Source organism: Leisingera sp. SA32, from assembly GCF_056033425.1.
On sequence record NZ_JBVYHB010000002.1, the window covers coordinates 429,569 to 486,131 of the forward strand.

50 protein-coding genes, 2 tRNA genes and 1 riboswitch (2 of these 53 cut by a window edge) are annotated in these 56,563 nt (G+C 63.9%); of the genes, 17 read left to right on the forward strand and 35 right to left on the reverse strand.

Annotated features, from left to right (window positions below):
- Both AC0IPL_RS04690 and AC0IPL_RS04695 read right to left on the reverse strand, forming a co-directional pair.
- Positions 1-70, reverse strand: partial view of an ABC transporter transmembrane domain-containing protein gene (locus tag AC0IPL_RS04690; RefSeq protein WP_474272487.1) — the beginning only. The gene continues 1,730 nt to the left of window position 1, outside the view; 70 of the gene's 1,800 nt are visible here — the first part of the coding sequence; it begins with the start codon at positions 68-70; its stop codon lies beyond the left edge, outside the window.
- Positions 71-334: 264 nt separating this feature from the next.
- Positions 335-408, reverse strand: a tRNA-Gly gene (locus tag AC0IPL_RS04695).
- Positions 409-588: 180 nt separating this feature from the next.
- On the opposite strand from AC0IPL_RS04695, the gene AC0IPL_RS04700 reads away from it, so the two are divergent.
- The 4 genes from AC0IPL_RS04700 to AC0IPL_RS04715 all read left to right on the forward strand — a co-directional run bounded on the left by AC0IPL_RS04700 (position 589) and on the right by AC0IPL_RS04715 (position 3,083).
- Complete coding sequence (locus AC0IPL_RS04700) at positions 589-1,293, forward strand: sirohydrochlorin chelatase (protein ID WP_474272488.1); 705 nt, start codon at positions 589-591, stop codon at positions 1,291-1,293.
- A 113-nt stretch (positions 1,294-1,406) separates the two neighbouring features.
- Positions 1,407-1,480 (forward strand) — tRNA-Cys (locus AC0IPL_RS04705).
- A 110-nt stretch (positions 1,481-1,590) separates the two neighbouring features.
- A complete protein-coding gene (locus AC0IPL_RS04710) occupies positions 1,591-2,265 on the forward strand; it encodes a hypothetical protein (RefSeq protein WP_474272489.1) in 675 nt (224 codons plus the stop codon).
- A gap of 149 nt (positions 2,266-2,414) precedes the next feature.
- Positions 2,415-3,083, forward strand: coding sequence for a site-specific integrase (locus tag AC0IPL_RS04715; protein WP_474272490.1), 669 nt, complete (start codon positions 2,415-2,417; stop codon positions 3,081-3,083).
- A gap of 199 nt (positions 3,084-3,282) precedes the next feature.
- Here the strand turns inward: AC0IPL_RS04715 and AC0IPL_RS04720 are convergent, their stop codons facing one another.
- Entirely contained in the window at positions 3,283-4,725 is a 1,443-nt protein-coding gene (locus tag AC0IPL_RS04720) for a hypothetical protein (protein ID WP_474272491.1), read from the reverse strand.
- Between the two features lie 1,059 nt (positions 4,726-5,784).
- Here AC0IPL_RS04720 and AC0IPL_RS04725 point away from each other — a divergent pair.
- Complete coding sequence (locus AC0IPL_RS04725; RefSeq protein WP_474272492.1) at positions 5,785-6,423, forward strand: recombinase family protein; 639 nt, start codon at positions 5,785-5,787, stop codon at positions 6,421-6,423.
- On the opposite strand, the gene AC0IPL_RS04730 is transcribed toward AC0IPL_RS04725, so the two are convergent.
- The 13 genes from AC0IPL_RS04730 to metZ form a co-directional block, all read right to left on the reverse strand.
- On the reverse strand, positions 6,412-7,086 hold the full coding sequence (locus AC0IPL_RS04730) for a hypothetical protein (RefSeq protein WP_474272493.1): 675 nt from the start codon (positions 7,084-7,086) through the stop codon (positions 6,412-6,414). The genes AC0IPL_RS04725 and AC0IPL_RS04730 overlap by 12 nt on opposite strands.
- 1,422 nt (positions 7,087-8,508) lie before the next feature.
- Positions 8,509-10,122, reverse strand: a complete 1,614-nt coding sequence (locus AC0IPL_RS04735) for an AMP-binding protein (RefSeq protein WP_474272494.1) — start codon at positions 10,120-10,122, stop codon at positions 8,509-8,511.
- Position 10,123: 1 nt separating this feature from the next.
- On the reverse strand, positions 10,124-11,293 hold the full coding sequence (locus tag AC0IPL_RS04740) for an acyl-CoA dehydrogenase family protein (protein WP_474272495.1): 1,170 nt from the start codon (positions 11,291-11,293) through the stop codon (positions 10,124-10,126).
- A gap of 91 nt (positions 11,294-11,384) precedes the next feature.
- Positions 11,385-12,191, reverse strand: a complete 807-nt coding sequence (locus tag AC0IPL_RS04745; protein WP_474272496.1) for an enoyl-CoA hydratase family protein — start codon at positions 12,189-12,191, stop codon at positions 11,385-11,387.
- On the reverse strand, positions 12,188-12,640 hold the full coding sequence (locus tag AC0IPL_RS04750) for a MarR family winged helix-turn-helix transcriptional regulator (RefSeq protein ID WP_474272497.1): 453 nt from the start codon (positions 12,638-12,640) through the stop codon (positions 12,188-12,190). Before AC0IPL_RS04750 ends, AC0IPL_RS04745 begins: the two co-directional genes overlap by 4 nt.
- The gene (locus AC0IPL_RS04755) at positions 12,637-13,362 is read right to left on the reverse strand and encodes an SDR family NAD(P)-dependent oxidoreductase (RefSeq protein ID WP_474272498.1); all 726 of its coding nucleotides are present in this window, start codon (positions 13,360-13,362) and stop codon (positions 12,637-12,639) included. The genes AC0IPL_RS04750 and AC0IPL_RS04755 overlap by 4 nt, the downstream gene beginning before the upstream one ends.
- Positions 13,359-15,653: a bifunctional salicylyl-CoA 5-hydroxylase/oxidoreductase gene (locus AC0IPL_RS04760; protein ID WP_474272499.1), complete on the reverse strand. Its 2,295-nt coding sequence runs from the start codon at positions 15,651-15,653 to the stop codon at positions 13,359-13,361. Before AC0IPL_RS04760 ends, AC0IPL_RS04755 begins: the two co-directional genes overlap by 4 nt.
- Positions 15,654-15,802: 149 nt before the next feature.
- A complete protein-coding gene (gene ptsP, locus AC0IPL_RS04765; RefSeq protein WP_474272500.1) occupies positions 15,803-18,043 on the reverse strand; it encodes a phosphoenolpyruvate--protein phosphotransferase in 2,241 nt (746 codons plus the stop codon).
- A gap of 282 nt (positions 18,044-18,325) precedes the next feature.
- Positions 18,326-19,564, reverse strand: a complete 1,239-nt coding sequence (locus AC0IPL_RS04770; RefSeq protein WP_474272501.1) for an aspartate kinase — start codon at positions 19,562-19,564, stop codon at positions 18,326-18,328.
- A gap of 168 nt (positions 19,565-19,732) precedes the next feature.
- Positions 19,733-21,181: a TrkH family potassium uptake protein gene (locus AC0IPL_RS04775; RefSeq protein ID WP_474272502.1), complete on the reverse strand. Its 1,449-nt coding sequence runs from the start codon at positions 21,179-21,181 to the stop codon at positions 19,733-19,735.
- Between the two features lie 47 nt (positions 21,182-21,228).
- Complete coding sequence (locus AC0IPL_RS04780) at positions 21,229-21,996, reverse strand: hypothetical protein (RefSeq protein ID WP_474272503.1); 768 nt, start codon at positions 21,994-21,996, stop codon at positions 21,229-21,231.
- 237 nt (positions 21,997-22,233) lie between these two features.
- On the reverse strand, positions 22,234-23,337 hold the full coding sequence (gene folE2, locus AC0IPL_RS04785) for a GTP cyclohydrolase FolE2 (protein WP_474272504.1): 1,104 nt from the start codon (positions 23,335-23,337) through the stop codon (positions 22,234-22,236).
- A 283-nt stretch (positions 23,338-23,620) separates the two neighbouring features.
- Positions 23,621-24,811, reverse strand: coding sequence for an O-succinylhomoserine sulfhydrylase (metZ, locus tag AC0IPL_RS04790; RefSeq protein ID WP_474272505.1), 1,191 nt, complete (start codon positions 24,809-24,811; stop codon positions 23,621-23,623).
- Between the two features lie 60 nt (positions 24,812-24,871).
- A riboswitch (SAM riboswitch) is annotated at positions 24,872-24,950 on the reverse strand.
- A gap of 123 nt (positions 24,951-25,073) precedes the next feature.
- Here metZ and AC0IPL_RS04795 point away from each other — a divergent pair.
- A complete protein-coding gene (locus AC0IPL_RS04795) occupies positions 25,074-25,757 on the forward strand; it encodes a glutathione S-transferase N-terminal domain-containing protein (RefSeq protein ID WP_474272506.1) in 684 nt (227 codons plus the stop codon).
- Between the two features lie 130 nt (positions 25,758-25,887).
- On the opposite strand, the gene AC0IPL_RS04800 is transcribed toward AC0IPL_RS04795, so the two are convergent.
- From AC0IPL_RS04800 to ftsY, 3 genes are all read right to left on the reverse strand, one after another.
- Positions 25,888-26,508, reverse strand: a complete 621-nt coding sequence (locus AC0IPL_RS04800; protein ID WP_474272507.1) for an inner membrane-spanning protein YciB — start codon at positions 26,506-26,508, stop codon at positions 25,888-25,890.
- Between the two features lie 35 nt (positions 26,509-26,543).
- Positions 26,544-27,446, reverse strand: coding sequence for an EamA family transporter (locus AC0IPL_RS04805; RefSeq protein WP_474272508.1), 903 nt, complete (start codon positions 27,444-27,446; stop codon positions 26,544-26,546).
- A gap of 86 nt (positions 27,447-27,532) precedes the next feature.
- Complete coding sequence (gene ftsY / locus AC0IPL_RS04810) at positions 27,533-28,699, reverse strand: signal recognition particle-docking protein FtsY (protein WP_474272509.1); 1,167 nt, start codon at positions 28,697-28,699, stop codon at positions 27,533-27,535.
- A gap of 176 nt (positions 28,700-28,875) precedes the next feature.
- Between ftsY and AC0IPL_RS04815 the strand changes: the two genes are divergently transcribed.
- Complete coding sequence (locus AC0IPL_RS04815) at positions 28,876-29,292, forward strand: hypothetical protein (RefSeq protein WP_474272510.1); 417 nt, start codon at positions 28,876-28,878, stop codon at positions 29,290-29,292.
- A 49-nt stretch (positions 29,293-29,341) separates the two neighbouring features.
- Here the strand turns inward: AC0IPL_RS04815 and xseA are convergent, their stop codons facing one another.
- On the reverse strand, positions 29,342-30,826 hold the full coding sequence (xseA, locus tag AC0IPL_RS04820; RefSeq protein WP_474272511.1) for an exodeoxyribonuclease VII large subunit: 1,485 nt from the start codon (positions 30,824-30,826) through the stop codon (positions 29,342-29,344).
- Positions 30,827-30,959: 133 nt separating this feature from the next.
- On the opposite strand from xseA, the gene purD reads away from it, so the two are divergent.
- Entirely contained in the window at positions 30,960-32,222 is a 1,263-nt protein-coding gene (gene purD / locus AC0IPL_RS04825) for a phosphoribosylamine--glycine ligase (RefSeq protein WP_474272512.1), read from the forward strand.
- Positions 32,223-32,367: 145 nt separating this feature from the next.
- Here purD and AC0IPL_RS04830 read toward each other — a convergent pair whose 3' ends face one another.
- The 3 genes from AC0IPL_RS04830 to AC0IPL_RS04840 all read right to left on the reverse strand — a co-directional run bounded on the left by AC0IPL_RS04830 (position 32,368) and on the right by AC0IPL_RS04840 (position 35,424).
- On the reverse strand, positions 32,368-34,089 hold the full coding sequence (locus tag AC0IPL_RS04830) for a DUF1217 domain-containing protein (protein WP_474272513.1): 1,722 nt from the start codon (positions 34,087-34,089) through the stop codon (positions 32,368-32,370).
- 223 nt (positions 34,090-34,312) lie between these two features.
- Entirely contained in the window at positions 34,313-35,101 is a 789-nt protein-coding gene (locus AC0IPL_RS04835; protein WP_474272514.1) for a VCBS repeat-containing protein, read from the reverse strand.
- Positions 35,101-35,424, reverse strand: a complete 324-nt coding sequence (locus AC0IPL_RS04840) for a 2Fe-2S iron-sulfur cluster-binding protein (RefSeq protein WP_474272515.1) — start codon at positions 35,422-35,424, stop codon at positions 35,101-35,103. Before AC0IPL_RS04840 ends, AC0IPL_RS04835 begins: the two co-directional genes overlap by 1 nt.
- A 160-nt stretch (positions 35,425-35,584) precedes the next feature.
- Here AC0IPL_RS04840 and AC0IPL_RS04845 point away from each other — a divergent pair, with 160 nt between their 5' ends.
- From AC0IPL_RS04845 to AC0IPL_RS04855, 3 genes are all read left to right on the forward strand, one after another.
- The gene (locus AC0IPL_RS04845; protein WP_474272516.1) at positions 35,585-36,031 is read left to right on the forward strand and encodes an OB-fold nucleic acid binding domain-containing protein; all 447 of its coding nucleotides are present in this window, start codon (positions 35,585-35,587) and stop codon (positions 36,029-36,031) included.
- A gap of 47 nt (positions 36,032-36,078) precedes the next feature.
- Positions 36,079-36,621, forward strand: a complete 543-nt coding sequence (locus AC0IPL_RS04850) for a peptidoglycan-binding domain-containing protein (protein WP_474272517.1) — start codon at positions 36,079-36,081, stop codon at positions 36,619-36,621.
- 111 nt (positions 36,622-36,732) lie between these two features.
- Positions 36,733-37,401 (forward strand): Crp/Fnr family transcriptional regulator, encoded by a 669-nt coding sequence (locus AC0IPL_RS04855; protein WP_474272518.1) that lies wholly within the window; start codon positions 36,733-36,735, stop codon positions 37,399-37,401.
- Positions 37,402-37,699: 298 nt separating this feature from the next.
- Here the strand turns inward: AC0IPL_RS04855 and AC0IPL_RS04860 are convergent, their stop codons facing one another.
- From AC0IPL_RS04860 to rpiA, 6 genes are all read right to left on the reverse strand, one after another.
- Positions 37,700-39,103: a Do family serine endopeptidase gene (locus tag AC0IPL_RS04860; protein ID WP_474272591.1), complete on the reverse strand. Its 1,404-nt coding sequence runs from the start codon at positions 39,101-39,103 to the stop codon at positions 37,700-37,702.
- A gap of 273 nt (positions 39,104-39,376) precedes the next feature.
- Entirely contained in the window at positions 39,377-39,571 is a 195-nt protein-coding gene (locus AC0IPL_RS04865) for a DUF2065 family protein (RefSeq protein ID WP_474272519.1), read from the reverse strand.
- Positions 39,571-40,452, reverse strand: a complete 882-nt coding sequence (gene hflC / locus AC0IPL_RS04870) for a protease modulator HflC (RefSeq protein ID WP_474272520.1) — start codon at positions 40,450-40,452, stop codon at positions 39,571-39,573. The genes AC0IPL_RS04865 and hflC overlap by 1 nt, the downstream gene beginning before the upstream one ends.
- A complete protein-coding gene (gene hflK / locus AC0IPL_RS04875) occupies positions 40,452-41,609 on the reverse strand; it encodes an FtsH protease activity modulator HflK (RefSeq protein ID WP_474272521.1) in 1,158 nt (385 codons plus the stop codon). The genes hflC and hflK overlap by 1 nt, the downstream gene beginning before the upstream one ends.
- 78 nt (positions 41,610-41,687) lie before the next feature.
- Positions 41,688-43,043 carry a glutathione-disulfide reductase gene (gene gor, locus AC0IPL_RS04880; RefSeq protein ID WP_474272522.1) on the reverse strand — a complete coding sequence of 452 codons (1,356 nt, stop codon included), beginning with the start codon at positions 43,041-43,043 and terminating at the stop codon, positions 41,688-41,690.
- 257 nt (positions 43,044-43,300) lie between these two features.
- Positions 43,301-44,089, reverse strand: a complete 789-nt coding sequence (gene rpiA, locus AC0IPL_RS04885) for a ribose-5-phosphate isomerase RpiA (protein WP_474272523.1) — start codon at positions 44,087-44,089, stop codon at positions 43,301-43,303.
- Positions 44,090-44,336: 247 nt separating this feature from the next.
- Between rpiA and AC0IPL_RS04890 the strand changes: the two genes are divergently transcribed.
- The 3 genes from AC0IPL_RS04890 to AC0IPL_RS04900 all read left to right on the forward strand — a co-directional run bounded on the left by AC0IPL_RS04890 (position 44,337) and on the right by AC0IPL_RS04900 (position 47,513).
- Positions 44,337-45,044, forward strand: a complete 708-nt coding sequence (locus AC0IPL_RS04890; RefSeq protein WP_474272524.1) for a glutathione S-transferase family protein — start codon at positions 44,337-44,339, stop codon at positions 45,042-45,044.
- Entirely contained in the window at positions 45,044-46,417 is a 1,374-nt protein-coding gene (locus AC0IPL_RS04895; protein ID WP_474272525.1) for an L-serine ammonia-lyase, read from the forward strand. The genes AC0IPL_RS04890 and AC0IPL_RS04895 overlap by 1 nt, the downstream gene beginning before the upstream one ends.
- A gap of 169 nt (positions 46,418-46,586) precedes the next feature.
- Positions 46,587-47,513, forward strand: coding sequence for a DMT family transporter (locus AC0IPL_RS04900; protein WP_474272526.1), 927 nt, complete (start codon positions 46,587-46,589; stop codon positions 47,511-47,513).
- Here AC0IPL_RS04900 and AC0IPL_RS04905 read toward each other — a convergent pair.
- The gene (locus AC0IPL_RS04905) at positions 47,500-48,162 is read right to left on the reverse strand and encodes a thiamine diphosphokinase (protein ID WP_474272527.1); all 663 of its coding nucleotides are present in this window, start codon (positions 48,160-48,162) and stop codon (positions 47,500-47,502) included. The two genes, AC0IPL_RS04900 and AC0IPL_RS04905, sit on opposite strands and share 14 nt — an antisense overlap.
- A 140-nt stretch (positions 48,163-48,302) precedes the next feature.
- On the opposite strand from AC0IPL_RS04905, the gene AC0IPL_RS04910 reads away from it, so the two are divergent.
- A complete protein-coding gene (locus AC0IPL_RS04910; protein ID WP_474272528.1) occupies positions 48,303-50,270 on the forward strand; it encodes a chemotaxis protein CheA in 1,968 nt (655 codons plus the stop codon).
- A gap of 158 nt (positions 50,271-50,428) precedes the next feature.
- Here AC0IPL_RS04910 and AC0IPL_RS04915 read toward each other — a convergent pair whose 3' ends face one another.
- From AC0IPL_RS04915 to nthA, 5 genes are all read right to left on the reverse strand, one after another.
- On the reverse strand, positions 50,429-50,674 hold the full coding sequence (locus AC0IPL_RS04915) for a DUF2842 domain-containing protein (RefSeq protein WP_474272529.1): 246 nt from the start codon (positions 50,672-50,674) through the stop codon (positions 50,429-50,431).
- Positions 50,674-51,987, reverse strand: a complete 1,314-nt coding sequence (locus AC0IPL_RS04920; protein WP_474272530.1) for an adenylosuccinate synthase — start codon at positions 51,985-51,987, stop codon at positions 50,674-50,676. Before AC0IPL_RS04920 ends, AC0IPL_RS04915 begins: the two co-directional genes overlap by 1 nt.
- 620 nt (positions 51,988-52,607) lie before the next feature.
- Entirely contained in the window at positions 52,608-52,940 is a 333-nt protein-coding gene (locus tag AC0IPL_RS04925) for a nitrile hydratase accessory protein (RefSeq protein ID WP_474272531.1), read from the reverse strand.
- Entirely contained in the window at positions 52,937-53,614 is a 678-nt protein-coding gene (gene nthB, locus AC0IPL_RS04930; protein ID WP_474272532.1) for a nitrile hydratase subunit beta, read from the reverse strand. Before nthB ends, AC0IPL_RS04925 begins: the two co-directional genes overlap by 4 nt.
- A complete protein-coding gene (gene nthA, locus AC0IPL_RS04935) occupies positions 53,611-54,234 on the reverse strand; it encodes a nitrile hydratase subunit alpha (protein WP_474272533.1) in 624 nt (207 codons plus the stop codon). The genes nthB and nthA overlap by 4 nt, the downstream gene beginning before the upstream one ends.
- Positions 54,235-54,409: 175 nt before the next feature.
- Between nthA and secG the strand changes: the two genes are divergently transcribed.
- Together secG and AC0IPL_RS04945 are read left to right on the forward strand one after the other, a co-directional pair.
- Positions 54,410-54,772, forward strand: a complete 363-nt coding sequence (gene secG, locus AC0IPL_RS04940; RefSeq protein WP_474272534.1) for a preprotein translocase subunit SecG — start codon at positions 54,410-54,412, stop codon at positions 54,770-54,772.
- Between the two features lie 172 nt (positions 54,773-54,944).
- Positions 54,945-56,563, forward strand: the 5' portion of a protein-coding gene (locus tag AC0IPL_RS04945) for a CTP synthase (protein ID WP_474272535.1). Its footprint extends 25 nt past the window's final position; the window shows 1,619 of its 1,644 coding nt (coding positions 1-1,619); it begins with the start codon at positions 54,945-54,947; its stop codon lies beyond the right edge, outside the window.

Consider the following 56,563-nt stretch of genomic DNA (forward strand, 5'->3'; position numbering starts at 1 on the left):
CGAGCACCCCGATCTTGCGCGAGCTTGCCCGCTCCTCTTTTGTATTCGGGGCTGCCGGTTTGCGCGCCATGCCGGATCCTTCTGCACTGTGGGCTGCGGGGGACAGGCGCCCCGCGCATTCGTCAGGGTTCATGGCCCTCCCGGCGCGGCAGGTCAAGCGCACAGCCGGTGCAAATGCCCCCCCATGCGCGGTTCTGGCCGCGTCACACTGTATCAGCGTTTGCCACCGGGCAGATCCGCACACTCCCGGCACCTTGCAGGTGCGTAACGTTCCGACCACAACGGACTTGTCGGCCGGGTCCCAGTCCAAGTGTCGGGCATGCATAGGGGATATTGGAGCGGGTAGCGGGAATCGAACCCGCACCTTAAGCTTGGAAGGCTCTTATGATACCATTTCACCATACCCGCTCAGAGTAACTGCTGATTTATGGGAAGCGTCGGGCAAGGTCAACCACCTTGTCCGACGCTTTTAACGCGTCGTTGAAAAAGTTGGTTTTGCCTTGCGCCCCAGCGGTCAAACCCGTCAGATAACAGGATAAACGCCCTATTCGCGCCGCCCGCCAGACGCCATCGACCAAGGATCTTGACGTGAACCAGCCGCCTCGCACCGCCGTCATCACGGCCCATGGCCAGCCATCGGCCCCCGCCCCGGCCGAAGCCGAACTGGCGGCGCTGGCCCGCGCCGTCGCGCCCCATCTGCCGGGATGGGACGTGCGCTCTGCCACGTTGTCGACACCCGACTTGCTGGAGCACAGCGTGCCGCCCGGCGCGCTGGTCTACCCCTTCTTCATGTCGCGAGGATGGTTCACCGCCAAGGTGCTGCCCAAGCGCCTTGCCGCCCTGCCCTGTCATATCGCAGCCCCCTTCGGGCTGGAGCCTGGCCTGCCGCAGCTGGCGGCGCAGGCCGTCCAGCAGGCCGTGCAGCAGCAGGGCTGGTCGGAGACTGAGGACGTGCGGCTGCTGCTGGCCGCGCACGGCTCCGCCCGTGGCCCCAAGGCTGCTGAAGCCGCCGAAGACTTTGCCTGCCGCCTGCGCCCGCATCTGCCCGGTTACACGGTAACAACCGGTTACGTGGAGGAGGCCCCGCGGTTGCAGGAGGCCGCGCGCCAGCTGCCAGCGCCTGCCCTGTGCCTGCCGTTCTTTGCCCAGGCGGGCGACCACGTGCGCGAGGATATCCCGCAGGCGCTAAGCGCGGCGGGCTTTACCGGCCCGGTCCTTCCCGTCACCGGTGCTCTTCCAGGCGTTGCACAGCTGATCGCGCAGTCCATCCGCCGCACCGCTGCTTACTGCTGAAAAAGGTCGAAGTCCCCGACAGTCCCGGCAAAACACAATTTTGCCTGCCTTCTGTACAATGGCCTCTTGCGTCGGCCGCAGGCATATGATTAATCACGCCCTACACCACGGATGGCGAGTTGGCGGAGTGGTGACGCAGCGGATTGCAAATCCGTGTACACCGGTTCGATTCCGGTACTCGCCTCCACACATCCACCTAGCCCTTATTTTCTTGATTTGCTATGCCTTTCGACGGGCAGCGGCACTTTCGCTGACATTACTACTGACACTAGGGATGGCATTATAGGGAGCTGAGGGTTGGATTGGAATCCAGCAACTGTTAGCCGCAGGGGCGACAAATACTACGTCGTCATGACGGTGCCGCGCGAGGCACGTTCCGCAATGAATGGAGCTGCACAGATTCGGGCGTCAGCAAGAACCACAGACCGAAGTATCGCTGAAAAACGCCGCTTTGAGCTGGAAGGTCAGCTACGCGAGAAAGTGCTATCGGCCATGCGGCGGCATCGACTAGCTGAACGTGAGAGCCAGTATCAGAGAGCGGTTGAATTCCTCCACCTGGCCGACAAGCCATACGATCACGCATACGATCTGGAATTTGACGACGTGGTTGAGCGGCATTTCTCCGAGCCGCCAAAGTCTCCGCGTGAGGCTGAGCTGGCCATCTACGAGATGGAAAGGCTGGTCTTCGAGCTACAAGAACTGGATAGGCGGCCTGCCGATGCTGCTGGCTTTCTTGCTATGTACGAGCGTTTCGATGGCCCACCGCCCAGCGCCGAGGAAGCGAATACCGTTGTAGAGGCCGCGAAGAGAGAACTTTCTGCCACCTTTGGATTGGGGGGCGACTCCCTTACGTTGAAGGCCATGCTTACCCGTTTTGAGCAAGCCATCGAGCGGCGCGTTCGACAGGGGGATATCAAAGAGAAAACGGCCAAAGCTCGGATCAAGCATATCGATCAATTCATTGCGATCTAATCGGAGACCTCCCTATTTGCGAGGTGGAGGCAAAACATGCTTACGCCTTCGCTCAGCACCTATCGGAGAAGCATGGAAATTCGACCATTAAGACACGAGTGAGCGATGTATCGACTATGCTGGAGGAGGCTGTGCGGACTGGAGATCTAATGCGCAATCCGTTCGTTGGCCTCAAGCTCAGCGGCTATGGTGCAAAAAGGCAGAACTACGCGCCGTTAACCGATGATCTCCTGCATCACCTTTTCTCGATACCGAAACTGCCCGACGAGATACGGAATTTGTGGGCCATATTGGTTTGCACAGGGATGCGCCTTGATGAAGTGGCCTTGTCCTATGTTCGTCAGATCAAAGAGCAAGATGGGATCCTGTACTTCGATCTACAGGGGGCAGAGGTCAAAACGCGAAGTTCAGAGCGACGGGTGCCGATTTGCGGTGTAGTAGAGCCTCTGGTCCGCAGCCTCCTGATAGGGAAGCATCCCACAGATCGCCTTTTCGACTTTCCGATAAAGGCAGGGGGGAAATCTCGGGCTTCTGAGAAGTGCGGGTACTGGATGAATAAGGCCAACCTAAACAAAATATCCGGAGACCCTAAAGCCCGCTACACAACCCATTCCTTGCGCGGCACATTCAAGGACAAGATGCGAGACGCTGAAGTTGGGTTGGAGGTTCACAACGCCATCTTGGGTCATGACCTGCATACTGTTTCTGCTGGCTATGGGCGAGGTCCGAGCTTGCGGGTTATGAAAGCCGCGGTGGATAAGGCCTCCCATCCATACCTGCGCTGGATTCCTGGCACTATTGAGAAGCTAGCAGGCTAGAGGACCACCTCAATCGCACAGAGTGGGGCCATAAGCGCTGCTAGGATCTGCTTTTTCGCTCTTTTGTAACCCCACCCTCTAGCGAGGCGAGAGATCGCTATGTTGACAAAAACGTCAGACCGGCGGGGAGGCGGACCATGTACACACCATATAGAGTTGCCGTACTGCGGACCCTTTCACTTTCGGCCTTTTTCCGCCCTCAATCAGCCTTCACGGTGGCGGCGGAACCGGGGAACATGGCGGAGAACTCCAGCTTCATCACCTCGGCAGTTACGTCGGCATAGCGTTCTTCGACCACGAAACTGTCGTGGATCGGGATGGCGGTCACCCCCTGCTCCAGCAAGCGGCCCAGGACACGGAGAGCTAGACGGCTGTCCAGAGCCTGCAGCTCCGCCCATACAGCCTCGTTGCCATGTTGATGAGGCGATAAGCCCTCATGAAACCCCCAGAAGGCATCGTACAACTCCGCCTCACGCCCTTGGCTGTGGCGACCTTCATCCACCAGCATTTTTCGCAATGCCCTCAAGGCCTCTTGGCGACTGGCAGTGCCGACTGATCGGACGAGGACAGCTTTCATGTCCTCACGGCGGTATCCTGGCACGGCATAGAGATCTTCGGTGTCCGGCATCGGCCTGCCTGTTCGAGCATACAGCAGGGCCATCTGCATCCCCCCGTAGTCCAGCTCAGCCGTAGGCTTGCCGTTGATAAGGAGCAGCTTCCGAAACTCTTTCGGGAGCCTTTGGACCCAATGGCCGTAGAGGCGACCAGCACGGCCATCCTCTTCGCTGAAGACGCGGTACACGCACTTTTGCCCTTCAAGCAAGAAACGAGGTTTGCCAGCCCCAAAGTCGTACGCGGCCTCATACTGTCTGTAGCTGGTTAGGGGACAGGCCAGACGCTGTTTCTTCAGAGCCTGGTTCAGCTCCGGCAGGATCTGCTCTTCCTCATCTAACGGACGGGCCAAGGGAAGTTTCTCTCTCCCATCCTGCTTTCGGCGGGATACCGATAGTAGATCAGCGTCTGTCAGGGCCTTGGCCTTCTTCACCCCCATGGGGTGGTACGCGAAGACCAAACCCTGCTGCACCATCCAGTCCAGGAACGGCGTGGTAGGCCTCACGCGCGTCCGACTACGCTTCCCAGTCTCGGCATCGTAGTGGGCAGGGACCATTTTCAGCCAACCGAACTGCACCAAGGTCAATACAAACCCCTTGAAAGCGGTATGGCTGAGGTGGGCGTAATCCTGCCCCTTACCAAAGGCACCACGATCCATCGGAATGGCCACGCAGCTTTGTCGGCGGATGCCCTTACCGTGCGAGATGGTTGGAGCGGAAGCGATTTTGGCCAGAGAGTGTAATAGCGTCTTCAAGGCAGGAAGAGCTTGATCTCGTATTATCCGGATGAGGTCGGGGACGTCGCCACATCGTTTGCCATTGACGAGAACAGGCTGGCCGATGACGGCACGGATACCTTCATCCTGGCGAAGGAGATCATACAAGCACAGGGCTGCATCGGTCAGAACACGATCATAGCCCCGATGACCGGCAAGATCCGTGGTCATGGGAATGGAGGACTGGGGGTCGAAGGGAGCGAAATCGGGCGGATTGGCACCGGCCCTTTCAGCGAGGGGAAGGATGTCGATCATGAGGAATACGGGAAAGAGGCAAAAACGGGCCTTCTACACTGCCGAAGGGCAGGAAGGCGCCACCTATATAACACCGGGAATAATACCACTCATAATATTGAAAATCAACATTTTTCACACGATCATGGGATGTCAAATTCACGGTTTACAGGGTATTCCCCCTAATCTCGGAGCGGAGCCATATACGGCAACGGGATCCCCCCCGGGTGGCACTCGCCCCCTCCTCAAATGCACAAGGTAATGACCCGCAACCCGCTGAGGCTTCACCTCGAACGATATGCTGCGGACCTCACCCTCAGCTCAATAGGAATTGCAGACCGTCGTGCCTCCCCACTGGTAGTGTTGGCAGTAGGTGGTCTGAGGCTGGTACTGTCTCGTGTTCATGCTATTCGCAGTTTCCCGAAGCCGATCCATGGACTGGGAAAACGCTTCCAGCTGCCTCTCTCTCTCCTGCTGAACCCGAATTTTTTTGGCCCCTATGAACTCAATTTCCCGGCAGTCCCCCGCATCAACGGGCCGAGTTCGAGCTGTCTTAAACGCAGCATCAACTTGCTCCTGGGTGACTGCTCCTCGCCAGATTTCTGAGCGGGCCATTGACATATATTTGTCGACGGCAGCCATGTTAGTGGCATGCCCTCGACGTACACAGACTTGTGCAGCGTGATAGCTCCAAGCCCAACTTTCACGTTCTTCCTGCGTAAGTGGCTCTGGACTGCCACACCCTACCAAAACGACTACCGCCGTCGCAGCGCATACAAATTTCCTCAAAACAATCTTCCTTCGTTCGATCACCCCAGTCGATCACCTGAGCGAACGCGTAATCGCTCTCCTTAACCAGCTTGGAGGTTCGGTAATGCCTTTAGGGTACAGCCTGTGCATGGCCTTAGCAAAGATATTTACGCCGTCTCTGTGGCGTTCCGAGCAAGGAAAGTTTTGACCGTAAGGGTATACCCCAACGGACGCCGAAAACCGGCCTCGCCAGGGCGTCCGTAAGGGTTGACTTTGTTCATCGGACAGAAGATTAATCGGACACCACCTTACCGGACACACGGAGGCCCTATGACCCGGACCATCCTCTATGCCCGTGTCAGCACGGCAGATCAGACGATTGAGATCCAACAAGCGCAGGCAGAGGCAGCCGGTTACAAGATCGATAGGGTGGTGGCGGATGAGGGCGTTTCCGGCCTTTCTACGCCCCTCTCAGAGCGTCCAGAGGGCAAGAGGCTGTTCGACCTCCTGCGGGCCGGAGATACGCTCGTAGTGCGGTGGGTGGATCGCCTGGGACGGAACTACCAGGACGTCACCGACACCATCCGGGAGTTCATGCGGCGGGGCGTGGTGATCCGCACCGTGATCAACAACATGACCTTCGACGGGGCGACAACGGATCCGATGCAGGAGGCCGTAAGAGACGCCCTGATAGCCTTTATGGCTGCCACAGCCCAAGCACAGGCAGAAGCCACCAGGGAGGCCCAGAGAGCCGGCATACAGGCCGCTAAGGGGGATGCCCGCCGGTACCGGGGCAAGAAGCCCAGCTATGACCGTGCGACACTGCAGACGGTCCTGAGCATGGCAGCAGAAGGGGCTGGAACCACGACCATTGCGAAGGCTACGGGGCTGACCCGGCAGACCGTGCTGAGAATCAAAAGTGACCCAGCGGCATCTCAGGCAGCCCTCCTCAAATGGTCAAATGCCTAACACAGGGACCGTGGCCTCAATGTTCTCAGCATGCGATTTGATCCCATCAAGGAGAAACTCCCGGAGTTCGGAAGCATAGGCGTGTAGGCTTGATAGGGATGGGAGCAAGCCATGGGCGTGGCCGTGGCGGATACCGGTGCAAAACCGCGGCAGCTGGTTGTCATGCCCCTCGTAAAATTCTTGAACCGCCACTTTGTGCCTACTGCTATCTATGGCTTTGACAACACTTTCTATGTTCGAACGGGAGAGAGCATCTCTAAGGTGTTGAGCCAAATCCGGAGGAACTGTCTGGAGGGTCGGCCAGATCTCGTCGATTAGCATCGTGGCTTTCTTACGGTATATGGCGGCATATGAGTCCAGAGCAGCTACTCCAACGAGGACCACAAACAGTGCATCGTATCCTCTCTCAGTAACCGGGTTGTAGCCGGGAGCGTACTGTAGACCTTGTACTTTCTTCGCCAGCACCCATTTTGATGCTGCGGCTTCCAGCCCTTCGACACGCCAATACCCCACGCCTGTTTGCTTGAAGCAAACCCCGAGCGTCTTACCATGAGCCTGTGCTACATCGGACTTGGCGAGTGCTTCAAGCAAGGCCGAAAAAAATGCTGGAGCATGGGGGTTTCCTAAAGCTGCAACCGCCCTTGCGCCACTGCCAACCACCATAAAGTGTCCCCCTTACCGTTTTAAGCAATTTGCTTACCAAGTGTATAGGTATTCCGGTCCTCAGAAAGAGAAAAGCTCAGCCGCTCGCAAGGGAACTCAACGGACCACGCCCTACATGATCAGCCGGGCAAGTAACCCCCGATGCTTAGCACCGAGGGTCGGTAGGTTTAGTGGCAGTGGTAGGGCTTGCTGCCTGCGTGGCAGCACTGACCTCTAGGGGAGTCTTTTCTGCAGCCACCGCCGTGCTGCACCTCTTGCGCTTCAAAGCCAAAACCTGCGACGGCAGTCATTGCTGCGGCACTAAATGGCACCGAAAAAGCGGAAAGAGTAACTGCGACTAGTGCTAATTTCCTCATAAGATATCTCCTAGGATGTTGCGTCCGCCACGCATAATTTGCATGAGAAACCGGACACTACCACTCTACCCAAAGCAGAAGGGATTGACCACCAAGTTTCACACTTGAGGCGATTCACCGCATGCCGCCTGCCGCAATCCGAAAGCTCCTCAAGCGCAGATCAAGTCTATGACATTACCACTGACATTACGAATATCTAAGATCTTATTTTTTATAATTTAAGATCAATAAGATACAAAGAATCAACCTTGAGCCAGTACATTCCGGTACTCGCCTCCAAACAAAATCAAGCATCTACACGTAAAACGCTCGGAACAGACCGGGCATTTTACCTCCCATTCACGCTTTGCCCGCCCGCGCAGCGCTCAGCAGGGTCAAAACGTCATCGGTCTTGCTCGGGGAAACCTGCGCATACCGCTCAATCATTGCTGCCGCTGTGCGCAGCGACCAGCCCATGCATCCTGCGATCTGGGACAAAGAAAGACCTGCCAGAAGCAAGCGCGTCGCGGCGGTGCCTCGCGCATCATATAGGCGCAGGTCGTAGCCAAGCCGTTCTGGCGTCATTCCGGCCTTATCCCGCCATTGCCGCACCCCCTCAGAGGCCCCGTGTTCAGTCAACGGGTTGCGGCTCGCATTGGTGAGGAGCGGAAGGCGGCCAGGGTCAGCAGACCGGTTTTGTGTTCGGTGATCCTGTCAGTCGTTTTCAGCATCCTGGTTTCCTCGTTTTGTGGTTGGGTTTGCACCATCAACACATCGAGCAACCTTCATCCCCTTCAAGAGATGCGCCGTCCCCATTCCAGCGTAGAGAGAAGGGGACGGTGTCAGATCACATCAAGACCAATTTATCCAAACCTCTTGGCCAAACTCTGCGACCGGCTGATCCGCGATGGCTGGCTACTGGCGGAGGGACGGCCCAAGGACATCCTGTCGCCGCTTGCCAGCCGCGAGAGCTCCCGCGTGCAGACAGGCCTGGAGCGCCCCCGCCGCGGTGGCCTGGTCGGCGTCCTAAGTCTGTCGGCCTGGTCCGGCTTGCTCTGGCAGCACAAAAGGCCGCCGGGCGCCAAAACTACGCCTTCAACCTGAACCGCTGGATCTTGCCCGTCTCGGTTTTTGGCAGAGCGTCGGTGAACAGCACAGCGCGTGGGTACTTATAGGGGGCGATCTCTGACTTCACGTGATCCTGCAACAGCTTGACCAGCGCCTCTGACGGCTCATGCCCCTCGGCCAGCACCACATGGGCCTGCACGATCTCGCCGCGGGCCTCGTCCGGGGCCCCCACCACCGCGCATTCGGCCACCGCCGCATGGGACAGCAGCGCGGCTTCCACCTCCGGCCCGGCGATGTTGTAGCCCGCGGAGACGATCATATCGTCGTTGCGGGCGGCAAAATGCAGATAGCCCTCGGCATCCTGAATAAAGCTGTCGCCGGTGATGTTCCAACCATTCTGCACGTAATCCGCCTGCCGCGCGTCCGCCAGGTATCGGCAGCCGGTTGGCCCCTTCACTGCCAGCCTGCCAACCACGCCGCGCGGGGCCTCCTTGCCGTCGGCGTCCAGCACCTTCACCTCATAGCCGCTCACCGGCTTGCCCGTGCAGGCAGGCTTGTGATCGTTGAAACGGTTGGAGATGAAGATATGCAGCATCTCGGTGGCCCCAATGCCATCCAGCATCGGCTTGCCCGTCTTCTCGATCCACTCCTGGTACACCGGCGCGGGCAAGGTCTCCCCGGCCGATACAGCCGCCCTGAGCGAGGACAGATCCGCCCCCTCCTCCATCGCCCGCAACATCACGCGGTATGCGGTTGGCGCGGTAAAGCAAACGGTTGCGCGGTATTTCTCGATGATCTCGATCAGGTTCGGCGGGCTGGCATTTTCCAAGAGCGTCGCCGCCGCGCCAAACCGCAAGGGAAAGATCGCCAGCCCCCCCAGCCCAAATGTGAAGGCCAGCGGGGGCGAGCCGACGAACACGTCCTCGGGCTGCACATCCAGCACTTCGCGCGCATAGCCATCGGCAATCATCAACAGATCCCGGTGGAAATGCATCGTCGCCTTGGGCGATCCCGTGGTGCCAGAGGTAAAGCCCAGCAGCGCCACGTCATCGCGCCCGGTCGGCACCGCATCGTAGCTGACCGGTTTTTCCAGCGCCAGCCGGTCCAGCTCCGCATCATGGTTGGAGGTGCCATCAAAGCCCACCACGGTTTCCAGAAACCGGGACTCCTTGGCGCAGGCCACAAGCTCATCCTTCAGCCGGGTGTCGCACAGCGCATGGGTGATCTCAGCCTTGTCGACGATCTTGGCCAGCTCGCCCGCGCGCAGCATCGGCATCGTGTTGACCACAACTGCGCCGGCCTTGGTTGCGGCCAGCCAGCAGGCCACCATCGCCGGATTGTTGGCCGAGCGGATCAGCACCCGGTTGCCCGGCTTCACGCCCAGATCCTCGCTCAGCACATGTGCCAGCCGGTTGGTCCAATCCGCCAGCTCCTTGTAGGTGCGGCGACGGCCGTTGCCGATCAGCGCGGTATGGTCCCCGAATCCGCGGGCAACCATCGTATCCGTCAGCTCCACCGCCGCATTCAGCCGCTCAGGGTAGTCGAACCCCTCCAGCAGGAACTCTGGCCACTGATCCGCAGGCGGCAGGTTGTCACGGGTGAATGTATCCAGATGTGCGCTTGTTCCCAGCATCTCAGACACCTCCCTGATCGGCCTGATGGGCAGCCAGCGCCTGCCGCGCAATCACCACCCGCTGCACATCCGAAGCGCCCTCGTAGATCCGCAAGGCGCGAATGTCGCGGTACAGCTCCTCGACCTTCTCGCCATGGCGCACGCCGTCGCCGCCATGCAGCTGCACCGCCTTGTCGATGACCAGCTGCGCCTGATCGGTGGAAAACAGCTTGGCCATCGCCGCCTCGCGCGTCACCCGTGCAGCCCCGGAATCCTTGGCCCAGGCGGCGCGGTAGACCAGCAGCGCGCTGGCGTCCACATCCAGCGCCATATCCGCAATATGTCCCTGCACCATCTGCAGTTCAAACAGCGGCGCGCCCTGCACCTGCCGGGTGGTGACCCGCGCAAGCGCCTCGTCCAGCGCGCGGCGCGCAAACCCCAGCGCCGCCGCTGCCACGGTGGAGCGGAACACATCCAGCACCGACATCGCGATCTTGAAGCCTGCGCCGGGCTGGCCCAGCAAGGCCGACCTCGGAATGCGGCAATCGCTGAATCGCAGCGTCGCCAATGGATGCGGCGCGATCACCTGCTGGCGCTCGACCACCTCGAACCCTGGCATTCCCGCCGGTACGATGAAGGCCGACAGCCCACGTGCGCCCGGAGCCTCTCCGGTGCGGGCGAACACCGTATAGACATCGGCAATGCCACCGTTGGAAATCCAGGTCTTCTCGCCATTCAGGACATACTGGTCGCCGTCCAGCGTCGCCGTCATGGTGGAGTTTGCTACATCCGACCCCGACTGCGGCTCGGTCAGGGCAAAGGCCGAGATCGCCTTGCCCGCGCGGGTCAGCGGCAGCCATTCCGCCTGCTGCTCCGGCGTGCCGATTAAAGAGATCGCCCCGGTGCCCAAGCCCTGCATCGCAAAGGCAAAATCCGCCAACCCGTCATGGCGCGCCAGTGTTTCGCGGATCAGGCACAGCGTGCGCACATCCAGCTGTTCGCCCTGCATGGCGCCGGAATGCTGCGTCCAGCCGCCTGCGCCCAGCTCGGCCACCAGCGCCCGGCAGGCGGCATCCGTGTCGCTGTGGTCGATCTGCCCCAGCGCGCCTTGGGCCCAGTTTTCCAGCTCTGCCGCCAGCACCCGGTGGCGGTCTTCGAAAAACGGCCAATCCAGAAACGTCCTGTCCGCCATGGTGCGGCCCTCCCTATTTCATCTTTCCCCAAATACTCTCGCCGGAGGTGCCCGCGCCGTCCTGCGGCGCTACCCCCGGCCTGGGTCCGTCTCAGTCGCCTTCGAACAGCGGCTTTTCCTTGTTCACAAAGGCATGATAGGCGCGTTCGAAATCCGCGGTCTGCATGCAGATCGCCTGCGCCTGCGCTTCGGCCTCGATCGCCTGTTCGATCGACATCGACCACTCCTGCGCCAGCATCGTCTTGGTCATCATGTGGCCAAAGTTCGGCCCTGCCGCGATCCGCGTGGCCCAGCTCTGCGCCTCGGCCTCCAGCTGATCCGCCGCCACCAACTTGTTGTGAAAGCCCCAGGCCTGGCCTTCCTCGGCGCTCATTGAGCGGCCGGTGTACAGCAGCTCCGCCGCGCGGCCCTGGCCGATGATGCGCGGCAGGATTGCACAGGCCCCCATATCGCAGCCTGCCAGCCCCACACGGGTGAACAGAAACGCCGTCTTGGCCTCCGGCGTGGCAATGCGAAGATCCGAGGCCATGGCGATGATCGCCCCCGCCCCCACGCATATGCCGTCAATCGCCGCAATCACGGGCTTGCCGCAATTCACAATCGCCTTGACCAGATCGCCCGTCATCCGGGTGAACGCCAACAGCTCCTTCATACTCATCTTGGTGAGCGGCCCGATAATGTCATGCACATCCCCGCCGGAGCAGAAGTTGCCGCCGTTGGAAGCAAAGACCACCGCCTTGACGCTGTCGTCATAGTGCAGGTCGCGAAACCAATCGCGCAGCTCTGCATAGCTGTCGAAGGTCAGCGGGTTCTTGCGCTCGGGCCGGTCCAGAGACACGGTGGCAACCCCCGCCTCGATCCGGCACAGGAAATGCTGCGGGTTGCGCTTCACATTCATGATATCTCTCCGTTTTCCAACCGCCGGGCCACCACGTCCAGACTTTGGGCCACCGCCTGCGCCTCAGCCGCGGTCAGCCCGTCAAAGGCGGCGTTGATCCACGCCTCATGCGCTTCGGCCTGGCGGGCGAACTCTGCCCGACCTGTCGGCGTCAGCCGCACCAAATTGGCCCGGCGGTCGCCCTCGACCTTCTGGCGCTGCACATGGCCATCTTCGACCAGCCGCTCCACAATGCCGGTCACATTGCCGTTGGACACCTTCAGGACACCCGACAGCTCACTCATTTTCAGACCTTTTTCATGCTGCACCAGCGCCGCCATCACGTCAAAGCGCGGCAGGGTGGTGGCAAATTCGCGCCGCAGGTTCTCGCGGACCTCGCTCTCCACCGCCTTGGTGGCCTTCAGCACCTTCAGCCACAAACGCAGCCGGTCTTTGGAGGTGGTGCTCAAATCTCACCTCCCGACACGCTCATCGCGTGCCCATTGACTGATGCCGCCCCCGTGGACGCGAGGAACAGCGCGGTTGCCGCGACCTCCTGCGGGGTGATCAGTCGGCGCATCGGGTTGCCGCCGACCACCATACTCACCGCCTTTTCGCGAGAGATCCCCTGCCGGTCCATCAACCCGGTGATCGCGGTCTCCGCCATTTCGGTATCGACGAACCCGGGGCAGATCGCGTTGCAGGTGATGCCCCGCTTGGCGACGCCCTGTGCAACCGATCGCACCAGCCCCAGCACGCCATGTTTCGACGCCGCGTAGGCCGGGATATGCGCGCCCCCCTGCAAGGACGCGGTGGAGGCGATGGCAATCAGCCGCCCGCCCTCCCCCATGCCCGCGCGCAAGGCCGCACGGAAGGTCAGGAAGGTGCCGGTCATGTTGACCGTCAGCGTGTGCTGCCAGTCAGCCAGCTCAACATCCTCGATGCGCGCGGCAAGGCCCGTGCCGGCATTGGCCACCACCACGTCAAAGGGCTGGTCGAACAAGGCTTCAACCTGCGCTTCGTCGGTGACATCCGCCTCGCGGATCTGCATCTCCTGGCCGGCCGCCGCCGCTTCCAGCGGCGCGCGACGGCGGCCGACGATGGTCACCGCATCGCCCGCCTCGGCGAAACCATGGGCGATGGCCCGGCCAATCCCGGTGCCGCCACCGGTCACAAGAACCCGTCGTGTCATGCCCGGATCACCTCCGCGTCTCTGTCCGCCAGCCGCCAGGCCTGATCGCGCCCGGCGTGATAGGGCAGCGGCCAGTCGCCATGCCGGTCGCCAATGCGCGCGGCCTCGTGCAGCGTCCAATAGGGATCGGCCAGATGCGGCCGCCCGACACAGACCAGATCCGCCCGCCCTGCCATCAGGATCGAATTGGCATGATCCGCCTCATAGATGTTGCCGACTGCCATGGTGGCAATTCCCGCCTCGTTGCGAATGCGGTCGGAAAACGGCGTCTGGAACATGCGCCCATAGACCGGCTGCGCATCAACCGAGGTCTGTCCGGCCGAAACATCAATGATGTCCGCCCCGGCAGCGGTAAAGCCGCGGGCGATCTCCACCGCCTCTTCCGGCGTCACACCCTCATCTCCCAGCCAGTCGTTGGCGGAGATGCGCACCGACATCGGTTTGTCCTCAGGCCAGACCGCGCGCATGGCGGCAAAGACCTCCAGCGGGTAGCGCAGACGGTTCTCCAGGGAGCCACCGTACTCATCACTCCGATTGTTCGATTTTGGCGAGATGAACGACGAAATCAGATAGCCATGCGCCGCATGAAGTTCGATCATGTCAAACCCGGCCCGTCCGGCCATCTGCGCCGCAGAGGCAAATTCGTCCCGGATCTGGTCCATTTCCGCCCGCGTGATTTCCCGCGGGGCCGGGTTGTTATCGGACCACGGGATCGCCGACGCAGAGACGGTCTCCCAGTTGCCCTCCGGCAGCGGCGCGTCCATGTCGTCCCAGCCCAGCTGGGTGGACCCCTTGCGCCCGGAATGGCCGATCTGGCAGCAGATCTTGGCGTCCGTCTCGCCGTGCACAAAATCCACCAGCCGCGTCCAGGCGGCCTCATGTTCTGGCGCATATAGTCCTGGACAGCCCGGCGTGATCCGCCCCTCCGGCGATACACAGGTCATCTCGGTATAGACCAGCCCGGCGCCGCCCTTGGCGCGCTCGCCATAGTGGATCAGGTGCCAGTCGGTCGGACAGCCCTCCACGGCCTTGTACTGCGCCATCGGGGACACCACGATGCGGTTCTTCAGCTCCATGCCGCGCAGTTTATACGGCGCGAACATCGGCGGCCGCACCGGCGCATCCGCGGGCGCGCCCGCCTTGTCCTGAAACCATTTCTCGGCGCTTTGCAGCCAGTCGGCATCACGCAGGCGCAGGTTTTCGTGGGAAATCCGCTGCGAGCGGGTCAGCAGCGAATAGTTGAACTGCACCGGATCCATATCCAGGTAGCGCTCGACCTCCTCGAACCATTCCAGCGAGTTGCGCGCCGCCGATTGCAGCCGCAGCACGTCCAGCCGCCGCTCATCCTGATAGCGTTCGAACGCGCGGTCCAGCGATGGCTCACTGCTGACCAGCTCTGCCAGCGCGATCGCACTGTCGAAGGCGAGCCGGGTGCCCGACCCGATCGAAAAATGCGCCGTGGCCGAGGCATCCCCCAACAGCACCACATTTTCATGGTACCATTTTTCGCAGAGCACCCGCGGAAAGTTGATCCAGACCGCAGCACCACGCAGATGCGCCGCGTTGGACATCAACGCCTGCCCGCCCAGATGATCGGCAAAAATCTCCTCGCAGGTGCGGATGGTTTCTTCCTTGCTCATGCTCTCGAATCCCCAGGCGTTCCAGGTCTCGGCCGAGCATTCGACGATCACCGTCGCGGTGTCGTCGTCAAACTGATAGGCGTGGATCCACATCCAGCCGTGCTTGGTCTTCTCGAAGATGAAGGTGAAGGCATCGTCAAATTTCTGATGCGTGCCGAGCCAGATGAACTTGCAGGGGCGCACGTCGATCTGCGGTTTAAAATGCTCGGCGAACTCATTGCGCACGCTGGAATTCAGCCCATCGCAGGCGACCACCAGGTCGTAATCCGCCTGATACTCCGCCGCCGGTTTGGCCAGGGTTTCATATTGCAGGTCCACCCCCAGCGCGCGGGCGCGATCCTGCAACAGCAGCAGCATTTTTTTGCGACCGATGCCGGCAAACCCGTGGCCGCCAGAAACCGTCCGGGCGCCGTTGTGCACCACCGCAATGTCATCCCAATAGGCGAAGTTCTCGCGGATCGCCTCTGCGCTTTGCGGATCATTTGCGCGCAGGTTCTCCAGCGCGTCGTCCGACAGCACCACGCCCCAGCCAAAGGTGTCATCCGCCCTGTTGCGCTCAAACACCGTGACCTCGGCCTCCGGCTGGCGCAGTTTCAACGAAATCGCGAAGTACAGCCCCGCAGGACCGCCTCCCAAACAGGCGACTTTCATGCGTATCCCTCCCGCTCAACCTATTGCCGTTGCGATAAGGATAGGCAGGTGCGGAAATAAATTTCAAGCCTAAAGTTTTAGGTTTGAAATATTGACGCGGCAAGCCGCAGCGGACGCTGCCCAGCGACCGCTGCGAGACGGTTTAACGCTTAAAGTTCGCGCAGGTACTGCATCACCGCCGGGCGCACGGACTGGTCGCCGCAATGGCGGGCGTCGGCGATGATCCTGCGGACCTCGCCCAGATCGACCCGCAGCAACAGCGATTTCACCGGCCCGATCGACGCCGGACGCATCGACAGCGTGCGCATCCCCATCGCCGCAAGACAGACCGCCTCCACCGGACGGCCCGCGTCCTCGCCGCAGAAGCTCAGCGGCGTATTGGAGATGTTGCAACGCTCGACGATAAGCTCGATAAAGCTCAGGAAGCTGACATTCAGCGTGTCATAGCGTTTGCGCACCCGCTCATTCTCGCGGTCGGCGGCAAAGAAGAACTGCTTGAGGTCGTTGCCGCCGATCGACAGAAAACTGACCTCCTCAAAGAACTTCTGCGGCGCATAGGCCAGCGACGGCGTCTCCAGCATTGCGCCCACCTTCAGCTCCGATGGCAGCACATGGCCCAGCCTGCGCTCGCGCGCGATGGTCTTGTCGACCTCGGCCTTGGCGGCGCGGTATTCCTCGAACTGCGCGACAAAGGGGAACATGATCGACAGCGGCCGCCCCTCGGCGGCGCGCAAAAGCGCCTGCAACTGCATCCGCATGATGCCCGGCTTGTCCAACCCGACCCGGATCGCGCGCCAGCCGAGCGCCGGGTTCGGCTCGTCCGTGGGCTTCATGTAGGGCAGCACCTTGTCGGACCCGATGTCCAGGGTGCGGAACACCACCGGCTTGCCATGCGCCGCGTCCAGCACCCGCTTGTACAAAGTGACCAATTCGGACCGCTTCGGCATCTGATTTCGCACCAGAAATTGCAATTCCGTGCGAAACAGTCCCACCCCCTCGGCGCCGGACCCATCCAGCGATGGCAGATCGGCCATCAGCCCGGCGTTCATCATCATGTTGATATGTTCGCCATCCGTCGTTATCGCCTGGGTGTTGCGGATCGAGGCATAGCGCTCCTGCGCCTTGGTGTGCATCGCGATCTTGTCGCGAAAGGCGCCAACCACCGTGTCATCCGGGCGCAGGTGCACCACGCCCTGATCACCATCCACCATGATGTGGTCGCCGTTCAGCGCCTCCGTGGTGATCCGCTTGGCATTGACCACCAACGGGATCGCCAGTGCCCGCGCCACGATCGCCGCATGGCTGCCGACGGAGCCCTCTTCCAACACGATGCCGCGCAGGGAGCGGCCGTATTCCAACAGGTCGCCGGGGCCGATATTGCGGGCGATCAGGATCGGGTTCTCCGGCAGCTCGGCCCCGGTGTCGGCGCCCTGCCCGGTCAGGATCCGCAACAGCCGATTGGACAGGTCGTCAAGGTCGCTTAACCGTTCGCGCAGATAGGGATCCTGCACCTGCGCCATCCGGGATCGCGCCTGCGACTGCTCTTTTTCCACCGCGGCTTCGGCGCTCAGACCGCGCGCGATGTCTTCCTCCATGCGCCGCATCCAACCCTTGGAGTTGGCAAACATGCGATACGCTTCAAGAACTTGCAGCTGTTCCGTGTCGCCGTTGCGCGACACCTCCAGCATCTTGTCGACCCCCACCCGCAGCTCCTCAACGGCGTCGCTCAGCCGCTCCAGCTCGCGTTTGGGGTCATCGGCGATCGGGTTGGTCACAATCACCCGCGGTTCATGCAGCCAAACATTGCCCTCCGCCGCGCCCTCCTGCGCAGAAGTGCCGTGGATCAGCACCGCCTGCTGGTGCAGCGGTGACAGGGCCGCGCCCTCGCCGACAAAGGCGCCGAGTTCGGTCATCTCGGCGATGACCATCGCCACCACCTCCAACGCATAGACCGCATCGGCAGAGAACTCGCGCGCCTCCTTGGACTGCACCACCAGCACGCCAAGCATCTCGCCCAGCCTCTGGATCGGCACCCCCAGGAAGGAGGAGAACCGCTCCTCCCCCGTCTCTGGCATATAGCGAAAGCCCTTGGCGTTGGGCGCGTCCGGCGTGTTCACGACCTTGCCGAATTTGGCCACCCGGCCCACCAGCCCCTCGCCAATACGCATGCGTGTCTGGTGGACGGATTCGGTCAACAGACCTTCGGTGGCGCACAGCTCCAGCGTCTCGTCATCGCGGAACAGGTAGACAGAGCACACCTCAGTGCCCATGCTGTCGGCGATCAGATAGGTGATCTTGTCGAGCCGCGCCTGCCCGGCATCATCGCCAGCCATTGCCTCGCGCAGACGTACCAGAAGTTTCCGACTTTCAGATTCCGTCGTATCAGCCATTCTTACCCTTTCTCGGGCACAGTCCCCGCGCGCCGCCGCATCCCAATGGCTTCAGGCTGGCTCGGCCTCAACCACATGCAGCCCAAAGCGACGCGCCAGCGCACTCTCCTCTTCCCTCTTCTCCCACCCCGGCGGGAAAAGTCCAAGTGTTTTTATCGCTTTGCACGCTAACATCCCGCGGGGCCATAAAAATGGGCAAAGCCCTGCCGGAACGCCCCCAAAACGACAAAGGCGCCCCACGGACGCCTTTGATCTAAACAAAAATCGGTTGAGCAAGGACGCTTAGGACGCCTTGTCCAAATCGAATGCGTCATGCAGCGCCTGCACGGCCAGCTCCATGTACTTGCGGTCGATCAGCACCGAAATCTTGATTTCGGAGGTGGTGATGACCTTGATGTTGATGCCCTCGTCCGACAGCACCTTGAACATCTTGGCTGCAACACCCGACTGCGAGCGCATGCCGATGCCGACGACCGACACCTTGGCGACACCCTTGTCGGCCAGCAGCTCGGCATAGTTCAGCTCGCCCTGCTCCTTGGTTGCCAGCAGCGCCTGTTCCGCGCGTGCCACCTGGTCGGTCGGGCAGGAGAAGGTCATGTCGGTGCGGCCCTCGTCCGAGATGTCCTGCACGATCATGTCGACGTTCACGCCCGCGTCGGACAGCGTGCTAAAGATGGTGGCCGCGATGCCGGGGCGGTCGGCCACCGACTGCACGGTCAGCTTGGCTTCGTCACGGGAATAGGCCACACCGGCCACAACATTGGATTCCATGATTTCCTCCTCGTCGCAGACCAGGGTTCCGGCCTCGTCGGACTGTTCCTCAAAACTCGACAGAACGCGCAGCTTCACCTTGTAGCGCATCGCCAGTTCAACCGAGCGGGTTTGCAGCACCTTAGCCCCCAACGAGGCCAGCTCCAGCATTTCTTCAAAGGCGATCTTGTCGAGCTTGCGCGCCTTGTCGCAAATTCGCGGATCGGTGGTATAGACGCCGTCCACGTCGGTGTAGATGTCGCAGCGCTCCGCCCCGAAGGACGCGGCAAAAGCCACCGCAGTCGTGTCCGAGCCCCCCCGGCCCAGGGTGGTGATGCGCCCCTCCGGGCTGATGCCCTGGAAGCCCGCCACAACCGCGACCTTCATGCCCTCACCGAACTTCTGGGTGATGTTTTCCGGCGGGATCTCCTCGATCCGGGCCTGGCTGTGGGCAGAGTTCGTCTTCAGCGGCACCTGCCAGCCCTGCCAGCTGCGTGCAGGAATATCCATCTCCTGCAACGTCAGCGCCATCAGGCCCGCGGTGACATTCTCGCCCGAGGACACCACCGCATCATATTCGCGGGCATCATACAGCGGCGAGGTCTCATCCACCCAGCCCACCAGTTCATTGGTCTTGCCGGACATGGCCGAGACGATGACGATCACGTCATAGCCCTTGGCGACCTCAACGCCGACGCGTTTGGCGGCGCGGCGGATGCGGTCCAGGTTGGCGACGGATGTGCCGCCAAATTTCATCACAAGTACGGGCATGCGGAACGGGTCTCCCTGCGCTTGCGGGTTACGGTCCCGTGCCTCTTATGCGAGCCCCCGGCCAAGGGCAAGAGCAGGCATCCGCCGCAAGCAAGGAAGCTGCGCCCGCGCTGGCATTTTTCGCCGCGGCAAACCGCCACAACGGGGCCGCGGCGCAATTTCCGCAAATCAGCTGCGCCAGAAGCGGACCGTGAACATCGCATAAACCGCCATCAGCTCCAGCCGCCCGATCAGCATCGCCACGATGAGGATCCATTTTGCCGGATCGTTCAGGGTCGAGAAATTGCCCGCCGGGCCGATGGTGTCTCCCAGGCCGGGGCCGATGTTGGCCACCGCGGTGGCGGCGCCGGAGACCGAGGTTACGAAATCCAGCCCGGTCAGCGCCAGCCCCCAGGCCACCACGCCCAGAGTCACGATGAAAAACATGAAAAAGGAAATCACCGAGCTCAGCACTTCGGCATCCACCGGACGGCCTTCGTACCGCGTCAGGAACACCCCATGCGGCGATCGGATACGCTGGATCTGGATCCTAATGGAGGCGAACAGCAGCTGGTAGCGGAAGATCTTGACCGAACAGGCGGTGGAGCCCGCACAGCCGCCGATCAGCCCGACGAAGAAGAAGATCATCACCAGGAAGCTGCCCCATTGCATGTAATCCGCGCTGGCATAGCCGGTGCCGGACATGATCGACGTGATGTTGAACAGCGCCGACCGCAGCGCCTCTTCGCCGCCGTGCGGGTGCGAGGCGTAGAGAACCCCCGCAGCAATGGCCACCAACAGCCCCAGTGTCATCATGAAGCCGCGAATCTGACTGTCGCGCAGCATCGGCGTGCCGTGCCCGTTGACCAGCTGCACATAACGCACGAACGGCAGCGCCGCGAGGATCATGAAGATGGCCGCGGCATATTCCACCGGCCCGGCAAACACCCCAAAGGAGGAATCGTAATTGGCAAAGCCGCCGGTTGCGATGGTGGTCATCGAATGCACCAGCGCATCGAATGGCACCATGCCCAGAACCATGTAGACCAGCATGCAGGCCATGGTCAGCGACACGTAGATCAGCGAGATCTGCTTGGCGATCGCCTGCGCACGCGGCAGGATCTTGCCCATCGTGTCAAAAGCTTCAGATCGGAAGATCTGCATGCCGCCGACCCGCAATTCCGGCAGGAACACCATCGCCACGACGATGATGCCGATGCCGCCCAGCCATTGCAGGATCCCACGCCACAACAGCAGTCCGCGCGGCAGATCGTCCAACCCGGAAATCACCGTCGACCCGGTGGTGGTCAGCCCCGACATCGCCTCGAAAAACGCGTCGACAAATCGCAGCTCGGTCGCACCCAGCACAAAAGGGATCGCCCCGAACAGCGGCAGCGCCAGCCAGACCGTTGTGGTCAGCAAAAAGGTCTGCCGGATGCTCAGCCCCTCGCGCACCCCGTTGGCGCAACTCAGCGACAGCAGCCCCCCCACCAGAATGGTAAAGAGGGCGCTTTCCAGAAACACATGCCATTCCCCGCGGCCGTCCAGCAGATCGACCAGCAGCGGGAACAGCATCGTCGCTCCCAGAATGACGACCAACAGGCCGATGACATACCCAACCGGGCGGAAATCCAACATGCGGCGCAGCGTTGGCCTCCCAGGCGCTAAGTGTCAAGTCTGCGGCGCTATTTGCTACCGTCCTTGCTGTCCTTGGTGGCACTACGCGCCCCCTTGGGCGGTTGCGGCATATGCGGCGGCTGGGCAGGCTGGCGCGGCCGGTTTGTGGGCGTCTGCGGGGTCTGCGCCTGACGCGCGGTCGGCGCCCCAGCCGCAGCGGCAGGTTTCACCGCTGGCGCATCCGGGGCCGTCGGCTGAGCCTTGGGCGCTGCCTTGGCAGAGGTCTCGTTCTTTGGTGCGACGTCAGCCTTTGCAGCCGGTCCTGTGCTGGCGGCACGGGCCGACGTCTTGGGAGCCGCCGTTTTGGCGGTGGGCGACTTGCGCGCGATCGGTTTGGTGGCCACCTTGGTCGTCGCCTTGCTGGCCGCTTTGGGGGTGGATTTCGTGGCCGCTTTTCTGGCAGGCGCCGCTGCCGGTCGGGAGGCAGTTTCCGCGGCTGCTTGCGGCGCTGATCCAGCTGCCGCAGTGCTGGCCGACTTGGCGATTGCCTTGACCGGCGCCTTGGGCGGCGTCGTATCCTCCGCAGCAACCGGCGCCTCGGGCGGCGGTGTTTCCGCCGGAGCCACCGGCGCCGCCTCTTCAGCCACTGTCGCCAGACCTTGCAGCATGCGGTGCTGGGCTGCAATCAAGCTCTGCGCCATTCGCATCTGCTCCAGCGGGGCCTGAACTGCCAGCTGTGTGGCCTGCCGCCACAGGTTCAGCTGCATACCCGTCGCCGCCCCGGCCCATTCATGCGCCCGCATCGCCATCCCGGCCATCTGGTGAAAACCCGTCATCTGTAACTCCTCACTTGCAGCGCCGCCCCCGGCGCCGACGCGGCTCTGGCCCCGGCGCGCACGACCGACGGGGCGCAGAACCGCCCCTCCCCCAAAGAGTCTTTCAGGGGATTCGCAATCAAGGCTAACATGATATTCTGCGCAGCAGCATGAAAAATGCGGCGTCGCAGCGTCGCGCGCGGACTGTGGCCCACGGATGAACCACAGCGGCAGTCGTGCCCCCCGTTGCCGGGGCGATCAGCCCTGGTGGATCAGGCTGGCAAACAGCCGCGGGTCCATGCTGGTGGTCTTGAACAACGCGCCCTGGGTCAGCACGCTGACCGCATCATGGCTGTGCAGGCTTTCCTGATGGCTGGCGATGATTCGGAAATCCCCGATCCGCGCGTCGCCCTGCAGGGCCTCGCAGAACAGCCGTGCCGCATCCTCGACAAAGATCGGGTTGGCGGCGTTCAGCTCGGCAAAGGCCTGTTCATCCTCGCGCTTGACCATCACTTGGGTCTCGGTCGGCACCGCCTGACGGCAAAGGTCGATCAGATCCTCGAACCACAGGCAACTGGCACCGGGCTTCATCTGTACCGAAATCCGCGCCACCGAGCGCTGCGAATGGGGTGTCGCCAGCTGCCCGCGGGCCTGGCGGGCGTGTTCCGACAGCTCCAGCGAGCAGGGGCAGGTCGAGGAGTAGACATAGTCCAGATGCAGGATCTTGTCGCGCACCCCGTCGTGGTCGACCAGTTCCAGCGCAAAGTCGTAATACTGATAGCCGCTCAACCCCGAGCGCAGGCTCTTTACCCGAGCCGGGAAGGAAAACCGCATCTGAATGCGCGCATCGGGGCTGTCCAGATCGCTCAGGTAGTCGTCCAGCGCCGCCGCCATCACCTCAAAGCTGAAGGTGCGTTCGGCATGTTTGTAAAAGCTGCGCATGATCCGCGACATGTTGATGCCCTTCTTGCCGGCATCCAGTGAGACGGTACCGGTGACGCTGGTTTCCAGCGTCAGGTCACCGTCGTCGCGGGTGTGAAAGCGGATCGGCAGGCGGAAGTTGGAGATCCCCACGTGCTGGATCTGTTCCTGCGCGCCGCGGATCAGGCTGGTCGGCCCGTTTTGCAGATCCGGCAGCGTCTGCCGGTAGGCCTCGTCCGATGTGAAGGCTTCGGGGTACTGCCGCGACAGATCCGGGTAATTGCCCACCGCCCGGCCCGGCAACAGCCGTGCCACGGCCGGATCCAACTGGGCGATCTCGGTTTCGGTTGCGGACAACGCCCAGGACCGAAGCACATCCAGCGCGGTCTGCGCCGCCTCACGGTCCGGCGTTTCAGCGGCATCACGGGAGTGAATGTTCATCGGCGTATTCCTTACTCTGACAGCCCTATATAGGGGCTGGCAGGCCCCTCTCATAGACCGTTACGCGGCAGATTACAAAACGGAACCGCCAAATGCGGCGGGTGCGGCGGCCTCCCGACGCGCGAACCGTGCCTGTTCGGGGACGCGGTGGGCAGGCCAGCGCGGGTCCCGCAGGGATCGCAAACTGCGGCCGGGCAACGGGGACTGTCTGCCCCCGCTTGAGCCTGCGGCTCGATTCACCCCCGAGAGTATTTCCAACCAGAAAGAGGCATCGGCCCGCGGATCAGCCCTGTGCCGCCTCCAGCGCGGCGGTCAGGTCGGCAATCAGATCATCGGCATCTTCCAGCCCGACCGACAACCGCACCAGCCCCGGCGTGATGCCCAGCTGCGCTTTCAGCGCGTCGCTCAGCCGCTGGTGAGTGGTGGTGGCCGGATGGGTGGCGATGGATTTGGCATCACCCAGATTGTTGGAGATCACCGGGATGGTCATCGCGTTCAGAAAGCGGAACGCCGCATCCTTGCCCCCCTTGAGGTCGAGCGACAGCACCGTGCCGCCCTTGCCGCCCAGCTGGGTCTGCACCAGCGCGTTCTGCGCATGGCCCGCCAAACCTGGATAGATCGCCCGCAGCAGCGCCGGGTGGCCCTCCAGCGCTTCGGCGATCTTCAGCGCCGTCTCGGCCTGCGCGTTCACCCGCAGCGAAATCGTCTCAAGCCCCTTCAGCAGCACCCAGGCGTTGAACGGGCTCAGCGAGCCGCCGGTGTGCTTCATATAGGGTTCCAGGGTGCCGCGAATGAAGTCCCTGGTGCCCAGCACCACGCCGCCCAGCACCCGGCCCTGGCCGTCGATATGCTTGGTCGCGGAATAGACCACGACATCGGCGCCTTGTTCGATCGCGCGCGAAAACACAGGGGTCGAGAACACGTTGTCGACGATCACCAGCGCACCGGCGGCATGGGCGATTTCGGCCACCGCCGCGATGTCGATCACCTCCAGCGTCGGGTTCGACATCGATTCAAAGAACACCGCCTTGGTGTCGGGCCGTATCGCCGCGCGCCACTGCTCCAGGTCAGTGCCGTCCACAAAGGTCACCTCCACCCCAAAGCGCGCCAGGATGGTTTCCAGGATGTAGAGGCAGGAGCCGAACAGGGCGCGGGCCGAGACCACGTGATCCCCCGCCTGCAACAGCGACGTCAGCGCGCCATTGACCGCCGCCATGCCGGAGGCGGTAGCAAAGGCATCTTCGGCGCCTTCCAGCGCGGCAATGCGCTTTTCGAACATGTCGACCGTCGGGTTGCCGTAGCGGGCATAGATGAACTCATCCGGGCCGGTCTCGATGAACCGGGCCTCGGCCTGTTCGGCACTGTCATAGACAAAGCCCTGTGTCAGGAAGATCGACTCGCTCACCTCGTTGAACTGGCTGCGGCGCGTGCCGCCGTGGACCAGCACGGTGCGGGTGTTCCAGTTGTCGCTCATCATCCGTCTCCTCGCGCCCGCGGCGCATAAAAAAGCCCCCGTTCGGCCAAGCGAAAGGGGGTCCTTCTCGTCCTGACCTCTTTAGCGGGTATGTTTTACGTGGCCCGCAATCCGGTAACAAATCGCCACGAAAGATGCTCCGCATGTACGCTCGCAGGTGGTCTCCGTCAAGCTGTTGCAGCAGCGCCTCAGGTTATGGCCCCTTGCCTGTCCGGTGCCAGCTGTGATCCTGTGGCAGATAGTATAACGGCAGGATTGACCTATGCAGGCAGCGCTTCAGCTCTACTATTGGCCCACCCCCAACGGCTGGAAAATCTCCATCGCGCTGGAGGAAATGGGCCTGCCCTATGACACCACCCTGATCGACATCACCAAGGGCGATCAATTCGCACCGGAGTTTCTGGCGCTGTCGCCCAACAACCGGATGCCCGCGATCACCGACCCCGACGGGCCCGGCGGCGCGCCACTGTCGCTGTTCGAAAGCGGCGCGATCCTGATGTATCTGGCCCGCAAGACCGGCCGGTTCTACGGCAGCAATGAACGGGCACGGCTGGCGGTGGACCAGTGGCTGATGTGGCAGATGGGCGGGCTTGGGCCGATGGCGGGTCAGGCGCATCACTTCCTGAAATACGCGCCCGAGCCGCTGCCCTATGCGCAGGACCGCTACCGAAACGAGGTGGCGCGGCTCTACGGCGTGCTGGACCGGCAGCTGGCGGACAATGAATATGTCGCCGGGCCGGACATCAGCATTGCCGACATGGCGATCTGGCCCTGGGCCTCTTTGTGGGAGGGCCAGCAGCAGACCCTCGACGACAAGCCGAACATGGCCCGCTGGCTGGAGCAGATGTGGTCCCGCCCCGGTGTCATCGCCGGGCGGGCGCTGCATGCCGACCTGCGCGGCGATCGCTCCGACACCAGGGCGCAGCAGGTGCTCTTCGGCAAGTGACCGATTTGGGTCATCGGCCCCGGGCAGCGGCACGCGCCGACGCAGCCCGCCACAGGCGGGCTGCCATGCCCAAGGCCTGTGGCCTCATCGCCGATGAGGCCAGGGCGCGGGAGCGCTCCCCTGTTGCGGGCTACTCCGCCGGACCGGTGTTTTCCTCGTCCTCGTCCGGCCCGTATTTCTGAAACAGCGGCCCCTGGAACATGAAGAAGCCGAACATCGCAATCGGCAGGCCGAAGGTTTTGAAGTAGACCCAAGCCTCTTCGCTCTGGAAGCGCCAGATCAGCTCATTCGCGACCGCCAGCGCAAAGAAGAAGGCGCACAGGCGGCGGGTCAGGATCATCCAGCCCTCCTGCTCCAGCGGCATCACCTCTTCCATCACCACCTTCAGCCAGCTTTGGCCGCGCAACAGGCCGATACCCAGCAACCCGCCAAACAGCAGGTACAGCATGGTCGGCTTCATCTTGATAAAACGGTCATCGTTGAACCAGACCGACATGCCGCCGAACAGCACCACCAGCACCAGCGTGGCAAATTGCATCCGCGACAGATGCCCGGTCAGCTTCCACAGCGCCAGGGTGGAGGCCACCATCAGCGGGATGAAGGCCGCTGTGATGACGATGAAGCCCTTGTACTCCTCGCCGCCGATCACAAAGATCTCGTCTTTCAGCTTTAGATAGCCGATGAAGAACAGCACAACCGGACCAAATTCCAGTATCATCTTCAGCGTCGGGTTGATCTGTCGTGCGGCCATCTGGCGTCCTGTCCTGTCTGTTGCGGCGGCGGCGCTCAGCCGCCCATTTCCACTATCACGGCGCCCAGCGCGATCAAAGCCATCAGGGCAATGCGGCGCGGCCCAACGGTCTCTTTCAGCACCAGCCAGCCGATCAGCGCGGCAAACACGGTGGAGGTCTCGCGCAGCACCGCCGCCTCGCCCACCTTGTCCAGCCGTGTCGCCAGCATCACCGACCCGAAGGAGGCAAAGGCCACCAGCCCGCCGAAAAAGCCCTTGATCATCAGCGGCCCCGGGGCGGGGGTGACCTCCATCCGCCGCCAGCGGGCCAGCGCTATGAAAGGAAACACCAGCCCGTCGATCATGAAGAACCACGCAAGGAAGGTGAAAGGATCGGCCGTGGCGCGGATGCCATAGGCGTCATAGGTGGTGTAAAGCGCCACGAACAGGCCGGTGATCACCGCCAGCACCAGCGCAATCCCCAACGTGTCGCGCGCCGCGGTCAGGAAAATGAAGTTGTAGACCGCCAGCCCGAAGATCCCCGCCAGAAGCACACCGACACCCAGCCACTGGGTGCCGGTGAAGGTCTCGCCGAACAGCCAATAGGCACCAATCACCGTGAACAGTGGCCCGGTGCCGCGCACCACGGGGTAGACAACCGTATAGGCGCCCTTGGTATAGGCCAGCGCCTGAAACAGCTTGTACAGCAGATGGATCACAAAGGCGCCGAGGAAGATCACCCACATGTGGGGTTCCGGCCAGGGCACCACGAACAGCGCAAATGGGGCTGCCATCAGGCAATAGAAGAAATCGATCGCCCCGCGCGACAGCCAGGGATCATGCCGCCCCTTCTGCAGCGCGCCGAAGACCGCATGCAGGAAGGCCGCCGACAGCGCCAGGATCAGGGCCATCTGATGCCCGGCCTCGGTGCCCTCGAGGGAGATCAGCCAATCGCTCAAATCAAATACCTTTGTTCACGCCGCATCAGCCGGGCGTTTTCCTTACCGGTTGCCCGGAGGAATTGTCCGGCAAGAGGAAAACCGGATCAGGATTTCTCCAGACCGGTCAGGGCGGCAGCAAATTCCTCGGGGTCAAAAGGCGCCAGATCGTCGATCTGCTCGCCGACGCCGATCGCGTGGATCGGCAGGCCGAACTTGTCCGCCAGCGCCACCAGCACGCCGCCTTTGGCAGTGCCGTCCAGCTTGGTCATGACCAGGCCCGAGACATCCGCCAGCTGGCGGAAGGTGCCAACCTGGCTCAGCGCGTTCTGGCCCGTGGTGGCATCCAGCACCAAGAGGGTGTTGTGCGGCGCGGTCTCGTCCTTTTTGCGGATCACGCGGACGATCTTGGCCAGCTCCTCCATCAGGTCAGCGCGGTTCTGCAACCGGCCTGCGGTGTCGATCATCAGCAGGTCGGCGCCCTCTTCTTGCGCGCGTGTCATCGCGTCAAACGCGAGGCTCGCAGGGTCGGAGCCTTCCGGCGCGGTCAGCACCGGCACGCCTGCGCGTTCCCCCCAGACCTGCAATTGTTCGACGGCTGCGGCCCGGAACGTGTCGCCCGCGGCGATCACCACCTTCTTGCCCGCACCCTTGAACTGGCTGGCCAGCTTGCCGATGGTGGTGGTCTTGCCGGAGCCGTTGACGCCCACCACCAGCACCACCTGCGGGCGTTTGGCATAAAGAGGCATCGGCCTGGCCACCGGCTCCATGATGCGGGCGACCTCCTGTGCCAGCAGTTCCTTGATTTCGCGGCTCGACACCCGCTTGCCCATGCGCCCCTCCGCCAGGTTGGCGGTGACGCGCAGCGCCGTGTCCACCCCCATGTCGGCGGCGATCAGCAGCTCTTCCAGCTGCTCCAGCATGTCGTCATCCAGCGCCCGGCGCGGCTCCGCGGTGGTGCCGCGACCGATCAGGCGGCCCAGCAAGCCGGGAGAGGATTTTTCCGGCTCCGGCGCAGCGGCAGGCGCTTGCGGCGTGGCCGCGGCTGGGGCTGGGGCCGGTTCCGGCTCGGGCGCAGCCTCTGGTTCAGGCAGTGGCGACGGCACAGGCGCGGGCGCGGGCTGTTCCGGCGTGACCGCTGGCGCGTCTGCCAGCGTTTGCGCGGCGTGGTCCGCGCCGCTGTCGGCGCCCTCCTCGACGATGGCGTCCAGGCCCTGCTCCAGCTTCGACGAGGATTTGAACAGCCGGTCTTTGAGCTTTGAGAAAAACGCCATCTGGGTCTGCGCTCCGGAATTGCTACGGGGTTGATCCCTCACCTACTGCGGAAATCCGCCGAGTGCAAAGTGCAAGGCGCGTGCAAACCGCGAAAATGCAGCACCGCCCGCCGCCGCGGCGGTCTTTCCTGACATAGCCCTTGGTTCGGTGCCCTGGCCTCTGGCACAGTGAAGGCATGCGTTGTCACCCGCTGATTCCCCTGCTCGCCGCGCTGGCGGTGCCGATGGCCGCCCCCGGCGCTGGCCGTGCTGCCGAGGCGCTGAGCGCCGAAGCCTTTGACCGCTACACGCAGGGCCGCACGCTGTTTTATGGCTTTGGCGGCGACATGTACGGGGTCGAACGTTACCTGCCGGGGCGGCGGGTGATCTGGTCCTTCCTCGACGGGCGATGCCAGGAAGGCCACTGGTACGAGGACGCGGGCCATATCTGCTTTGTCTATGAAGACCGCACCGACCCGCAGTGCTGGCGCTTTGAACTGGGCGCACAGGGGCTGACGGCGCAGTTCGAAAACGACCCCGCCGCAACCGAGCTGTATGAGGCCGAGGACATCGGCGAGGAGATGCTGTGCCTTGGCCCCGACGTCGGCGTCTGAGGCAGGCGCCGGGATCTGAGTATTCTGACCAGAAAGAAACCAGCGCGCGCTAGAGCAGCGAGCCCTGATCGCCGCCGCCCTTGCGATCGGTCTGCGCGTCCGCGCCCGGCTGCGCGGTCACGTACAGCGCACCGTCGGCAAACTCGATCTGCAACGGGCCCGCTGCGGCGGCCGCGATCCGGGTCGTCACCACATCACCCCCTGCGCGCACCACCGCATAGCCACGCTGCAACGTGGCCTTGTAGCTGAGGATCTCCAGCTGTCGCCCGGTTGCTGCGAGGTTTTGGCGCTGACGCTCAATGCGCTGGGACTGGGCGGCATCCAGCCGCTGCGCCAGTCGGCCCAAGGCGTCCTTTTGCGCCGTCATCTCGCGCTGGATCGGGCGCAGGCTGAGGCGCGAGGACAGGTTTTGCAGCCGGTTTCGCCGCCCCTCAACCAGCTGGCGCAGGGTGGACGGGCGCAAACTGGCTGCGGTTTCGCTCAGATGTAGCCGACGGCGCTGCACGCCGGAAATCAGCGCGCCTGGCAGCCGGTCGGCAACCCGGTCCAGCCGCTGGCGCGGAGTTTCCAGCAACGTGTCGGGCTTGGGCAGCGCGCGCGACAGGTCGTTCAGCCGCTGGCGGCGCAGCTGCACCGCCTGCCCTGCCGCCCGTGTCAGCCGCGCGCCCTGATTCTCCATCCACGCCATCAGCTCCAGCCGCACCGGTACCGCCAGCTCCGCCGCCGCCGTCGGCGTCGGCGCGCGGCGATCAGAGACGAAGTCGATCAATGTGGTGTCGGTCTCATGCCCAACCGCTGAAATCAGCGGAATGTGCGAGGCGGCCGCAGCACGGGCCACGATTTCCTCGTTGAAGCCCCACAGGTCCTCGATCGAGCCACCGCCGCGGGCCACGATGATCAGATCCGGCCGCGGCAGCGCACCGCCCGGTGTCAGCCGGTTGAAGCCTTCGATGGCCCGGGCCACCTCGGGCGCGCTGTTCTGCCCTTGGACAGCGACCGGCCAGACCAGCACCTTGCGCGGGAAGCGGTCGCGCAGACGGTGCAGAATATCGCGGATCACGGCGCCGGAGGGCGAGGTCACCACGCCAATGATCTGCGGCAGATAGGGCAGCGGCTTTTTCCGTTCCGGCGCAAACAGCCCCTCGGCTTCCAGCTGCTTTTTGCGTTTCTCCAGCAGCGCCATCAGCGCGCCCTGCCCCGCAACCGCGACCTCATCCACGTTCATGTTATATTTCGACTGCGCGCCAAAGGCGGTCAGCCGGCCGGTCACCACCACCTCCAGCCCTTCCTCCGGCACCACGGACAGGCCGCTGATCTGCCCCTTCCAGCTGGTGCAGGCCAGCACCGAGCGGTCATCCTTGATGTCATAATAGAGATGACCTGAGCGCGCCTTGAACACCCGGCCCACCTCTCCCTTCACGCGGATGCGGCCGAAGGTGCCCTCCAGCGTGCGCTTCACCTCGCCGGAAATTTCGGAGACGGTGAATTCGGGGGCGTTCTGCCCGGGCTGGGGATCGTCAAACAGGTCGGACATCGGGGCTGCTCTCCTGCGGCTTTCGGCCGGTCTTGTTTTGAAGTCGCGCGCAGCATAGAACCCGCGGCAAGCAAGGCAAGCCCCGGCTGACGCCGGGGAGCCTCAGGGCTCAGGCAGATCGGAGAATGCGCCAATGAACATCCTTATCCTCGGCAGCGGCGGGCGTGAACATGCACTGGCCTGGGCCGTGATGCAGAATCCCAAATGCGACAAACTGATCGTGGCGCCGGGCAACGCAGGGATAGCGCAGATCGCCGATTGCGCCGCGCTGGACATCGAAAATGGCACCGCCGTGGCGAGTTTCGCAGAGGAAAACGCCATCGATTTCGTCATCATCGGCCCCGAGGCCCCGCTGGCCGCGGGTGTCGCCGACCGACTGCGCGCCGCCGGTATCCTGGTGTTCGGCCCGTCCGAGGCGGCAGCCAGGCTCGAAGCTTCCAAGAGCTTCACCAAAGAGGTCTGCGATGCGGCCGGTGCCCCCACCGCCGCCTACGGCCACTTCACCGACGCCGAAGCCGCCAAGGCACATGTGCGCGCAACCGGCACCCCCACCGTGGTCAAGGCGGACGGGCTGGCGGCCGGCAAGGGCGTCATCATTGCAATGAGCGAGGACGAGGCCCTCGCCGCCATTGACGACATGTTCGGCGGGGCCTTCGGCGGGGCCGGCGCCGAGGTGGTGATCGAAGAGTTCATGGAAGGCGAAGAAGCCTCCCTGTTTGTGCTGGTCGATGGCGAGGACGTGCTGGCCATCGGCTCGGCGCAGGACCACAAACGGGTGGGCGAAGGCGACACCGGCCCCAACACAGGTGGCATGGGCGCCTATTCCCCGGCCCCGGTGCTGTCGGCAGAGATCGAGGCAAAGGCGATGGAAGAGATCGTGAAGCCCACGATGCGGGTGATGGCCGAGCGCGGCATGCCCTATCAAGGGGTGCTCTACGCCGGTCTGATGATCAAGGACGGCCAACCGCGGCTGGTGGAATACAACGTCCGCTTTGGCGATCCTGAATGCCAGGTGCTGATGATGCGGCTCGGCGCACAGGCGCTGGACCTGATGCACGCTGCCGCCCAGGGTCGTCTGGCCGAGGCGCAGGTAAACTGGGCCGACGACCATGCGATCACCGTCGTACTGGCCGCCGAAGGCTATCCGGGCGCTTACGAAAAAGGCACCGAGATCAGGGGGCTGGACGCACTGCCCGAGGACAGCAGCAACATGGTATTTCACGCAGGCACCAAGGCCGAGGGCGGCAAGATCCTGGCCATTGGCGGCCGGGTGCTGAATGTCACCGCCCGCGGCGCCACCCTGCAGGAAGCCCGCGACCGGGCCTATGACATGGTGGATGGCGTTGACTGGCCGCAAGGCTTTTTCCGCCGCGACATCGGCTGGCGTGCGCTCTGATCTCCGCCGACTGTGGCAACCGGGCCGGCCGCGTGTCGGCGGCCTGGCGCAGCCGCCTTCGCGGGCTTGGCCGCGGGTCTGCGCGTCGGGTTCTGGGCGGGCGGCGCCCGCACCGGCACCGCCGGGCGGACCCGCTACTGGATCATCAGAGGTTCAGCTCGCTCAGCATCAGGAACCGGCGGCGGAACTGGTCCATCAGATCGGTTTCCAGATAATCCGCCGGGTGGGTGGTGCCGAAGGCCGAGTACGAGCGATCCCTCAGCTCGACCAACTGGCGTTCAATGTCCAATTGGGCAAAGCCTGACGGCAGCGCCAGCGCCGTCTCGAACACCGTGCGCAGCGGCGGCGAGCCCATGATGTTGTACCAATGGGCATCCTCGCTGCCGCCCGCGTCCACAACACCCTGCATCTCGCGCTCAAAGGCCAACGCCAGTCGCATGTTGGAATCGGACTCGCCAATCTGAATCTCGAACTGGCGGTCTTGGTAAAGTTCCACCAGCTCCGACGCGAAGCCTTCCGGGTAGAGCAGCCCGGGATCCCCCTTGTTAAAGGAAAACGCCTCTGTCATCGCCCGCAGCCCGGTGTCGTAGTGCAGGTTGATAAAGGAAATCTCGTCTGACAGATCGGAATCCATCGCCTTGATGACGGTGTCGAAATCATCCTCGCGGCGGCTTTGGCCGAACAGGTCCAGCGTCGCTGCGAACAGATCGAGATCATAAACCAGTTCCCGCGCCTCGGTCAGATCGGGTGCCTTGTCGCCGATCTCCTGCACGAAAATGTCCAACTTGCTGACATGCTCAGGCCAACCGTTCTGAAATGCGTCGGCAAAGTCGCGATAGGCAAGGTTCTCAGTCTGATTGACGAAAGAATTCGGATCGTCCAGGTCCGATTCCAGCACTTGGCGCAGGTAATCCTCGCCCCGGTCGCTGACATAGAACAGGTCCAGCGAATGCGCCAGCAGGTCCGGGTTGTGCAGCAATTGGTCCGGGCTGGTGAAGGTATTGATGTCAGGCCAGCCAAAGCCGAAAGCCTCCGACGCGGTGCGGTAACGCGTGTCCTCCAACTGGTTCACAAAAGAGTCCGGATCGGTGGTGTCCGAGTTGAACACCCGCAACAGGAAGTCCGGGTTGGTGCTCTCCAGATCGAAGGTTTCGACCACCGCGTTCAGCAGCTGTTCGTCCGCCAGCAGATCTTCGGCGCTGGCCAGACCATCGGGATGTTTGCCGTATTCAGCCAGCAGCGACTGGATGCTGTTGTCATAAACCGGCGGTGCGGCAAAATTGAACTGGGCGGCAAAATCGGCGAATTTCGGATTGCTCAGCTTGTTGGCAAAGGACTCCGGGTCATTCAGGTCCGACTCCAGCACCTTCTGCAGGAAGAACTGATTGTTCTCCATCCCCTCCAGCCCGACGTTCTCCAACGCCTTGCGCAGCAGCGTGCCATTGGACAGCAAATCGTCCGGCGTGGTGATGCCGACAAACTCTGAGCCCGCGCGCGCGCTCGGCAGCTGTGGCCCGTCATCGCTGCCAAAGCCAAAAGTGGTGGCCAGCGCCAGATAGCGGGTGTCGTTCAGCCGGTTCACAAAGGATGTGGAATCATTGATGTCCGACTCCAGAACCTGCTTCAGATAGGCGCGGTTGCCGATATCCTCATCCAGGCCAAAGGCGCCCAGCGTCACCTTCAAAAGGTTGTAGTCATCCAGCAGTTCATCGGCGTTTTCAACCGTGGTGATCCGCTGGCTGAAATCCTCCACCTCGCGGTTCATCACAGGAGATTTCTCGAAAACCTCCTGTTGTTGGTCGCGGGTCCGCTGCAGGAAAGTCCATCCGCTGATCCCGGTGCCCAGCACATAGGGTGTAAAACTCACGCGCAGTCTCCTGTGATTCCGGTCCGGGCCAGCGGCCGCCGGGGTCTGATCAGGGATCACGCTACGCCAAGGTGGTGAAGAAATCGCAAACGGCGGCGCAGTGTTGGGCTCAGGTGGCTGCGCCATTTGCGGCATCCGGGGGCTCCCGCCGGGCCGCACCCATCTATCGATGGCCCGTGCCCGTTGGGCCCGGCGCCGCGCCCGGGCGCGGCGCGGTGGCGCGTCACTGGCAGTGCAGTGCCTGCCGCAGCCCGATATCCGGCCGGAACGGCCCCAGGTCCTGGCTGCGGATCTCCCCGTCGCGCAGGCTAAGCCCCTGGATCCGTCGCCAGTCGCCGCTGGGCACCACCAGTTCCGCGCCCGCACCGCAGTCCCGGATACCCGAGGTGATTGCCGCATCGCCAATGCGGTGATTGCTGAGCCCCGCGCGGCTGGCCACCTCGGTCAGCTTGCCGTCCCGAAACCGCCAGATGCGCAGGGTCCTGGCCAGATGCGGCCGGTCGACATAGGCGATCTCGACATGCCCGTCGCCATCCAGATCCGCCGCGCCAATGGGGGCCAGCCAGCGGAAGGGCTGGCCAATGGGCGGTGTTTCCGCGATCACCGCCACGGTGCTGCCCGACGGGTGATCCGCATTGGCGACCTCATCCCAGATGCGCAACGCAGCGCCGGTGTCGAAATAGGAAATTACTGTGATCACCTCGGGCGTGCCGTCACTGTCCAGATCTGCCAGCCGCGGCGCGGTGTCCTCGTAGACAGCACGCGTGGCCGTGGCCGCAATCCGCCGACCGCCGCTGAGCTGGACCTCCAGCCCGGCGTATTCACCGCCGGGCAGCACCCCATGGCCATAGGCTGCCGTGGGCGCGACATACCGGGCCGACAGGATCTCTGCCGCAACCGGGGCCGCAGGCGCCAGCCCGGCCAGCCACAGGCACACCAGCCCCCGCGCGCGGCGGGTACAGCGGGGCCGCTGGCGCCAGGGCAGACGCCGCGCCACCGCCCCCGCGGGCATCAGATCTGCTTTTCGGGCATCTGCACGACCAGCCCGTCCAGTGCGTCGGTCACCTTGATCTGGCAGGTCAGCCTTGAGCGCGCCGGGTCCGGCTCAAAGGCGAAATCCAGCATGTCCTCTTCCATGTCGTCCTTGGCGGGCAGCTTTTCCACCCAGTCCGGTGCGATATACACATGGCAGGTCGAACAGGCACAGGCACCGCCGCAATCGGCCTCGATGCCGGGGATGTTGTTGTCACGCGCGCCTTCCATCACGGTCAGCCCGTTGGCCACATCCACCACATGTTCGGTGCCGTTGTGCTCGATGTAAGTGATCTTTGCCATTTGCAGCTCTCTTCCCTTTTCCGGTACTTGCAGGACTGTGTAGCCAAGCCCCCGCAGCGGTGCCAGCCCCAATTGCGCCACAGGCCGCCACGGCTGGACTTCCCAGTCGACATGTTCTACCTTTGTTCCAATCCCTCCCCTGCCGCCAGGCCGCTCCCCAATGTCCGCACCGCGCTCTCTCTCCGCTTTGGCCAGCCCCGCACACGACTCGCCGCCCGCGCCTGCCGTGCCCCCCTGGCCACGGCCGCCGCACGCCCTGCCTGCCGCCCGGCTGGCAGACCCGCCCCAGGATGCCCGCGTCACCGTGGCCGGGCTGGTGATCCTGCGCCAGCGCCCCGGCACCGCCAAGGGGGTGATCTTTGTCACGCTTGAGGATGAGACCGGCGTGGTCAATGTGATCGTCTGGCGCAACATCTACGAGGCTTTTCGCCGGGCGGTGATCTCCGGGCGGCTGCTGCGCGTCACCGGGCGGTTGCAGCGGGCCCATTCCGTCAGCCATGTGATCGCCGAGAACGTCGAGGACATCTCACCGATGCTGGACCTGTTGCTGGCGGAACAGAGCCGCGAGGATGATCCCGCCTTTGCGCCGCCCGCGGATGTGGGCTAACCTGCCGCCAAATCAACAGCGCCCCCCACGGGCCGAGGCACCAGGGCATGATCCCATCCGAATTCAACAGCTCCCGTCGGATCCGGGCTGCGGCGCGACTGGCGTCCCTGGCGTCGGCGTTGACCCTGCTGGCCGCCTGCATGCCTGCGCCCTCGGCTGGCGAGATGGCGCACAGCGGACGCTATGCCCCGGCCGGCGCACCGCCCGACAGCTGCTGGAGCCGTCACACCACCCCCGCCGTGGTCGAGACCAGCACCCGCCAGGTGCTGGCCGAACCGGCGCAGCTGGACGTCAGCGGCCGGATCACCCGCCCCGCCCGCTTTCGCACAGAGACTAGCCAGGAAATCGTCACCCCGCGCCGTACGCATTGGATCGAAATCCCCTGCCCGCAGATGATGACCCCCGCCTTCATCCGCACCCTCCAGCGCGCCCTGACCGTACGCGGGCTGTACCGCGGCCCGGTCCACGGACGCATGGATCGCGCCACCCGCCTCGCCGTGCAACGCTACCAGGCGCCGCTGGGGCTGGACAGCGGCACCCTGTCGCTGGTCTCCGCGCGCAAGCTGGGGCTGGTGGCTGTGGCGGGCTAGACGCAGGACCAGCGCCGCCGCAGATGTGCGGTTTTCCGCCGATCTCCGTTCTGTTATGGTCACGACAAGACGGGACACCCCGTGCCCGCCCCAGAGGGATGGAACCAACACATGCTGAAGACCCGCCTGCCCGACACAGGTTTCCTGTCCGGCGCGTCCGGCCCGCTCAGGCGCATGCTGGAGAGTCAGGCCAGCGAGATCCGGCTGCACTCCGGCGAGATACTGTTCGAACAGGGCGATCCGGGAGATGCGCTTTACGCCATCGTCGAAGGCTCCCTTGAACTTTCGGTTCTGTCCGCTTCCGGTCGCAAACTGTCGCTGGACATGATCCGCCCCGGCGCGGTGTTTGGCGAAATCACCCTGTTCGATCCGGGCGAGCGCACGGCCACCGCCATCGCCACCGAACCCAGCCTGGTGCTGCGGCTGCGCAGCGGCGATGTACTGGAACAGATCCGCCGCCATCCCGATCTCGCCGCCGACCTGCTGCGTCTGGCCGGGCAGCGCATGCGCTGGATGAACAACCAACTCAACGAGCAGGTGTTTCTGCCGATGCCGGTGCGCCTCGCGCGGAAGCTGATGTATCTGGCGCCTGAAACCAGCGACGGCCGGGTATCGCTGTCGCAGGCGGAGCTGGCGGAATTTGTCGGCGCCACCCGCGAGGCCGTGTCCAAGACGCTGGCCAGCTGGAAGCGCAACGGGCTGGTCAGCATCAGCCGCGGCGGCGTGCAAATACTTGATCGCACCGCGCTGGCGGTGCTGGCGGAACCGGAATCGATTTGACCCGCCTGCAAGGTGGTCAAATGTCTGCCCACCGACGGCAATTTTGCGTGTTCTGTAATCCCGGTTACAGAAGCCCGTCATCGGCACTGACATAACCGCCGCACAGGCAGTCATTATCCGTTCCATCCCAATGGCTGCCGATCCCCGCAAGAGCCATGTGCCCGCCAGCACATGGCTCTTTTTTCCGTCCTGCCCCCGACGCAGTTTGCAGGCATTCACGCCCAGCGCAGGGGCACGAAAAAAGGCCGGGCATTGAGCCCGGCCTTCTCATGCATGCGCCTGACATTGGCGCGGCGGATCAATCGCCCAGGTTCAGCGCCACAAACCGCGGCTCGCCAGCACGGCGCACCAGCAACAGCAGCGACTTGCGGCCAGCTTCCTCGGCCTCGGCCACGCGCTCTTCCAGCTCTGCAATCGCGGCGACCTTCTGCTGGCCCGCCTCGGTGATCACATCGCCCGCGCGCAGGCCTTTTTCCCAGGCTTCGGAGGATTCATCCACCGACAGGATCGCCAGCCCCTGCACGTCGTCTGCCACGCCCAGCTCGCCGCGCATCTGATCGGTCAGCACGCCGACAGTCAGCCCCAGAACCTCGGTCTCGGACGTATCCGGTGTGCTGCCATTGTCATCGGGGCGGGACGAGCCGCGTTCGGCGTCCTCACGGCGGCCCAGCGTCACCCGCAGGGTCTCGGTCTTGCCCTCGCGGTAGACCACCACCCGCACGGTCTTGCCGACCTCCGCGTTGCCAACCTGGCGCACCAGGGCGCGGGTGTCCTGCACATCAACCCCGTCAAAGCTGACGATCACGTCACCGGCCAGCACGCCCGCTTCCTTGGCCGGACCTTCCGGCACATCTGTCACCAGCGCGCCACGGACCTTTTCAAGGCCAATCGCCTCCGCCAGATCGCCATCCACATCCTGGATCTTCACGCCCAGCCAGCCCCGGCGGGTCTCGCCGTATTCCTTCAGCTGCTCGACCACCTTGACCACCACGTTGGAGGCCATCGAAAAGCCGATGCCGATGGAGCCGCCATTGGGCGACAGGATCGCGGTGTTCACGCCAACCACGTCGCCGTCCATGTTGAACAGCGGCCCGCCGGAGTTGCCCCGGTTGATCGCCGCATCGGTCTGGATGTAGTCGTCATAGGAACCGGACAGCTCGCGGTTGCGCGCCGAAACGATCCCCGCCGACAGCGAGAATCCCTGCCCCAGCGGGTTGCCCATCGCAACCACCCAGTCGCCAACGCGGGCGGTGTCGCTGTCGCCGAACTTGACGAATTTCAACGGCATCGACGCCTCGACCTTCAGCAGCGCAATGTCGGTGTTGGGATCGGTGCCGATCACCTTGGCCGGCACCAGCTCCTTGGGCTGCCCCTTCCCCGGAAAGAACTCGATCTCGATCTCGTCCGCGCCTTCGATCACGTGATTGTTGGTGACGATATAGCCATCCTCGGAAATCACGAAACCCGATCCCAGCGCGGAGGACCGGCGCGGCGGCGCCCCATTGCTGTTGCGATCCTGAAACTCGCGGAAGAAATCCTCGAACGGAGAGCCTTCGGGAACGATGCCCTGCGGGCCGGTGCGCCCCTCGACCACGGTGGTGGTGGTGATGTTGACCACGGCCGGGCTGACCCGGTCAGCCAGCGGCGCCAGGCTTTCGGGTCGGGCCAGCGCGGTGACGGCCTGCATCAGCAGCACCGCCATGCTGAGAACGGCCAGCGCAGCCAAGCGCACCAACGCCCCCCGCCCGCTCGCCTTGCCATAAGTTACACTTGCCTTTGGCTGCACGGAATTACTCCTTGTCATTTCTCGAACCTGCGTCCCGTCCGTGCCAGGGCAACATTCGCCCGGCCCCGCAGGACTCGTGTGGGACCAATGTAGGAACTTACACCAACCTCGCAACAAATGTTGCAGCCGATCAACTGTCTGTGAGCGGTTTTCCCGCGCCCCGCCGCCCCGGCTCGGCCGCACGAGCGCTCAAACCCCGATGCGCAGGGCCAGCCAGACCAGAATCAGCCCCAACGCCAGTGCCGCAAGCCCGGCGTTGCGGCGCTGATCCTCGCGCAGAGCGCGCAGCATTTCCAGCAGCCGCTCCACAAGCGAAGGGGCCAGTGCGTACACCAGCCCCTCTGCAATCAATACCAACCCGAGGGCCAGGAGGATGAACCCCATTACTGGCCAGCCGCCTTGCCGTCAGACGATTTCAGGTAGTTGAAGAAATCGGAATCCGGCGACAGCACCATCGAGGAATTGTTCCCCTGCAAGGCGCCGACATAGGCGTTGAGGCTGCGGTAGAATTCAAAGAACTCCGGATCCGCGCCATAGGCCTCAGCAAAGATCGCGTTGCGCTCTGCGTCGGCTTCACCACGGATAACCTCGGCTTCACGCTCGGCTTCCGACACCAGCTCGACCTCGGTCCGGTCGGCCTGGGCACGGACACGCTGCGCGGCTTCTTCACCACGGGCAATCTCGTCCGCCGCTTCCCGCTCGCGCTCGGCGCGCATCCGGGCAAAGGTCGCCTCGAGGTTGGCCTGCGGCAGATCGGTGCGCTTCAGCCGCACATCAATCACTTCCAGCCCCAGCTGCCGGGCCTGGGTGATTGCTCCGTTGCGGATGCGCAGCATCAGCGCGGCCCGGTCCGAGGACAGGATATCATTGGAGCTGACCGACCCCAGCACCTCGCGGGTCTGGGCCCGCATGATCTTGTCGAGGCGCGATTCCGCGGCGGCGATGCCGCCCCCGCCGACCGCCTGACGGAAGGTATCCACATTGGCGATGCGGTAGCGCGAGAACGCATCCACGATGAGGCGGCGGTCGTCCAGCGGCGTGACTTCCAGCGGCCCCACTTCCAGGCTCAGGATGCGGTCGTCGTAGCGAACCACGTTATCCACCACTGGCAGTTTGAACGCCAAGCCCGGGGTTTCCTTGACGTCGACCACCCGGCCGAAGCGCAGGACCAGGGCCTTTTCCCGTTCGTCCACGATGAAGATCGCTGACAGTGCGGCAATTGCCGCAATCACCAGGACCGGCAGAATAAGAGTAGATTTCCGCATCAGTTATCCTCCGTCCGGCGCAGTTCATTGAGCGGCAGATAAGGCACGACGGCCTGGCCACCTTCGCCGGTGGTGTCATCCAGGATGATCTTGTCCACTCCGCTCAGCACTTGTTCCATAGTCTCCAGATAAAGGCGTTTACGGGTCACTTCTGGCGCTTTCTGGTATTCCCCCAGAACTGCGCTGAAGCGACTGGCCTCACCCTGGGCTTCGTTCACCACCTGAGCGCGGTAGGCCTCGGCCTCTTCCAGCGTCTGCGCGGCTTGGCCGCGGGCGCCTGCCAGCTTGCGGTTGGCATAGGCATCAGCCTGCTTTTCCAGTCGGTCACGCTCTTGGCCGGCGGACTGCACTTCGCGGAAGGCGTCCTTGACCGGCTCTGGCGGATCGGCACCGTCAAAGTTCACCCGGACGATGTTCACACCACTGTTGTAGCTGTCGAGCGTCGACTGGATCAGTTCTTCCAGCCGGGCGGTGATGGCCCCACGGTCGCGGTTCAGGATCGGTGCCAGCTCGGACTGGGCGATGATCTCGCGCATGGCGGATTCCGACACCGCATTGATTGTGCTGCGCGGATTGGCCAGGTTGAACAGGTATTTCGCGGGGTCGGAGACGTTCCAAACCACCTGGAAATCCACGTCGATGATGTTTTCATCGCCGGTCAGCATCAGCCCGGCCTCGCCGATCCGTGCACCGGAGCCGATGTTTTCGGTCTGCTCGACCCGCACCGGGATCACCTCATAGCTGACCAGCGGCCAGGGCGCAAAGTTCAGACCCGGCTGGCCGGTTTCCATGTATTCGCCCAGGAACAGCTCCACCGATTGTTCTTCCGGCTTGACGGTATAGACACTTGCAAAGCCCCACAGGACCACCGCCGCCACCGCGGCCAGACCCAGCGTGCCCTTGGTAAACAGCGGCGCACCGCCACCGGCACCACCGCCGCGACCACCCCGGCCACCGCCGGAACCGCCGCGTCCGCCCATCAGGACGCGCAGCTGTTCCTGGCCTTTCTTGACCAGCTCATCGATCTCGGGGATCTGGGGATCTTCCGGCTTGCGGCCACCGCCGCCGCCGTTGTTACCGCCATTGTTACCCCGATTGCCTCCTCCGCCACCAGAGGAACCACCGCCCCCCCATGGGCCACCGCTATTGCCAGCCATCTGTCTCCTATCCGTTTGCTGCCCCGCCCGTGTCTTCACGGGGCGCGGCATGTGTGTTCAACTGTTGCCAGCCCGCGCTCAGGTGCTGCGGACCGGTGTTTTCAGTGTTACCAACTCTTCCGACATTGTCGGATGCACCGCAACCGTGCGGTCGAAATCTTCTTTGGTCGCACCCATCTTTACGGCGATTCCCGCCAGCTGGATCATCTCGCCTGCCGACGGTGCGACAATATGGCAGCCCAGCACCTTGCGGCTGGCCTTGGACACGATCAGCTTCATCAGCACCCGTTGGGCACGGCCCGCAAAGGCCTGCTGCATCGGTTTGAACGACGTCGCGTAGACCTCCACCGGCTCCTGCTCGGATGCCTTTTCCTCGGTCAGGCCGATTGTGCCCATCTCCGGCTGGGTGAAAATCGCCGTCGGGATCAGATCGTGGTCGGGACTGGTGGGATTGCCCTTGAACACGGTCTCGACAAAGGCCATTGCCTCGCGGATCGCCACCGGTGTCAGCTGCACCCGGTCGGTTACATCGCCAATCGCATAGACCGACGGCACCGAGGTCTGACTGTATTCATCCACGACGATCTCCCCCTTGCGGCCGCGCTCCACGCCGACCTCCTCCAGCCCGAGGTTATCGGCATTGGGATGGCGACCGGTGGCATACATCACCTTGTCGAACAGGCGTTCCTGACCATTGGTGGATTTCACCCAGATCTGGTCGCCTTCCTTGCGCATCTCCAGCACGTTGGTGCCCAGGTGGACATCAATGCCAGCGTTGCACATTTCTTCGGAGATCAACCCGCGCGCCTCGTCGTCAAAGCCGCGCAGGATCTGCGCGCCGCGGTAAAACTGCGTGGTATTGACGCCCAGCCCGTTCAGGATGCCGGCAAATTCGCTGGCGATATAGCCGCCGCCGACGATCAGGATGCTTTCGGGCAGCTTGTCCAGATGGAAGATCTCATTCGAGGTGATCGCCAGTTCCGAGCCCGGAAATTCCGGCACAGAGGGCCAGCCGCCGGTCGCCACCAGAATGTGCTTGGCGGACTTGCGGGTGCCGTCGGCCAGCTCAACGGTGTGGGCATCGGCCAGCTTGGCGCGGCTGTCGAAGGTCTCGACGCCGCTGTTCTTCAGCAGGTTGCGGTAGATGCCTTCCAAACGGTCCAGCTCGCCATGCAACTTGGTCTTGAAGGCATCCCAGTCAAAGCCGCCCGCCTGGATGTCCCAGCCATAGGCCTGCGCGTCCTCCACCATGCTGGAATATTCGCTGGCAAAGACCATCAGCTTTTTCGGCACGCAGCCGCGGATCACGCAGGTGCCGCCATAGCGGTCTTCCTCGGCCAGCGCCACCTTGGCGCCCTCCTGTGCTGCGACGCGCGCCGCGCGCACCCCGCCGGAACCGCCACCGATGACAAACAGATCGTAATCAAAGCTCATGAAGTTCTGCCCTTTGCATGTCCTGTGCAGGTGTATCCCATAACGGACCACCAAACGCCATATGCGCAAGTGGGCGTTATTGCGCGGCTTTCAACCTTTTGCAGCGGATTTGCACGAGAGTGTGAGGCGAATGGACCCGCGGCGCTGTCGGGCGCAGAGGGCAATGGCTGTCCGGGAGGCGAAAACGAAGTGCCCGCCTGTGGGCGCAACGGTCACTGCCCGGCCTTCGGCCCCGACGGCGCATTCACAACTGCGCGTCACTCCGCCAGATCGGCAAACAGATTGTCTTCCTCGGCAAACTCCAGCTTGTCCTTCTCCACCGTGCCCGCGTTGATGTCGCGCACCTCGACGCGGCCGTCGCCATGGCCGATCACCACCGTGTCGCAGATATCGATGAACAGCCCGTTCTCGATCACCCCGGGGATCTGGTTCAGCACCAGCGCCAGCTGGCGCGGATTGCCAATGCGGTTGAGGTGCAGATCCAGGATGTAATTGCCTTCATCCGTCACGAAAGGCGCGTCCCCGTTCATCCGCAGCGTCGTCGTGCGCCCCATCACATCCATCGACACCAGCGTCTCCTCGATCAGCACCTGGCTGCTCTGCCAGCCGAACGGCAGCACCTCCAGCGGCAGTGGGAAGGCGCCCAGACGCTCCACCGATTTACTGGCGTCAGCAATCACCACCATCTGGTCCGAGGCGGTGGCGACGATCTTTTCCTGCAAATGCGCGCCGCCGCCGCCCTTGATCAGGTTCAGGTCGGCGTCGAACTCATCCGCGCCGTCGATGGTGATGTCCAGCCATTTGGCCTCGTCCAGCGACACCACCTTGATGCCCACATCCCGCGCCAGTGCCGCGGTGCGGCTGGAGGTCGGCACCGCGGTGATCCGCAGCCCGTCCTCGCGCACCATCTCACCGAGACAGCGCACCAGCCAGGCAGCGGTGGAGCCGGTGCCCAGACCGACCCGCATGCCGTCCTCGACCATGCCGGCCGCCCGTTTGGCGGCCACGAATTTCGCCTTGTCGATGGGTGACAGTTCCCCGTTCATCGGCCTTTGCTCCCCGGTTATCGTCCTTGGCGGCGTTATACCGGCTTTGCCCGCCACAGGCGAGAGGCCGCGTGCGGGTGGCTGATCTGTTCCGTTTTCGCCGCCGCCTGCGCGGCCACTGGCCCTGACCGGACAGACGATGTAACAGATAAGGCGGGTTTCCTATTGGAAACGCCGGAAATGACCACGCCGACCCGCAGTTTACGACATATCCCTGCGGCATGACCAACGGACCGCACCCACAGCCATGACTGCCACCTATCGCCTGCACTACGCTCCTGACAACGCCTCGCTGGTGATCCGCCTGGCGCTGGAGGAGATGGCCCTGCCGTATGAAACGGTGCTGGTCGACCGCCGTGCGCGGGCACAGGACAGTGCGGCCTACCGCGCGCTGAACCCCGGCGGGCTGATCCCGGTGCTGGAAACCCCGGACGGGCCGCTGTTTGAAACCGCCGCGATCCTGCTTTGGCTGGCTGACCGCCACAGCGCCATGGCGCCCGCCCCCGACAGCCCCCAGCGCGCCGCCTTTCTGAAATGGCTGTTCTTTGCCTCCAACACGCTGCACGCGGATCTGCGCATGCTGTTCTATCCCGGCACATACATCGGCGCCGCCCAGCCCCATCAGACCCAGCTGCAAGCGACGCTGCGCCAGCGGCTGCATCAGCACCTGACCAGCCTCGACCACGCCGCCGCCGAGCGGCCTGCATGGCTGGGCGCCCCGCTGCCCTCGGTGCTGGACTGCTACCTGGCCTGTCTGCTGCGCTGGATGGCGCTCTATCCGGCGGACAGCGACCGCAGCTGGTTCGATCTTGCCGCCTATCCGGCGCTGCAACGGCTGTGTGCCGGGCTGGAAAGCCGCCCCGCCGTGGCCTGCGCGCAACAGGCCGAAGGCCTTGGCGCGCACCCGTTCACAAATCCCACTCACGCCAATCCCCCAGAAGGATCAGCCACCTGATGTTTCTCTCTGTCTTCGACATGTTCAAGGTCGGCATCGGCCCGTCGTCCTCGCACACCATGGGCCCGATGGTGGCCGCTGCGCGCTTTCTCGACATGATGCGCGCCTCGCCCTTTGAATTTCACGGGCTGCGCGCCTCGCTGCATGGCTCGCTGGCCTTCACCGGGGTGGGCCACGCCACCGACCGCGCCACCATTCTCGGCCTTGGCGGTTTCACCCCCGAAGATTACGACGACGAAAAGGCCGAGGCCTTCCTGGCCGCATTGGCCGAGACCCGCAGCATGCAGCCCGAGGGGCTGAACCCGCTGCGCTTCGACCCCAAGACCGACATGATCTTCGATTACGATACCACCCTGCCCGGCCACGCCAACGGCATGGTGCTGATGGCCACCGATGCGCAGGGCGACGTGATCCTGCGACAGGTGTTCTATTCCATCGGCGGCGGCTTTGTCGTCACCGAGGAAGAGCTTGCCGCAGGCAAGGCCACGGATGAGGGCGCGCCGGTGCCCTACCCGTTCAAATCCGCCGCCGAGATGCTGGAGATGGCCAAAGCCAGCGGCAAATCGATCGCCGAGATGAAACGCGCCAACGAGATCGCCCGCGGCTGCTCCGAAAGCCTGTCCAAGGGCACCGCCCGCATCTGGCAAGTGATGAACGACTGCATCAACCGCGGGCTGGAACGCGATGGCATCCTGCCCGGCGGCTTGAACGTGCGCCGTCGCGCCAAGGGCATTTACGAGGCCCTGATGGCAGAGCGCGGCAACAACCAGAACGCACCGCACACCATCAACGACTGGATGAGCGTCTATGCCATGGCGGTGAACGAGGAAAACGCGGCCGGCGGTCAGGTGGTCACTGCGCCGACCAATGGCGCGGCCGGGACCCTGCCGGCAGTCATCCGCTATTATCTCGACCATGTGCCGGGCGCCTCCGAATCCCACGTCGAGGATTTCCTGCTGACCGCCGCCGCCATTGCGGGCCTTGTGAAATACAACGCCTCCATCTCCGGCGCTGAGGCCGGCTGCCAGGCGGAGGTCGGCTCTGCCGCCGCCATGTCCGCAGCAGGCTTGTGCGCCGTGATGGGCGGCACGCCGGAACAGGTTGAAAACGCGGCTGAAATCGCGCTGGAACATCACCTCGGCATGACCTGCGATCCGGTCAAAGGCCTGGTGCAGGTGCCCTGCATCGAACGCAACGGGCTGGCCGCGATCAAGGCGGTCTCGGCGGCGTCATTGGCGCTGCGCGGCGACGGTCAGCACTTCGTGCCGCTGGATGCGGTGATCGAGACCATGCGCCAGACCGGCGAGGACATGCACGAAAAGTACAAGGAAACCTCGCTCGGCGGACTGGCCGTGAACGTGCCGAACTGTTGACGCGACGCCGCACAGTCACACGACACAAGCCTCGCGCCTGATCTTGGGAGGGCGCGCCTCACCATCCCGGGGGGAAGGTCAGGCGCGGGGCGTGGCGCTGCGCGCCACTCCCCAGAACTTATCGCAACCTCCCCTTGCATCCCCCTGCACGCCCGCCTAGCGTCGCGCCATGACACAGGATCGCCCCCTCCTCGGCATCGCCCTGATGCTGGGCTTCTGCGTGACCATTCCGGTCTGCGACGCCATCGCCAAGCTGCTGGGGGACTATATCCCCGTGGGGCAGATCGTCTTTGCCCGCTTCGCCTTTCAGGCCGCGCTGCTGCTGCCGCTGGCGGTTCTGTTGCGCAATTCGCTGCGGCTGCCGCGCCATGTGCTGCCCTATCTGCTGCTGCGCACCCTGCTGCAAATGGGCGGGGTGGCCGCGATGTTCACCGCCTTCAAACACCTGCCGCTGGCCGATGCGGTTGCGATTGCCTTTGTGATGCCCTTCATCATGCTGCTGCTGGGCAAATATGTGCTCGGCGAAGACGTCGGCCTGCGCCGTCTTGGCGCCTGCGTGGTCGGCTTCACCGGCACGCTGCTGGTAATCCAGCCCAGCTTTGCCGCCGTTGGCCTGCACGCGCTGTGGCCGGTCCTGGTGGCGCTGATCTTTGCCCTGTTCATGCTGGTCACCCGCAAGATCGCCAAGCACACCCAACCGGTATCGCTCCAGGCTGTCTCGGGCCTGATCGCCACCGTGCTGATGCTGCCCGTCCTGTGGTACGGCGACGCCGCCAGCCTGCCCGGACTGGCGCTGGACATGCCCCCGGCCCACACTTGGAATTTGCTGATTGCCACCGGCGTCATGGGCACGCTGGCACATCTGCTGATGACCTGGAGCCTGCGTTACGCCCCCACCTCCACCCTGGCCTCAATGCAATATCTGGAGATCCCGGTGGCAGTCTTTGTCGGTTGGTGGATCTTTGGCGACCTGCCCAATGCACTGGCCAGCCTTGGTATCCTGCTGACCATCACCGCCGGGCTTTATGCGGTCATGCGTGAACACCGCACCAGCGCCGCCGCAGCCGCCGCCGCGCGCACCATCAATCCCGCCTGATCTGCCCCAGAACATCCGCCAACAGACGGCGCGGCACGATCACCAGCAACCCCGCGCCCTCCGGCGCCAGCCGCACCGCCCCCAGGGCACGGTTCGAGGTGCCGATCCGCCCCATGGGTGACATCTCCAGGCCGTCAACCGGCCACGCCAACCCCTCGGATCGCGCTTGCACCGGCTGCATCGGAAACAGCGACACCACCTCCCCTGCACGGGTCGGCAGTTCAACCGCGCGGGTCAGGTGGAAAATCACCTCACGCTCGCCCAGCAGCACACAAGGGGACTTATGCCCTTGCACCAGGGTGTTGAAGGCCGCCAGTTGGTGATCCACCCGCGCGCCCAGAAACCCCACCGCCAGCACCGCAGGTGCCAGTATGCTGCGCAGCGCCTTGTCGAAATCGGTGCTTTCCTGCTCGGCCACCTCATGCAGGCATCCGGCGGGCAGCCGGGCCTGCACAGCCTCGGGCAGCGAATCGAAATCACCGATCACCGCCTCCGGCATCCGCCCCGCCGCCAGCACCGCCTGCGCACCGCCATCCGCCGCCGCCAGCCGCGGCGCCAGCGCCAGCGCCGCTGCCAGCGCGTCCGGCGTCACCACACCGCCCCCGACCAGGGTAACTGGTTCTGATACGTCAACAATATGGGCGGTCATGGGCGGTATTCCTGGCGGTTTTGGAAACAGGTCACATTCTGAACACAAAATGATACGATCTATTGCACGGATTCGAGCAAAATTGGTCCTTCCAGCCAATATGGTGAACGGGAGCAACTGTGGCGAGGACGAGCGAGCTGATGGTACAAAACAACAAAGTCCTGACTGTCTCCTATGGGACCTTTTCCTGCACATTGGAAGGGTTCGAGGATTCCTTCGGCACGATGAAGGCCATCGCAGAGTATTTTCGCGACCTGGCCTCGGATGACCGCTACTTCGGGGCCGAACCGCCGCAGCCGGACGCCGATATGCTGGCCCGTATCGCCCAGCGCGAGATCGCCCGCCAGGTCGAGGCCCGCACCAGCGACGGCGGCATCCACCTGCGCGCCGCAGCCGCCCTTGCCGCAACCCCGGAGGCCCCCGCCACCGCGCCGCCCCAGGCGGGAGCGCCCGCAGCCACACCCTCGCCTGCCGCCTATCTGGCCACCGAACGCCCGGCGCAGACGGTCGCACCGGCAGCCGCCACCCCGCCCACACCAGAAACCACCCGCGCCGATGAAGCGGATGACGCGGATGCCGCCCCCGCCGCCGCGGACGAGATGATCGCGGCAGAGCTGGCCGAGGCTGAAGCAGAGGCGCGAACCGCCGCAACAGAGATCGCCGAAGCCGAAGCCGAAGCCGAAGCCGAAGCCGAAGCCGAAGCCGAAGCCGAAGCCGAAGCCGAAGCCGAAGCCGAAGCCGAAGATACCATCGCCGCCGTGCTGGCGGGCGCAAGCACCCCCGACACCGAAACGCCGGACGAGGCGGCGGCACAGCCCGACACCTCCGCCGCGCCAGAGCGCGACGAGGCGCCCGCGCCCGACAGCATTGCCGCCAAACTGCAACGCATCCGGGCCGTCGTCGCCCGCACCCCCGAAGAGGACTTCTCCGAGGACGAACACGCCGACGATGTTCTGGAAAACGCCGCCGCCGACATCACAAGCGCGCTGCAAGACGGTGATGACACGGACACGCCGGACTTTGACGACGAAGGCGACGACGAGATCGAACGCGCCTTGGACCGTCTCGACATTGGCCGCGCCGCATCCCGCGAAACCGCACCCGCCGCTGGCCCCGTGTCTACCCCCCTGGACGACTCCGAACCCGAGGCCGAACCGGAGGCAGTGCCCGCTGCCGCGCCGGCCCGCGTGCGGATCGCCAAGGTAAAGCGCGCCGATTTTGAACAGGCCGTCGCCTCAGGCCAGCTGGAGGAAACCCCCGAGCCCGCCGACCATGCGCCCGCAGCCGACACAGCGCAGTCCGAGTCCGAACTCTCCGAGGAAGACGAGGCCGACCTGATGCGCGAGCTGGCCGAGGTCGAAGCCGAAATCCTCGCCGCCGCGCAACAGCCGCAGGACCCGCCGCAGCTGCAGCCGTCCGCTGCCGCTACGGCCGAGCTGCCCGACAGCGATGTCTCGCGGCTGATGGCCGCCGCCGACGAACGGCTGGAAGAACCCGAATCAGCCTCCTCGCGCGAGGCGTACAGCCACCTGCGCGCCGCGGCCGCCGCGGCCAAGGCCGGCGCGGCTGACGGCACCGGCGATGACGAGGCCAAACCCTACCGCGAGGACCTGGCCAGCGTGGTGCGTCCGCGCCGCCCCGAACCGCGCGCCGCCTCGCAGGACGGCGGCTCCGACCGACCGCGCATCGCGGTCAGCCGCCCGGCCCCGCTGAAACTGGTGGCCGAACAGCGCATTGACGAAACCAGCCAGCCACAGCAGCCGGTGCGCCCGCGCCGCGTCTCCGCTGCGGTGCTGGACCAATCGCCCTCCAGCGACGGCGGCAGCAGCTTTGCCGATTACGCGCAGGAGCGCGGCGCGGCAGAACTGCATGACCTGCTGGAGGCCGCCGCCGCCTATCTCAGCTTCGTCGAAGGGCGCGATCATTTCTCCCGTCCGCAGCTGATGAACAAGGTGCGCAGCAGCGGCGCCGGTGACTTCAACCGCGAGGACGGGCTGCGCAGCTTTGGCCAGCTGCTGCGCGACGGCAAGATCGAACGCTCCGGCAACGGCAAATTCACCGCCTCCGGCGAGATCGGCTTTCAGCCCGGCAAACGCGCCGCAAGCTAAGCGCCGGAGAAACAAAGCAAAAAAGGCGGCCCCCAAGGCCGCCTTTTTTCGTTTTCGCACCACAGGCTGCGTTTCTTTCTGGTCAGAAATACTTCGGGGTGAATTGGCCAAAAGGGCCAGGAGGGGCAGCGCCCCTCCCCGTCGTGACCAGCCGAAGGTCAGTCCTGATCCGGGTCCGCGTTCGGGTCCGCCTGGCCGACGCCGCGGAACACAAACTTGAACGGCAGCACCCAAGCGATGCCGAGGCCCACATAGACCACCAGTTCCAGCCACAGCGGCGGCCGGTCCAGCCAGTTCATCACCGTGACCGCGGCCACGATGTAAACGGGCATGCCCACCAGCAGGATCACCAGCGCCCAGCGTCGCCGCGCCTTGTAGCTCAGCCCCTTCTTATCCTCTGCCATCAGTCGGCAAACGGGTCGGTCACCAGAATGGTGTCTTCCCGCTCCGGGCTGGTGGACAACAGCGCCACCGGGCAGTCGATCAGCTCTTCCACGCGTTTCACATATTTGATCGCGTTGGCGGGCAGATCGTTCCAGCTGCGCGCGCCTTCGGTTGATTCGCTCCAGCCCGGCATCTCTTCGTAGATCGGCTTGCAGCGCGCCTGCTGGTCAGCGGCGGTGGGCAGATAGTCGAGGCGCTCCCCATCCAGATCGTAACCGGTGCAGATCCTCAGCGTCTCAAACCCATCCAGCACATCCAGCTTGGTCAGGCAGATGCCCTTGATGCCGGAGGTGGCGCAGGTCTGGCGCACCAGTGCCGCATCAAACCAGCCACAGCGGCGCTGACGGCCGGTGGTGGTGCCAAACTCATGGCCACGGGTGCCCAGACGCTCGCCATCTGCATCCGGCGTGCCATCCTCGTTCAGCAGCTCGGTCGGGAACGGGCCTTCGCCGACGCGGGTGGTATAGGCCTTGACGATGCCCAGCACGTAATCGATCGAACCGGGCCCGATGCCGACACCCGTTGCCGCCTGCCCGGCAATCACATTGGACGAGGTCACAAAGGGATAGGTGCCAAAATCAATGTCCAGCAGTGCGCCTTGTGCGCCCTCGAACAGGATCCGCTTGCCCGCCTTGCGCTTCTCGTTCAGCACCTTCCAGACCGGTGCCGCATAGGGCAGGATCTTCGGTGCGATCTCTTTCAGCTGGGCAATCAGCGCATCGCGGTCGATGGCCTCGACACCCAGGCCCTTGCGCAGCGGGTTGTGGTGCTGCAACGCACGATCAACGCGGGCGATCAACGTCGCCTCATCCGCCAGATCGGCGACCCGGATGGCGCGGCGGCCGACCTTGTCCTCATAGGCCGGGCCGATGCCGCGGCCGGTGGTGCCGATCTTGGTGCCTTTGCTTGCCGCTTCCTCGCGCGCGCGGTCCAGCTCGCCGTGCAGCGGCAGGATCAGCGGGGTGTTTTCCGCGATCATCAGCGTCTCCGGCGTGATCTCCACGCCCTGGGCGCGCACGGTCTCGATCTCTTTCAGCAGGTGCCAGGGGTCCAGCACCACGCCATTGCCGATAACCGACAGCTTGCCACCGCGCACAACACCCGAGGGCAGCGCGTGCAGCTTGTAAACCTTGCCGTCAATGACCAGCGTGTGGCCGGCATTATGGCCGCCCTGAAAGCGCGCGATCACATCCGCGCGCTCGCTCAGCCAGTCCACGATCTTGCCTTTACCTTCGTCGCCCCACTGGGCGCCGACTACGACGACATTGGCCATATCTGGTCCTTTACAGTCTTTGGTTCAAACCCACGCTCATATAGCGATGCAGCACCGGCAGGGGAACCGGTTTTTCGCCGCAACCCTCACGAATGCAGGGGGGGGCGATCAGCGCCTGCCCGCGAGAAGGCGCGGCTACATCCATGTCAGCCACTTTATCTCTCTGCTTCCCGTACAAGCATTCCCACATACACGCCGTCTCCAATGGGCCAGCCTTGTTGGGCGGGCGGGCGCTGGCCCGGCGGGGCCCGGCGCCTTGTTTCGGGCCGTTGGCACCGCCCCCCGCAGGGGTGTTGCGCCCCCAGCGAACGCCTCCTTCACGCAATCCTCATGCCGCCCGTGCCATCATTCCAGCTGATCGAGATCACCCGCCATGCCCTCTGCGCAGGGGGTATGATACGCGGCGCAGGTATCTGTGTGGCTGCCTGCGCATCACCGGAGACCGCCCCCGATAAAAAGGGGGTCGTTCAGGAATTCCTGTCCGAGCCTCCCCCGCGGGGGAGCGTCCACCCTCCACGCGGCGACGTCGCCCCCTTCACAGGGTTTCGCGCACGACCCGTCAACCAACCCGTAAAACACCCGCCCCGGCCCCCGCGCCCCGGCGGGCGGACCTGCTGGCCTCAGTCCCGCAGTGACACCGGCGCACCATGGGGCGTGGCCAGATAGGCCGCTTCCCAGCGGCTGCGCATCGCCTCGGCCTCCGCGCGGGAGGCTGCGCCATCCTCCGCCAGATAGCTCTCCAGCGTTTCCAGCCAGGCGCGAAAATAATCCTCACCGCCATCCAGATCACGCGCCAGCCCGTGCTGTTTCAACGTCGCCGAGAACCGCGCCACCCAATCGGCCCAGCTGAACCGCCCCGCCTCGTTCAGATGCACCGTCAGCGCAAACACCTGCGCATGCCACGGTTCGGCAAACACGGGCTCGGGCGCGGCCACTTCAAGACATTTGCTCATACCGATTCCAGGTAGCTTTGCCACAGGTCCAGCACCACCTCGTCCTCCGGGTGTTCGGGATGTGCCCACAGCTGGCTGGCGGCGAAGCGCACGGCATACAATGGCTCCGGTGCCTCACCCAACCCATGCGCATTGCTGTCGGGCAGCACATGGGTGCCGTGCAGCCGCAGGATATAGCCGCACGCCCCGGCGGCGTATTGCGGCAACCGCGTGTGGCCCCCCGCCACCCGCGCATTGTCCGCAGGCAACCGCGTGCGCACCGCCTGCCCGGGGGAAAACCGCGGCGCCGGCCCGCCCGTACGGGTGGCCGGGCCGCCCCTGGCCAGCACCGCCGCCACGTTTTCCGCCTTCAGCGCCCGCCCGGCCAGCGCGTGCAGCTCTGCCGTGCCTTGGCCCTGCAAATCCGCTTCGCTCAGGACGCCGGTCTCCACCAGGAGATCGGCCAGCGCCGCAATCCACTTCTCGTAATAGGAAAAACGGGTGTAATCCTTCGGCGACAGCCGCTCGCGCGCGTGGCGGGAGACGTCGATGTTCCACTGCCCCAGCGCCCCACAGGCCAGGGTCACCGCCAAAGCGCGCCCGTGCCAATCCTGCGCAAACACCGGCGCCTGCGGCGCATCGGGCACCACCGCCCCATCGCCGAATCGCCCGCCCATGTCATGCACGCGGCTCATGGCTGCACCTGCGGTGCCTGCACCAGCGCGGTGCCGATCATGCTGTCGCGACTGACCAGCGCCGCCAGCGCGTCTTCCTCCATGTCATCCGTACCTTCGGGGCGCATCGGCAGCACCAGGTAGCGCACCTCCGCCGTCGAATCCCAGACCCGCACAGCGGTCTTGTCCGGCAGCGAAACCCCAAATTCCGCCAGTACCTTGCGCGGCTCGCGCACCGCACGGGCGCGGTAGGCGTCGGATTTGTACCAGGCCGGCGGGATGCCCAGCAGCGGCCACGGATAGCAGCTGCACAGGGTGCAGACGACCATGTTGTGGCGCTGTGGGGTGCTCTCCACCACCACCATATGCTCCCCCTGGCGGCCATAGTAGCCCAGCTCGGCCAGCACCGGATCGGCATCCGCCAGAAGCGCCGCCTTGAACGCTGGGTCAGACCAGGCCCGCGCCACCACACGGCCACCATTCTGCGGGCCGATGCGGTTTTGATAGGTGTCGATGATCTCCTCCAGCGCGGCGGGATCGATCAGCCCCTTCGCGGTCAGAATCGTCTCCAGCGCCTTGACCCGCAAGGCGGGGTCCGGGGGCAGATGGGCGTGCGGGTGGTCGGGGGCATCATGCGGCATGAGGCCAGAGTGCGCCGCTGGGCCGGTGCTGTCCAGCCTGCTTTGATGATTGGGAAAATCGCCCCGGCCGTGGCCCACCAACCATTCCCGGCCCGGCAAGTGAACTGAGCCCTTGCCCCCCCGGCCAATCTTCCCTATTTACCGCCCGATACTCAGCCAACCGCCGCAGGGACCCATGGAAAACGTTGTTCTCATCATCCATCTTCTTCTGGCTCTCGGCCTCATTGCCGTTGTCCTGCTGCAACGCTCCGAGGGCGGCGGTCTGGGCATGGGCGGCGGCGGTGGCGGCGCTGTCTCCGGTCGCGCCGCAGCGACTGCGCTCAGCCGGCTGACCTGGATCCTGGCCATTGCCTTCATCTGCACCTCGATCACCCTGACGGTGCTGGCGGCACAGAAATCCGCAGGCTCCTCGGTCGCCGACCGGCTGCTGGCGCCGCAGACCGAGAACGACGCCCCGGCAACGCCGCCCGCATTGGGCAGTGATCTTTTGCCGCCGAGCGAGGGCGACAACGCACCGCTGGTGCCGAGCCTCGACTAAACCACTACAACTTGACGGGTTTTAGGGAACTGCAACAGCATCTTGCGGTTCCCTTGCGCATGACGCGCGAATCCTTTATATATGAAGTCCCGTGGTGCTGCGGTTTTTCGGACACTTCCGAGAGCCGCCGGGCAGCTGAAATCTGACTTCTCACGGGGGCAGCCGAATACACATGGCGCGTTTTATCTTCATCACTGGCGGTGTCGTTTCATCCTTGGGCAAAGGCCTGGCTTCGGCAGCACTGGGGGCTCTGTTGCAGGCCCGCGGCTATTCCGTCCGCCTGCGCAAGCTGGACCCCTACCTGAACGTCGATCCCGGAACCATGAGCCCGTTCGAACACGGTGAGGTCTTCGTCACCGACGACGGCGCCGAGACCGACCTGGACCTTGGCCACTACGAACGGTTCACCGGTGTGCCCGCCCGCAAGACTGACTCGATCTCCTCGGGCCGGATCTACACCAACGTGCTGGAAAAAGAGCGCCGCGGCGACTACTTGGGCAAGACCATCCAGGTCATCCCGCACGTCACCAACGAGATCAAGGACTTCATCTCCATCGGCGAGGATGAGGTGGATTTCATGCTGTGTGAAATCGGCGGCACCGTCGGCGACATCGAAGGCCTGCCTTTCTTTGAGGCGATCCGCCAGTTTGCTCAGGACAAGCCGCGCGGCGAATGTATCTTCATGCACCTGACGCTGCTGCCCTACATCAAGGCCAGCGGCGAGCTGAAGACCAAGCCGACCCAGCACTCGGTCAAGGAACTGCGGTCGATCGGACTGGCACCGGACATCCTGGTCTGCCGCTCCGAAGGGCCGATCCCCAAGAAAGAGCGCGAAAAACTGGCGCTGTTCTGCAACGTGCGCCCCGATTCGGTGATCGCCGCGCAGGACCTGAAATCGATCTACGAGGCGCCGCTGGCCTATCACCGCGAAGGCATGGACCAGGCGGTTCTGGATGCCTTTGGCATCGCCCCTGCCCCCAAGCCCAACCTGGTCCGCTGGGAAGATGTGGCCGACCGCATCTACAACCCCGAAGGCGAAGTGAAGGTGGCCATCGTCGGCAAGTACACCCAGCTGGAAGACGCCTATAAATCCATCGCCGAGGCTCTGACCCACGGCGGCATGTCGAACCGGGTGAGGGTCACCATCGAATGGGTCGATGCGGAGCTGTTCGACAAGGACGACGCCGCGCCCTATCTGCAAGGCTACCACGCGATCCTGGTGCCCGGCGGCTTTGGCGAACGCGGCACCGAGGGCAAGATCAAGGCGGCGCAATACGCGCGGGAAAACAAGGTGCCTTACCTCGGCATCTGCCTTGGCATGCAGATGGCGGTCATCGAGGCTGCGCGCAACGTGGCCGGTATCGCCGAGGCGGGTTCCGAGGAGTTCGACCACGAGATCGGCAAGAAACGCTTCGAGCCGGTGGTTTACCACCTCAAGGAATGGGTGCAGGGCAGCGTCCTGGTGGAGCGCAAGGTCGGCGACGACAAGGGCGGCACCATGCGGCTGGGCGCCTATGACGCGACGCTCCTGGAAGGCTCCAAAGTAGCCGAAATCTATGGCAGCACTCATATCGAGGAACGCCACCGCCACCGCTATGAGGTCGACACCAAGTACCGCGAGCAGCTTGAGAAATGCGGCCTCAAGTTCTCCGGCATGTCGCCGGACGGGCGCCTGCCGGAAATTGTCGAATGGCAGGACCACCCCTGGTTCATCGGCGTGCAGTTCCACCCGGAACTGAAGTCCAAACCCTTTGCGCCGCACCCGCTGTTTGACGGTTTCGTACGCGCGGC

What these genes read in the sequence shown, in the direction of transcription:
- AC0IPL_RS04715 (WP_474272490.1), top strand. Translation starts at nt 2,415, where the DNA reads ATGCGCAATCCGTTCGTTGGCCTCAAGCTCAGCGGCTATGGTGCAAAA.
- AC0IPL_RS04720 (WP_474272491.1), bottom strand. Translation starts at nt 4,725, where the DNA reads ATGATCGACATCCTTCCCCTCGCTGAAAGGGCCGGTGCCAATCCGCCC.
- AC0IPL_RS04725 (WP_474272492.1), top strand. Translation starts at nt 5,785, where the DNA reads ATGACCCGGACCATCCTCTATGCCCGTGTCAGCACGGCAGATCAGACG.
- AC0IPL_RS04730 (WP_474272493.1), bottom strand. Translation starts at nt 7,086, where the DNA reads ATGGTGGTTGGCAGTGGCGCAAGGGCGGTTGCAGCTTTAGGAAACCCC.
- AC0IPL_RS04735 (WP_474272494.1), bottom strand. Translation starts at nt 10,122, where the DNA reads ATGCTGGGAACAAGCGCACATCTGGATACATTCACCCGTGACAACCTG.
- AC0IPL_RS04740 (WP_474272495.1), bottom strand. Translation starts at nt 11,293, where the DNA reads ATGGCGGACAGGACGTTTCTGGATTGGCCGTTTTTCGAAGACCGCCAC.
- AC0IPL_RS04745 (WP_474272496.1), bottom strand. Translation starts at nt 12,191, where the DNA reads ATGAATGTGAAGCGCAACCCGCAGCATTTCCTGTGCCGGATCGAGGCG.
- AC0IPL_RS04755 (WP_474272498.1), bottom strand. Translation starts at nt 13,362, where the DNA reads ATGACACGACGGGTTCTTGTGACCGGTGGCGGCACCGGGATTGGCCGG.
- AC0IPL_RS04760 (WP_474272499.1), bottom strand. Translation starts at nt 15,653, where the DNA reads ATGAAAGTCGCCTGTTTGGGAGGCGGTCCTGCGGGGCTGTACTTCGCG.
- ptsP (WP_474272500.1), bottom strand. Translation starts at nt 18,043, where the DNA reads ATGGCTGATACGACGGAATCTGAAAGTCGGAAACTTCTGGTACGTCTG.
- AC0IPL_RS04770 (WP_474272501.1), bottom strand. Translation starts at nt 19,564, where the DNA reads ATGCCCGTACTTGTGATGAAATTTGGCGGCACATCCGTCGCCAACCTG.
- AC0IPL_RS04775 (WP_474272502.1), bottom strand. Translation starts at nt 21,181, where the DNA reads ATGTTGGATTTCCGCCCGGTTGGGTATGTCATCGGCCTGTTGGTCGTC.
- AC0IPL_RS04780 (WP_474272503.1), bottom strand. Translation starts at nt 21,996, where the DNA reads ATGACGGGTTTTCACCAGATGGCCGGGATGGCGATGCGGGCGCATGAA.
- folE2 (WP_474272504.1), bottom strand. Translation starts at nt 23,337, where the DNA reads ATGAACATTCACTCCCGTGATGCCGCTGAAACGCCGGACCGTGAGGCG.
- metZ (WP_474272505.1), bottom strand. Translation starts at nt 24,811, where the DNA reads ATGAGCGACAACTGGAACACCCGCACCGTGCTGGTCCACGGCGGCACG.
- AC0IPL_RS04795 (WP_474272506.1), top strand. Translation starts at nt 25,074, where the DNA reads ATGCAGGCAGCGCTTCAGCTCTACTATTGGCCCACCCCCAACGGCTGG.
- AC0IPL_RS04800 (WP_474272507.1), bottom strand. Translation starts at nt 26,508, where the DNA reads ATGGCCGCACGACAGATCAACCCGACGCTGAAGATGATACTGGAATTT.
- ftsY (WP_474272509.1), bottom strand. Translation starts at nt 28,699, where the DNA reads ATGGCGTTTTTCTCAAAGCTCAAAGACCGGCTGTTCAAATCCTCGTCG.
- AC0IPL_RS04815 (WP_474272510.1), top strand. Translation starts at nt 28,876, where the DNA reads ATGCGTTGTCACCCGCTGATTCCCCTGCTCGCCGCGCTGGCGGTGCCG.
- xseA (WP_474272511.1), bottom strand. Translation starts at nt 30,826, where the DNA reads ATGTCCGACCTGTTTGACGATCCCCAGCCCGGGCAGAACGCCCCCGAA.
- purD (WP_474272512.1), top strand. Translation starts at nt 30,960, where the DNA reads ATGAACATCCTTATCCTCGGCAGCGGCGGGCGTGAACATGCACTGGCC.
- AC0IPL_RS04835 (WP_474272514.1), bottom strand. Translation starts at nt 35,101, where the DNA reads ATGCCCGCGGGGGCGGTGGCGCGGCGTCTGCCCTGGCGCCAGCGGCCC.
- AC0IPL_RS04840 (WP_474272515.1), bottom strand. Translation starts at nt 35,424, where the DNA reads ATGGCAAAGATCACTTACATCGAGCACAACGGCACCGAACATGTGGTG.
- AC0IPL_RS04845 (WP_474272516.1), top strand. Translation starts at nt 35,585, where the DNA reads ATGTCCGCACCGCGCTCTCTCTCCGCTTTGGCCAGCCCCGCACACGAC.
- AC0IPL_RS04850 (WP_474272517.1), top strand. Translation starts at nt 36,079, where the DNA reads ATGATCCCATCCGAATTCAACAGCTCCCGTCGGATCCGGGCTGCGGCG.
- AC0IPL_RS04855 (WP_474272518.1), top strand. Translation starts at nt 36,733, where the DNA reads ATGCTGAAGACCCGCCTGCCCGACACAGGTTTCCTGTCCGGCGCGTCC.
- AC0IPL_RS04860 (WP_474272591.1), bottom strand. Translation starts at nt 39,103, where the DNA reads ATGGCGGTGCTGCTGATGCAGGCCGTCACCGCGCTGGCCCGACCCGAA.
- AC0IPL_RS04865 (WP_474272519.1), bottom strand. Translation starts at nt 39,571, where the DNA reads ATGGGGTTCATCCTCCTGGCCCTCGGGTTGGTATTGATTGCAGAGGGG.
- hflC (WP_474272520.1), bottom strand. Translation starts at nt 40,452, where the DNA reads ATGCGGAAATCTACTCTTATTCTGCCGGTCCTGGTGATTGCGGCAATT.
- hflK (WP_474272521.1), bottom strand. Translation starts at nt 41,609, where the DNA reads ATGGCTGGCAATAGCGGTGGCCCATGGGGGGGCGGTGGTTCCTCTGGT.
- gor (WP_474272522.1), bottom strand. Translation starts at nt 43,043, where the DNA reads ATGAGCTTTGATTACGATCTGTTTGTCATCGGTGGCGGTTCCGGCGGG.
- rpiA (WP_474272523.1), bottom strand. Translation starts at nt 44,089, where the DNA reads ATGAACGGGGAACTGTCACCCATCGACAAGGCGAAATTCGTGGCCGCC.
- AC0IPL_RS04890 (WP_474272524.1), top strand. Translation starts at nt 44,337, where the DNA reads ATGACTGCCACCTATCGCCTGCACTACGCTCCTGACAACGCCTCGCTG.
- AC0IPL_RS04895 (WP_474272525.1), top strand. Translation starts at nt 45,044, where the DNA reads ATGTTTCTCTCTGTCTTCGACATGTTCAAGGTCGGCATCGGCCCGTCG.
- AC0IPL_RS04900 (WP_474272526.1), top strand. Translation starts at nt 46,587, where the DNA reads ATGACACAGGATCGCCCCCTCCTCGGCATCGCCCTGATGCTGGGCTTC.
- AC0IPL_RS04905 (WP_474272527.1), bottom strand. Translation starts at nt 48,162, where the DNA reads ATGACCGCCCATATTGTTGACGTATCAGAACCAGTTACCCTGGTCGGG.
- AC0IPL_RS04910 (WP_474272528.1), top strand. Translation starts at nt 48,303, where the DNA reads ATGGTACAAAACAACAAAGTCCTGACTGTCTCCTATGGGACCTTTTCC.
- AC0IPL_RS04915 (WP_474272529.1), bottom strand. Translation starts at nt 50,674, where the DNA reads ATGGCAGAGGATAAGAAGGGGCTGAGCTACAAGGCGCGGCGACGCTGG.
- AC0IPL_RS04920 (WP_474272530.1), bottom strand. Translation starts at nt 51,987, where the DNA reads ATGGCCAATGTCGTCGTAGTCGGCGCCCAGTGGGGCGACGAAGGTAAA.
- AC0IPL_RS04925 (WP_474272531.1), bottom strand. Translation starts at nt 52,940, where the DNA reads ATGAGCAAATGTCTTGAAGTGGCCGCGCCCGAGCCCGTGTTTGCCGAA.
- nthB (WP_474272532.1), bottom strand. Translation starts at nt 53,614, where the DNA reads ATGAGCCGCGTGCATGACATGGGCGGGCGATTCGGCGATGGGGCGGTG.
- nthA (WP_474272533.1), bottom strand. Translation starts at nt 54,234, where the DNA reads ATGCCGCATGATGCCCCCGACCACCCGCACGCCCATCTGCCCCCGGAC.
- secG (WP_474272534.1), top strand. Translation starts at nt 54,410, where the DNA reads ATGGAAAACGTTGTTCTCATCATCCATCTTCTTCTGGCTCTCGGCCTC.